We start from the raw sequence: 47,547 nt of genomic DNA on the forward strand, positions 1-47,547 counted from the left end.
GAGGCCATCGCCCTGGAGGCCTCGGGCGTGGACGCGATCGTCGCCTCCGGCAGCGACGCGGGCGGCCACCGGGGAGCGTTCCTGAGGCCCGTGCGGGAGTCCCTGGTGGGCACGTTCTCGCTGGTCCCGCAGGTGGCGGATGCGGTCACGGTGCCTGTGATCGCCGCGGGCGGGATCGCCGACGGCCGCGGTGTCACCGCAGCCCTCGCTCTCGGCGCGGACGCGGTCCAGATCGGCACCGGCTTCCTCGCCTGCCAGGAGTCGGGAGCGAGCGCGGTCCATAAGGCGGCTCTCGGCACCCCCGAGGCCCGCACGACGGTCTTGACCCGTCTGTTCTCGGGCCGCACAGCCAGGGGCATCCCGAACAGCTTCGTCCGCGACATGGCAGCCCACGAGGACCACGTACCGCCGTATCCCGTACAGAACGCCCTGATGCAGCCGATCCGCCGGGCTGCGGGGGCTCAGGGCCGGCCCGAGTACGTGAACCTGTGGGCCGGCCAGTCGGCAGCCCTGGCTCGGGAGTCGCCGACGGCGGGCTCGTACCTCGCCGACCTCGTCAACGAGGCAGACACGCTGCTGAAGAGCTGATGGCTTCGCCGTTGCCGGTTGGGCGGTGGATCTCGGGTAGGCGTTGCCATCCCTGAAAGGAGCAGTCCCTGAGGCACTGTCACCTTCTTCCATCGCCTGACGGCTCGCCAGTCGACTGCCGCAGTAAATGCCGGATTTACTGCGGCAGAACCCCTACGGTGATCACCACGACCTGTGGCGGGGTATTTCGGCCGCCGGGGCGAGGTGTACGCATTTACTGCGGCAGATCTGGAAGGGTGGGGCGAGCGTGACGATCGATCCGGTGACCGAACTCGGGAGCGGGGGCGCGCTCCGGCTGCCGCGCGCCCGGGTGGTGCCCCTGTCCGCCCCACCCTCGTCGTACACCGCGGCGGTCGAGCGGTACCTCACCGGCGCGGGCATCGCGAAGTCCTCCGCGCGGATCTACCGGATCTCGCTGACGACGTGGGGGTGGATGCTCGCCGGCGAACCGGCGCCGACCGGACCCGCCCGCCGGGGCGCGAAGCCGCCCGTCTTCCCCGTCACCGCGATCGACGACCCGGCCCTGCCGGAGGTGCTGGCCGAGCTGGCGGCGGCGCGGGCGGACGAGATGGACGCCGACACCGTCAACCGGGAACTGTCCATCGCCCGCAAGGCCATCGGCTGGTGGCAGCGCCAGGGCTGGATCGTCGGAGACCCGACGATCGGTATCGAGCGTCGGCCGGCACCACCCGACCGAACCAAGGCCCTGGCCGAGAACCAGATCGCCGCCCTGTGGCGCCTGGACGTCGGGCTCAGGGAGAAGACGTTCTGGAAGCTCCTCTATGAAAGCGCCGCACGGGCAGATGAGGTGCTGTGCCTGAACGTGGAAGACCTGTACCCGCAGGACAAACGCGGGAAGATCACCGCCAAGGGCGGCGCGACCGAGTGGATTCACTGGCAGTCCGGCACCGCCCAGCTCCTGCCCCGCCTCATCGCCCGCCGCACCCGCGGCCCCCTGTTCCTCACCGACCGCAAGGCCCCCGCCGGAACACCGACGCTCGACGTCTGCCCGGAAACGAGCCGGGCCCGGCTCTCCTACCGCCGGGGCGAAGAGATCTTCGAGGAGAACACCCGACTGCTGGCCAACCCGCTCGCCTCACCCGAGGACATCGAGGACCTGGACGGCTTCACGCTGCACCGGCTCCGCCACAGCGCCCTCACCCACGACGCCGAGGACGGCACCTCCACCCCGATGCTGCTCGCCCGCTCCCGCCACGCCTCCGTCCGCTCCTTGGAGCGATACGCGCGGCCGGGCGTCGACTCGGTCGCCCGGCACGTCGCCGAACGCGACCCCGCCGCACGTCGGCACACGTGATCCTCGCCGTTTGCGGCTGGTGACACCATTCGTACCGGCACCCCTACATCGCGCTCTTCTCCCATTTCATCCCGTGCGGGGTGTGGGAGGCCGTGTACTTGTTCGAGGGGCTGCTCAAGAATGAGTCCGAGGTGACGGTGGACATCGTCCACGGCGACACCCAAGCCCATGCGACATCGTCTTCGGCCTGCTCACCCTGGCTGGGTTCGCCTACGCCCCGCAGCTCGCGGACCTGCCCGATCAGAAGATGTGGCGCGTCGATCGTATACGGCGAGAAATTGTCAAGACTTGTGGATCAGTCTGAGTAGGGGTGCGCCTAGCTTGCTTCCTTGCGTGGGAGTTCACTGGCCGGTAGACAGACCGGCATGTTCGAGACGCTGATAAATCGTTTGAGCCTGTCGCGGAGCGCGTCCATTACCGACGTCGTCGGCGCAGTGCACCTGATGCCGTACGGGCGGCCAAGGGTCCGGAGTGCCGAGGGGGCACTTGCCGAGTGGCGGGGGACCTGTTCCACGAAGCACGCCTTGCTGGCCGCGTTGATGGCTGAGCGGTGGCCCGAGACAGAGCCGCGATTGGTCCATCGCGTCTACCGGTGCACGCCCGGGCAGGCCACGCGAAGCTATGGTCCGCAGGTCGCCGGTGCAGTTCCTCTGGAGGGCTTGTGGGACGTTCACCGTTACCTGACGGTTGGCATCGACTCGCGTCGGATCACGATTGACATCACATTTCCCACAAGTCCGAGTTGGGACGGGGTCAACTCCATGCGACTGGCTTGCGGGCCTGGAACCGACCATGTCGTTGCCGTCAACGCGGACGCGGATGCGGAGAAACGGGCACTGGAGGAGGCCTGGTGTGACCCTGCTGTCCGGGAGCCGTTCATCGCGGCTCTCGCCAGCAAGTGACCGACTGTGAAGTGTGCTTCCCGTGGACCGCACACGTCAGATCATGCCGCGACCTCGCCGCCTTCAATGAGGACACCGTTCTCGAAGCGGGCGCCGGATCGGACGAGGGCGACGAGGTGGGGTGCGGTGACCGCGCGCCAGCGTGCCTGAGCGGACTCGACGAGCTTGAAGACCATCGCGAGGGCGGCGGCCGGACTGCCGGCCCCGCGGGTGACCTTCGTCCGCAGCTTCACCGTGGAGAAGGTCGACTCGATCGGATTCGTAGTCCGTAGGTGGATCCAGTGTTCGGCGGGGAAGGCGTAGAACGCCAGCAGCTCGTCCACCTCCCCGGTGATCTTCGCGACGGCCTTGGGCCATTTCCGGTATGCCTTCTCGAACGCCGTGACCGCCTTCTCGGCATGGGCGCGGTCCTCGGCGTTGTAGATCTCCTGGAGCGCCTTCTTCGCTCCGGGCTGCGCGGATTTCGGCAGTGCGTTCATGACATTGCGGGTTTTGTGAACCCAGCACCTCTGGTGCCTGGCCTGCGGAAACACCTCCGCCAGCGCCTTCCACAGGCCCATCGCTCCGTCGCCGACCACGAGTATCGGATCCCGCATGCCGCGCCGGCGGCAGTCCCGCAGCAGATCCGCCCAGGATTCGGTGGACTCCCGCAGGCCCTCGGCGATCGCGATGAGTTCCTTGGTGCCGTCGACGCGGACGCCCATCAAGACCAGCAGGCAGGAATGGGTCTGGGACAGGCGGATCTTGGGGTGGATGCCGTCGGCCCACACGTAGACGTAATCGGATCCGGCCAGGTCACGGCGCTGGAAGGCGGCATGGTCCTCGGTCCACTGCTTCGTGAGCCGGGTCACCGTCGCAGGTGACAGGCCGGCCGCGGAGCCGAGGAACTGCTCGAGTGCGGGCACGAAGTCGCCCGAGGACAGGCCGTGGAGGTAGAGCAGGGGCAGGACCTCGCTGACCTTCGGGGACTTCCGGCACCACGGCGCCAGGATCTTCGAGGAGAACCGCTCACGCTCCCCGGTCCCGGCATCGACTCGCTTGTCGTTCACGCGCGGCGCGGCCACCTCGACAGGTCCCGCGGCCGTGGCAACCGACCGGGGCCGGTGACGGCCGTTGCGGACCACCAACCGCCGCCCGGCCTCGTCCCGCTCGCTGGTGAGTTCGGCTATGTACTGCTCGACCTCGGCCTCAAGGGCGGCGGCGAGCATCCGCCTCGCGCCTTCCCGGACGATCTCGTCGATCAGAGAGGTACCGCTCTCGGTGGTGCCGTCTTCGGTGACTACGCTGAGCACGGGCGTGCCTTCCCAGCCCGCGCGACACCGCGGGCCTACTCGGTGACCTTGAGTCGATCACCCGGGAAGGTACGCCCTCCACATCCCACGAGGCACCCCACCCCGGGCCGATCCACAGGTTCCGAGCATTGCTCATCGTACGGCCGACTACGGCGCCTTCCAGGCCGCGGCCCGCGGCCGGATCGACCTCGCCCGCATCGAGCGGCACTGGGAGGACATCCTGCGGATCATCGGCTCCATCCACACCGGAGCCGTCCGCGCCTACGACGTCATCCGGATGCTCTCCCGCGACGGACGCCCCACGCCGCTGGGCGACGCGATCGCCCACTACGGGCGGATCGCGAAGACCCTGCATATCCTGCGCCTGGCCGACGAGCCCGGCTACAGGCGGCAGATCAAGGTGCAGGCCAACCTCCAGGAAGGCCGCCACGCACTGGCCCGGAAGATCTTCCACGGCCGGGCGGGGCAGCTCTACCAGCGCTACCAGGAAGGTATGGAGGACCAGATCGGCGCCCTGGGCCTGGTCCTGAACGCGCTCGTGCTGTTCAACACCCGCTACATGGACGCCGCCCTCGCCCAGCTCCGCGCCGACGGCTTCGAGGTGCGCGACGAGGACGTCGCCCGGCTCTCCCCGTTCGTGCGCCACCACATCAACGTGCTCGGCCGGTACTCCTTCCAGCTTCCCGACCTGCCTGGCGGAATGCGCCCCCTGCGCGATCCGGACACCGCCGAGGATTGAGTCCCGCGCCGCTCTTGCCGGGCAGTCGGCGAACGTAGCCGACCCGGCGGCAGGCTGACGCCATGGGCAGTGGCGTGTCCGAAGCCTGTCGGGTCAGGTGCTGAGTTCGTGTCCGGTTGTTGAGTCGACGTGCTCTGGGATCTCGTCGTGGCGATCGCCCACGGTCGGTGTCCCGGTGGGCTCGAACATGAGGATTGCGGCGCCGGACGGGGCGTACGGCTTGTGCTCTGTGCCTCGGGGGACGGTGAAGACCGCCCCCTGCGGGAGCAGGACCGTGCGCTCCCCGTCGGGCTCGCGCAGGGAGATGTGCAGCTCGCCGTCGAGTACCAGGAAGAACTCGTCGGTGTCGTCGTGGACGTGCCAGATGTGGTCGCCCTCGACCTTGGCGATGCGGACGTCGTAGTCGTTGACGCGCGTGACGATGCGGGGGCTCCACAGGGCATCGAAGGAAGCCAGAGCCTTGCTGAGGGGGATGGGTTCGCTGCTCATGGGCTCATCCTGAGCCGTTTCGCTTGACCGCCGTGAGTGCTAGGAATTGCACATGGCGAAAGAATCCTCGCACGCAGCTCACGCGGCGGGCGTACACCGGGTCGTCGTGATCGTGGACGAGAACTCGAACCCCTTCGAGCTCGGCTGCGCGACCGAGGTCTTCGGTCTGCGCAGACCGGAGATCGGCCGTGATCTCTACGACTTCAGGCTCTGCTCCCCCGAGCCCCACACTCTGATGCGAGACGGAGGTGCTGTCACCTTGTCGGGGTGAGGGTGGGATGATCTTCGGGTTATCCGTCTGGGGAGGGACCTGTCGTGTCGTCTGGGGTGCCGTCGTACGCGAATCACCGCTATCCGGTGGAGATCATTTCGCACTGTGTGTGGCTGTACTTCCGCTTCCCTCTCTCCTTCCGCGAGGTCGAGGAGATGATGCTCGAGCGCGGGGTGATCGTGTCCTACGAGACCATCCGCCGCTGGTGTCTAAAGTTCGGGCAGGCCTACGCCAAGGCGCTGCGCCGCAGGCGCCCACAGCCCGGCGACAAGTGGCACCTCGACGAGGTCTTTATCAAGGTCAACGGGGTGCAGAAGTACTTGTGGCGGGCCGTCGATGCCGACGGGAATGTCCTCGACATCCTGGTCCAGAATCGCCGTGACAAGGCTGCGGCCAGGCGTTTCTTCCGCCGGCTCCTCACCACCACCGGGCAGGTGCCCCGGGTGGTCGTCACCGACAAGCTCCGCTCGTACGGGGCCGCGCACCGGGAGGTGATGCCCTCGGTCGAGCACCGCTCCCACAAGGGCCTGAACAACCGGGCGGAGAACTCCCACCAACCAACGAGGCAACGTGAACGCGCGATGAAAGGATTCCGCAGCCCGGGCGGGGCGCAAAGGTTCCTGGCCGCGTTCACCGGGATCTCACCCCACTTCCGGCCCCACCGGCATCTGATGACCGCCGGCCGCCACCGCTTCGAGATGATGATCCGCTTCACCGTCTGGAACCAGGTCACCGGCAGCACGAGCCTGCTGGCCGCGGCCTGAACCAGCCCCGTCCAGGCCCTGGCACACCCTGACGCACCATCAAACGATCATACCGCCGACAACGTGACAATGCCACCTGACGTACTGGCTCAGCAGTGTCGCCGTTCACCGGCTTCGCGAGAACACCCACACCAGATACGCCGCCTGCGTCCGCCTCCACCTCATCCCCGGCCTCGGCACCAAGAAGGTCGCGCGGCTCACCGCCAAGGACATACGCACCTTCCTCGACCGGCTCGGCACCACCTGCCAGTGCTGCACCCAGGGACTCGACGCCGAGCGGAAGACGTGCTGCGCGGTCGGCCAGTGCTGCCAGAAACGGCTGTCCGCCTTGACCGTGACCTACGTGCATTCGGTGCTCAAGTCCGCCCTCGAACACGCCGTCCGCGAAGACGAGCTGCCCCGCAACGTCGCCCGGAACGTCAAGACCACCGCACCCCGGCCCAGGCGCTTCCAGCCCCTCACGGCGACGGAGGCTCGCAAGTTCCTCGACGCGGCTCGCGCCGACCGGGGCTACGCGCTGTACGAACTCGCCCTGCGCACCGGACTCCGCAAAGGCGAACTCCTCGGCCTCCACTGGGAAGACCTCGACCTCGACGCGAGCACCGCCACCATCCGCCGCTCACTACAACGCACCCGAACCGGCGGCCTCATCCACCTGCCCACCAAGACCCGCGCATCCGAACGCCGCATCGCCCTCCCCACCAAATGCCTCCACTCCCTCAAGGAGCACCAGGAACGGCAGGACGAGGAACGCGAAGCGGCAGGATCAGCCTGGCAAGACAGCGGCCTCGTCTTCACCACGCCAACCGGACGGCCTCTCGACCCGGCCAACCTCACCCGCCGCTTCCGCGGCTTCCTCAACCGGGCCGGGCTCCGCCACATCCGCTTCCACGACCTCCGGCACTCCACCGCCACCCTCCTCCTGGAGCAAGGCGTCGACCTTGTCGTGATCAAGGAACTCCTCGGCCACGCCCACATCGGCGTCACCGCCGGCGTCTACGCTCACGTCCGAATCCGCCTCCAGCGCCAAGCCATCGACGCCCTCGGCAGCGCCCTCAGCCCGACCGACGACACAGCCGACGACCCACCAGCCGCAGCCGTCGTCCGCTGACGTTGCCGTCAGCGTTGCCGTCAAACAGCCCAGCAGCCCCCCGCCGTGAATTCGGCGGGGGGCTGCTGGTGCCACTGCTGAACGCGCTGGCGCCTTGGTGATCTATCTCCCTACGCGCAGTCCCTCATACGCCAGGAATTCAAGGAACCCGGTCGCCGCAAATTGCACTTGACCATCCTCATGGTCCCAGAAATCAACCTGGTTGGCACAGCGACCTTCGACGACCGAGAACCCCCACCAGTCGCCTGTGCCGACCGGGGCTACGGCGACAAAGTCGCCATCCTTGAACTCGGCTACGTTCACCCTCACCAAGTCGTCTTCCTGGTCATCAGAAGCAACGACTGGCAGAAGGTCGAGAAACAGGAACATTCCTCCGCCGTGACGCTTCATGAACTCCCTGTACTCGCCAGGGAGCTGCGCCTGGAGAGTCTCCTCCGCCTCCGACAGTTCGGCTTCGGAAGCCACTCGGGACTCAAAGACGTCGAAGCCTTCTGGACTGCTCAGGCCAGCGCGTTTTGCGCGAGCCGCAGACAAGTGGACTTCAAACTCTTCAATCTCCACGATCTCACCTAACCGATCATCCGGGCCAGTTGTCGAACCAGTGGTCTGGGCTGTACGTGCCCCAGCCCTGCTCCTGCGATCTATACCACCAGTGCAGTTGGGTGTCTTCTTTCCTCATTTCCTTCGTGACACCTTGGTTATGCGGATTTCGATGGAGATCCGTTCCAACACCTCGGTGGACATTTTGGTCTAGCTCATGAATCGGAGCGCCGGGCATTTGGTCCGCGTGGTGGATCTCTATTCGATCGCCAAGCTGATTCGGGCGAAGCCCAAGCGAGCCGCGGATGATGTCAGAGCGAGTCCAAGCACCAGAATTGCGAATCGGGGCATCGGCAGGACCAGCGCCAGTTCCCGGAGCGCAATTGCATTGCACCCCCGGCGGAGTGGTACCGCAGTTGTGGACGAGGACCGGTGTGGCCCCGGCCAGCACATAGTACGTGTGGACGTCGTTGATGGTCAGGTCGTGAGTGCGCTGGCGCTTGGTGTACTGGTTGAGCGCAGTGATCTGTACCTGGTTGCCCGTGCTGGTGTGGAGGGTGAGGCCGACCTGCAGGTCGGCGGCGTTGACCCACTTCTTGAGTTCGGGGACCCAGAAGGGGTGGGTGTCTGTGGAAACGATGCTGGCAGGGCCATCCGTGGTGGCGACAGTGAGTTCAGTAAAGTCTTTGTCGTCTTCGGTGCGGATGGTCTCGAGGACCTTTTTTTCGTAGTCCTTTCCCGATTCTGGGTCGGTGGCAAGGACGGTATCCCCGACCTCAATGTCCTCTATGTTTTTTTTGGAGCCGTCTGCCATGAGGACATCGGTTCCTGGGACGAATGAGTGGCAGATTCCGAAACGTACCTGACTCTTGGCTCTTGCTATCCCCCCGCCCTCGAAGAACCCGACCGTTTCAATGGTCGATTTAAGGTTGCCGAATATGAAGGTGGCGGGATCGCAGCCGCGGTCGGACAGTTTCTGGCACGCCCCGAGCAGGGCGCCGATCATGATGGACCACTCGTCTGTGGGGTTGTCGGAAGGTCCCCAGAATGATATCTCGTGAAGGTAGGTAGCTCGGTATAGATCGGTGAATTCTTGGGTGTTGACCTTCGGGAATTTGTAGACAGTTTTGTCGGGGGCGGTGACGGTCGGTGGACCGTTGAAGGAAGCGCCTGACGAGCTTTTTCCTCGGTTGCTGTCGTAGGACCCAGTTCGCGAAAGGTTGCCGCCGGGGTCGTTCTCGCCTCCGCGGTCGGTGATTTCACCTGCATTGCCGATGGTGATGGTTCCTTCTCGGCCGCAGTTGTAGAGTTTGCCGCATTCTTCGCTCTTGAGGCCGGTGGGGTCGCTTTCTGTGATGGGGTTGTTGTTGGCGTAGTTGTAGCCGTTGAGGGATTGGGGCTGGTCGAGGCTGAGGAGGGGGTCAACGCTGATGAACTGGCCGAGTTTGGTGTCGTACTCGCGGGCGCCGATGTGCGTCAGGTCCGTGCTGGTGTCGATGTCGCCGCCGACGAATCCCTTCTGACCGGGCCAGAAGGCCGGGGTGGCCCCGCGTTGGGCGCCGTAGGGGAGGGATTTGCGACGGTTGTAGGTGAGGGTGGCGGCGCTGATGGAGAGGTTGTTGGTGCCGTGGTGGTCGGCGACGAGGAAGCGGACGCGGCCGTCGGTGCTGGAGCGGATGGCCGAGCCGCCGGGGACGCTGTAGTAGCGGTTACCGGTGACGGCGTTGGTGGCCTTGGTCAGGATGAGTTCCTGGCCGCCGGGGAGGTAGAGGGTGGTGGTGGCCGCCTCGCGCTTGAGGATCCGGGTGCCGCTGGTGTCGTAGAGGAACGAGGTGGTGGCGCCGGAGACCGTGGAGGTGGCCAGTTTGCCTTCGTCGTTCCATGTCAGGGTCTGTGCGGCGGAGGCTGCGGTGTCCTTGGTGGTGAGGTTTCCGCTCTGGTCGTACGCGAAGGTGTCGGTGCCGGTGGCACCGCCGGTTGCGGTGACTTTCTGGAGTTCGTGGCCGGTGGCGGTGCCGGTGGGGTAGGTGTGGGTGCGCAGGGTGTCGGCGGTGATGGGGCCGGCCTTGTGCTGCTTTTCGGTGGCGCGCTGGCCGGTGTCGGTGAAGGTCCAGCTCGTCCAGTACGGGTCGACGGTGCCCAGGCTGGGGGTGCCGGCGCCGTTGACGGGCTTGGTGGTGCAGTTGTCGCCGGGGCGCTGTCACCTTATCGATGCATGACATGGACGCGTCAGTAGATCTTTCGGCGAGCGCCCCGGATCGCGTCGTCGGGCGAGAGATTTTCCGTGGCGGACACCTCGGAGGCGCCCAGATTTCCTGACGTGGTCACGCCAATTTCGATAACGTGACAGTGCCCGACGAGCTGCTGGCGTTCTACGACTTCCCCGCCGAGCACTGGATCCACCTGCGGACCACGAACCCCATCGAATCAACGTTCTCCACAGTCAAGCTCCGGACCAAGGTCACCCGCGGCGCCGGCAGCCCCACCGCCGCCCTCGCCATGGTCTTCAAGCTCGTGGAATCCGCCCAGGCCCGCTGGCGCGCGGTCACCGCACCCCACCTCGTCGCCCTCGTCCGAGCCGGCAACCGCTTCGAGAACGGTCACCTCGTCGATCAGGACGAGACCCTCGCGGCATGAACCACCTCAGCTGATCCACAACTCTTGACTATTGCTCCTCCGCGTTGGCCTGCAGGCTGAAGCCGTTCTCCCGCAGCAGCCGGCCCACGGTCGGAGCTGACACGTCACGCCCCTGCCGCGTCAGCTCCTCGGCGCTCTTGCGGCCGCCGCCGTCCCGGCGGACCCGGCCATCGGGCAACGGGTCCTCGCCGCCCTCCAGCTCGAAGACCCCCTTGCGCACCGTCGTCTCGCTCACCCCTGCCGCGCGCGCGACGGCCCGGACCCCGCCGTGCCCCAGCAGGCGAGCCTCGGTGGCCAGCGCCAGCCGCTGCTGCCTCTCATTGAGATGAGGGAACAACACCCCGAATCTCAGGACGAGTTGGTCACGGACTCCACCCGGTATGCGCATACCACACCAACGACGGAGACACCGAGAAGCAACGTGTTGATTCTTTACGAGTCCTAAAGATAGAAACAGGAATCGAGACACTACACCCAATTCACCCAACCGAACGGCCAAGCCTCCCCCACTCCACACCCGCACCCACCCAAAATGCAAAAGTCACACCCACCAGAAAAAGGAAAACCAGGTGCGCTACACACGCCACGCACTCGCCATCACTACAGCACTCCTCGCCCTCACCGGACTCGCCACCACCGCACACGCCGACAACACCGGTGACAGCAAGGACGGGAAGGGCAACATCTGCTTCATCCACGTCGAAGGCAACCACAACACCGACGCCTGCGGCAGCATCGAATACGGCAACAACGCCACCACCGGAAACGGGCATAGGGTCATCGGGCGGCCTGAATGGTCCACTCAAGGATACGATATCGTAAATAGGAGCGACCACCCCGTCTACTTTGACGGTTGGAGCGGCGGAAACCTGGATAACCCTCCCCCCGCCCAGTCTATTCGGGCTGGAGGAACTCTACATATTGAACAGGAATGGAGGGGGGGAGATACGAATACCACTCTCTACATTGCCGCGCTGATGTCGAACGGTGAACCGAACCACAACGACAGGGTCGAGTTCAATCTCAGCATTAATGCGATCTTCCAACCTGACGCCAGTGTAGACAACTCCCACGCCCAGACCATCCAGGGCTCATTGATTCAGCCCGGGCCCGGAAATCCGCAGCTGACAGTTTCCTGAGAGCTCGTAACACGATCTTGATGAGATGTCCTGGTCAGCCGTGTCCGGTGTGACGATTCAGCCGTTCGTGGTGGTGTGAGTACTCGGCCGTGGATCGTGGACGACGACTTGTGGGCACTGACACGGCAGCTGTAGTTCTGGTTCAGGGCTGATCGTGGCGGTGGTGTCGTTGCTGGTGGCGGGTGGTCGCGACGGCTTGGTGGTGGCGCCGCCAGGCGATCCAGTGCAGGACGTGGTCACGGTCGCGGGCTGGTGGGGGTAGCACAAGGGCCCGGAGGAGACGGATGAGCTCGGGGCAGGTCAGCGGGACGAGTCCGGGCGGCGGCTCGGAGTCTTCGTGGACGGCTGCGGTGGTGAGGGCGAGGACGGCGGCGGCGATCAGGGAGAACAGTGACCAGCGCATCCAGGAGTTCCAGCAGGTCACCTGGCCCTGGTCGAGTCCGGTGAAGCCCTTGCCGAGCTGGAAGGCTTCCTCGATGCGCCACCTGCGGCAGATCACTTCCACCAGCGTGGCCAGCGAAACGTCGCCGGGCGCCCAGCAGCGGAAGAAGGACACCTCACCGGTGTAGCGGTGCCGCCGCGCGACCAACACACTCGTCCCGGCCCCGGCCCCGGCCCCGTTCTCGTTCTCGTTCTCGTTCTCGTTCTCGTTCTGGTCGGGAGTGTCGTCGGGGCGGACGTCGAGCCAGGCCCAGTCGTACTCCCGGGTGCCCTTGGTGCCATGCCCGGTCTGCCGGCGCATCCACTGCCCGGGCCGCACCCTGTTGACCAGTTTGCGGGCCTCCCGCCGGTGGCCGGCCCCGTCGGTGACCTGGTACGAAGCCGGGATACCGACCACGTAGCCGAGATCCAGCGCGCGTATGCCCCGGCGCAGTTCGCGTCCGCAGTACACCTCGTCGCCCGCGAACCAGCGGGCCTCGATCCCCGTGGCGAGTGCGTCGGTGACCATGGCCAGTGCCTGCTGCGGTTTCGTCGCGAAGGTGACGTGCTCCGGCACCCCGGCCATCTGGCGGCGTTCCTCGTCCGCGGCCCAGTCCGCCGGGAGGTACAGGGCCCGGTCAAGGATCATCTTCGTGGTCGAGGTGACCGCCGCCAGGTGGACCGCCACCTGGCACAGACCCACACCGCCGATCGCCCCCGAGTACTGCCTGCCGGCCCCCACGCAGTCCGTGGACGACTTCGCATCGCCCGTCTCGTCCACCACCAGCACCACTTCCTGCCCGGCGAGTTCACCGGCAAGCAGACCGGCGATCTCCCTGCGGGCCAGATCGTGATCGAACCGGGCCCGGGACAGCAGATGCTGCAACCGGTGCGGCCCCGGATGTCCCAACGCCTGCCCGAGAGTCCAGCAGTTCCGCGTGTCCACCTCGAGCAACAGCCCCGTGACCAGCTCCGCCGCCGTCGCCCGTGCCTCACGCCGCACGAAACAGCCCGCGACCACACTCATCGCCCTTCCGAAGGCCTCGCCCCACGCCTTCTCGGCTACCGTGGCCTCCACGGCCACCGCGTCTCGATACGTCGTCACAAACGTTCATGATCACGGTGGCCATACCCATGCCTGCACCCACCCCAGCAAGTCCCTGAACAGCGACAACGACGGAACTACAGCTGCCGTGGCAGAGGCGGGCGCGTTGTTGATGTCGGCGACGCCAGGTGGACCACCACAGCAGGTGGGGGCGGTCTCGTCGGGGCGGCGGGAGGATGGAGGCCCGTAGCAGGCGGAGGAGTTCGTGGCTGCTGAGGGGGACGAGGTCGGCCTCGACGGGGTCGTTCCGGCCGGTCTGGGCGGCTCGTTCGAGGGTGGCGGCGACGGCCAGGAAAGCGTAGGCGACCAGGGCGATCGTGCTCCAGCGACGCCAGGAGTTCCAGCAGGTGACCTGGCCTTTGTCGAGATCGCAGGTCTCCTTCGCGTCCTGGAAGTCGTCCTCCACCCGCCACCTGAGGCACACCAGTGACACCAGTCTTGCCAGGGTCACCGGCCCGGGGGCGAAGCAGCGGTAGTAGGACACGGTGCGGGTGTAGCGGTGCCGGCGGACCAGCAGGAAGGACGTCCCCGCGTCGCGGTCGTGTGCGGCGGGGTGTCGTCGGCGGTGACCTCGATCATCGCCCAGTCGTAGTCACGTACGCCCTTCTGCCCCGCACCGGTCCGCATCCGCTGCCAGGCCCGCTTCGGCAGCCGGGCGGCCATCTGGGTCACGCTCAGCTTCGCGGCCGGGGTGGTGACCTGGCGATCGGAGCGCACGCCCACGACGTAGCCCAGGCCCAGCTCGCGGCAGGCCGTACGCAACTCCCGCCCTCCGTAGACCTCGTCGCCCAGGAAGAACGAGGCGGATATGCCCTGCTGATGGGCGGCGCGAGCCATGCGGGCCGCGAGTTGCGGCTTGCTCGCGAAGCCCAGCTTGTCGGGAACACCGGTCAGCTCACGACGCTCCTCGTCGCCGGCCCACTCCTTGGTGAAGTACAGGCGCCAGTCGATCAGGCAGTGCCCGGCGGCCGTGGCGAAGGTGAGGTGCACGGCCACCTGGCACAGAGCCTCGCCGCCGACCGAGCCGGAGTACTGGCGGGCCGCGGCCACCGCGTCGGTCGAGGACTTCGCGTCCCCCGTCTCGTCCGCGATCAGGATCCCGTCGCCGTCGTCGAGCAGGTCAACGGCCCAGGCCGCCGTCCGTTCCCGCACCGTTTGTTCGTCCCACACCGCACGGGACAGCAGATGATGCTGGCGGTGCGGACCTCGCTCGCCGATCGCTTCGGCCGGGCTCCAGCAGTTGACGTCCTCGAGCTCCATCAGCATGCCCCGCGTCATCCGCGCGAACGTCTCCCTGCTCTCGGAGCGGGCGAAGCAGTCGGACAACGAGGCCGACAAGGCCCCGAAGGCCCTGTCGTGGCCTGCCCGTCGACCGTGGTCGAAGCGGCCGTCTCGTTCTGATGTTGCGTCACACCACGTCATGATCAGGGCGGCCGTCCTCACGCCCGCACCCCACCCCATCACCCCGCTGACCAGCCACGATGAGCACAGGGAGAGCTATCTACAGCTGCCGTAACTGATCGAGCCGCTGCTGCCGCCCTGGCCGATGAGGTCACCAGGGCCTCGGCCAGTGGCTGACCGGCTGTGCCTGCAAGGCATCCTGTACGTGCTCTGCAACGACATCGCCTGGCAACTCCTGCCGCCTGAGCTGGGATTCGGGTCCGGACAGACCTGCTGGCGGCGCCTTGAGCGTTGGCAGCAGGCCGGAGTCTTCGACCAGCTGCACCGAGTCCTGCTCGCCGAGCTGAACGCGGCAGGCCGGCTCGACTGGTCCAGGGCCTGCGTGGACGGCTCCCACATCCGGGCGAAAAAGGGGGAGCTGACACCGGTCCGTCGCCGGTCGACCGGCGGAAGACGGGCAGCAAGCACCACCTGATCTGCGACGGACGCGGCACTCCGCTCAAAGTCATCACGACTGCGGCGAACGTCAACGACGTCACTCAGACTCTCGCCCTGGTCGATGGCATCCCACCGGTGGCAGGTCGTCCCGGCCGGCCCCGCCGACGTCCCGAGGCTCTGCTCGGGGACAAGGGTTACGACTCCAATCCCAACCGCGATGAGCTGCGCAAACGCCGGATCCTGCCCGTCATCTCCCGCAAGGGATCCCCGAACATCAAGGGCATGGGCAAGCTCCGCTTCGTCGTGGAGCAGACCTTCGCACTGCTCCACCAGTTCAAACGACTCGCCGTTCGATGGGAACGCCGCACCGAGCTCCACAACGCCTTCGTGTCCCTCGCCTGCAGCCTCATCTGCTGGCGACGCCTCAACAAGCCCAACTCATGATCGTGTTACGAGCTCTGAGGGACTGTAAATCGTTCGGCTCTGTCACGGCAGCTGTAGATAGGGTGCTGTCACATTGTCGGTGGCGGCCTGGGATGATCTTCGGGTTGTGGGTGTCCGGGGAGGGGCTCGACCGTGTCGTCTGGGGTGCCGTCGTACAAGAATCACCGCTATCCGGTGGAGATCATCGCGCACTGTGTGTGGTTGTACTTCCGCTTCCCCCTCAGCTACCGGGAGGTCGAGGAGCTCATGCTCGAGCGGGGCGTCGTCGTCTCCTATGAGCTCGTAACACGATCATGAGTTGGGCTTGTTGAGGCGTCGCCAGCAGATGAGGCTGCAGGCGAGGGACACGAAGGCGTTGTGGAGCTCGGTGCGGCGTTCCCATCGAACGGCGAGTCGTTTGAACTGGTGGAGCAGTGCGAAGGTCTGCTCCACGACGAAGCGGAGCTTGCCCATGCCCTTGATGTTCGGGGATCCCTTGCGGGAGATGACGGGCAGGATCCGGCGTTTGCGCAGCTCATCGCGGTTGGGATTGGAGTCGTAACCCTTGTCCCCGAGCAGAGCCTCGGGACGTCGGCGGGGCCGGCCGGGACGACCTGCCACCGGTGGGATGCCATCGACCAGGGCGAGAGTCTGAGTGACGTCGTTGACGTTCGCCGCAGTCGTGATGACTTTGAGCGGAGTGCCGCGTCCGTCGCAGATCAGGTGGTGCTTGCTGCCCGTCTTCCGCCGGTCGACCGGCGACGGACCGGTGTCAGCTCCCCCTTTTTCGCCCGGATGTGGGAGCCGTCCACGAGCAATGCTCGGAACCTGTGGATCGGCCTGGGGCGGGGTGCCTCGTGGGATGCGGAGGGCGTACCTTCCCGGGTGATCGACTCATGGTCACCGAATGGGCCCGCGTTCGAGCGCGGGTCGGGAAGGCACGCCCGTGCTCAGCGTAGTCAACGAAGACGGCACCACCGAGTCTGGTATCTCTCTGATCGACGAGATCGTCCGGGAGGGCGCCCGGCGGATGCTCGCGGCAGCCCTGGAGGCCGAGGTCGAGCAGTACATAGCCGAGCTCGCTGGCCAGCACGACGAGCGGGGCCGGAGGCTGGTGGTCCGCAACGGCCGTCACCGGCCCCGGTCGGTGACCACGGCCGCGGGACCGGTCGAGGTGGCCGCGCCGCGTGTGAACGACAAACGAGTCGACGCTGGGACCGGCGAGCGGGAACGGTTCTCCTCGAAGATCCTCGCGCCGTGGTGCCGGAAGTCCCCGAAGGTCAGCGAGGTCCTGCCCCTGCTCTACCTCCACGGCCTGTCCTCGGGTGACTTCGTGCCCGCACTCGAGCAGTTCCTCGGCGGCACGGCCGGCCTGTCACCGGCGACGGTGACCCGGCTGACGAAGCAGTGGACAGCAGATCATGCCGTCTTCCAGCGCCGTGACCTGGCGGAAACCGATTACGTCTATGTGTGGGCCGACGGCATCCACCCCAAGATCCGTCTGTCCCAGACCCATTCGTGCCTGCTGGTCTTGATGGGCGTCCGCGTCGACGGCACCAAGGAGCTGATCGCGATCGCCGAGGGGCTGAGGGAGTCCACCGAGTCCTGGGCGGATCTGCTGCGGGACTGCCGCCGGCGCGGCATGCGCGACCCGGTCCTGGTCACCGGCGACGGGGCAATGGGGCTGTGGCGGGCCCTGGCGGAGGTGTTCCCCGCCGCCCGCCATCAGAGGTGCTGGGTTCACAAAACCCGCAATGTCATGAACGCGCTGCCGAAATCCGCGCAGCCCGGCGCGAGGAAAGCCCTCCAGGAAATCTACAACGCCGAGGACCGCACCCACGCCCAGAAGGCGGTCACCGCGTTCGAGAAGACGTACGGGGCGAAGTGGCCGAAGGCGGTGAAGAAGATCACCGGCGAGGTCGACGAGCTGCTGGCGTTCTACGACTTCCCCGCCGAGCACTGGATCCACCTGCGGACCACGAACCCCATCGAATCAACGTTCTCCACAGTCAAGCTCCGGACCAAGGTCACCCGCGGCGCCGGCAGCCCCACCGCCGCCCTCGCCATGGTCTTCAAGCTCGTGGAATCCGCCCAGGCCCGCTGGCGCGCGGTCACCGCACCCCACCTCGTCGCCCTCGTCCGAGCCGGCAACCGCTTCGAGAACGGTCACCTCGTCGATCAGGACGAGACCCTCGCGGCATGAACCACCTCAGCTGATCCACAACTCTTGACTATTGCTCCAAGAACGGCCCGAAGGGGGACAGCGCCAACTCGAAGGACTCGCCGGCCGCCAGCCCTCGGACCGAGCGGGCCCGCGGCCGCCGCGAGCGTGCCGCCGCCCGCCAGGAGGCACGCCATCAGCGGCGCAGCGCCGACCAGGCCGCCAACCTGGCAGACCGCAGCAAGGACCGCGACCAGGACCGCGCCGCCGTCCAGGCGGCGCGCGAGGAACGCCGCAGGGTGAAGGCCGAGCGGAAGGCCGCGGCACGGGCGAAGCGGGAGGCAGCCAAGGCCGCCGGCGGCCGCACCACCCTGGGCGCGGCCGTCGGGCAAGAGGCGCAACGCCGCTGGGACAAGCGCCGCGCGGCGGAGAGGGACAAGGCCGCGAAGGACGACAAGGCCAAGGACGACGCCGGTGACGCCACCGGCGGCAAGGACTCCGCGGCCACGACCAAGAAGATGCCCAAGGACGACCCTGAGAAGCCCTCAGGCGGCCCGAAGGACGACTCCGCAACCAAGGAGCCGGACGACGGCAAGACGAGCGGCGAGAAGCCGTCTGGCACCTCCGCAGACACGGACGCGAAGGACGGCACCGGGACGGACACGGACGCCAAGACCGACGACGTCAAGGACCCGCCGGACACCGAGGACAGCGGCGACGGACGCTCCTTCAAGGAGAAGGTCAAGGACTTCTTCACCAAGGGTGGCGAGGACAACACCCCGCCCGAGCCGGAGGAGCCCTCACCGCTTCGGCCCGAGGACCTGGGCGACATCACGGTGGAGCGCCCCGGCGGCCCGACCCGCACCCCGCAGCCCGAACCGGCCGAGGACGACATCGAGGACGCGGTCATCGTCGACGACCCGTCCGATCCCTTCGGGGCGCACGTCAGCAGCCCGGCGAGTCTCCCGCGCGCTCCCGAGCCGCACACCCAGCGTCCCGGCACCAGCCGACCCACCGCACAGGAGGATCCCGTGGCCTCGGAGGTCAACAAGCCCGCATCGGGCCAGACCGGCATGGCGGCCCAGCACCGCACCGACATCACCTTCGGCGAGTACCTGATGGAGATCGTGAACATCGCGATCGCCGCAGCCCTCGACAAGGACCGCGCCCAGGACCTTGCTGTCGCGCTCGGCAAGGTCGCCGACGCACTGCGGGACATGGCGGCCGACCTGGTCGGCGACCACAACATCGCCACCGAGGTCGTCAACCAGATCACCGACCTGGCCGACGCCGCGGACCGCATGAAGCAGCTGGCCGAACGGTGCGCCACCGAATGCGAGATCGCCTCGGAGGCCGCCCGGATCGCCGCCATGTCGGTCGGCCGCGTCTACGGCCAGGACATCGACGCCATGGACGACGCGGGCCTGGCCACCGCCTCCGCCGCCGCCCACCACGACTAGAAGGAAGAGCCCGCTGATGAGCGACCTCGCACCCACCACCGGCGGCGGTGCCGCCGCCAAGACCGACGGCGACAACCGCTACAAGGCCGTCCAGAAAAAGCTCAAGACGCTGGCCACGGCCATGGACCTGGCCGCAGGCGAGCTCGAAGCACTGCTGCTCGGCATGCGCACCAACGCCCAGCGCTCCGAGCGCCTGGCCGTCGACATCGCCAACGCGGAGCTGGACCGCAAATTCATCGAGATGACCAACCAGGTGTCCGTCGCCCTGGGCGGCGCCGCCATCGAAGTGAAAAAGCTCCACGAGACGGCCCAGGAAGTCTCCAGCCTCACCCACGACACGCGGCGCACCCACGCCCGGCTGTACGAGGGCCTGGACGACCTCCGCTCCAGCCGCCCGGAGCGCACCCCCAAGCCGGGCTTCTTCGTCCGCTGACCCGACCCACCGCAACCCCTTGATGGGGCGGCCCGCCACGTAGGCGGGCCGCCCATCGCCACACCCCGGAGGAGAAAGCCCGTGTCCGTGCCGCGCAGCGTCGCCCTGGAGCGCACCTTCTACACCCTGGCCGCCCCGGTCCTCGCCGCGGCCCCGAACCTCTTCGCCGACAGCCCCGTCAACACGGTCGTGCAGCTAGCGGGCGCGGCCGGTATCGGCGGCTGGGTCCTGGCCGCCAAGAGCGACGGTTCCGGCGCGGGCCGCAAGATCCTGCGCTGGTCGCCGCTCGTGCTCGCCGCCGCCGTCGACATCGCCGCCCGGAACACGATCGGCTGGGGCCCCTACTGCCTGGACGGCATCCTCGCCGCCAGCTGGGCGACGGCCGGCCTGCTGGTGATGCCCTTCTCCCGGCACACCCGCCGCCATCACCGTCCCGCGCTCGCCGCCCCGGCCCCCGCGCCGCAGCTGCAGGCCGCCCCCGAGCCGTCCCCCGCGCAGCCGGACGACGGCGCCGACGCCTTCACCCGCCAGGTCCGCTGGCTGTGGGAAGCCCGCGGCCTGCCCGGCCGCACCATCGTCGTCACCGCCACCCCGCACCCGGGCATGCCCAACGACCTGTCCCTGCTGCTGCGCGCCTCCGAGGCCGGACGGCCGATCTCCAGCCTCACCCAGGAAGCGGTCGCCGCCGCGTTCGGTGTCGAGATCTCCGACGTACGGATCGAGGACGTTGTCCGGCAGTACGGGCGTGAGGGCGGCCCCGGCTGGAAGGAAGTCCACGTCACCCCCGACCTGAACGAGCGCCGCCGCAAGGCCCCCACCACGCACGAGTGGTGGGCCGACCGGATCGCCGGCGGGCCCGTGCCCGGCTCGGAGTTCATCAAGAAGATCCGCGACCACGAGCGGAAGGTCACCCACTACATCGCCCAGGTCCCCGACGAGATGGGCGAGCCGCGAGTCAACCAGCACGGCCTGGCGGCCGCGCTGAAGACCAAGTACGACGAAGGCCGGCTGTTCGTCACCGTCGACGGCAACCAGGTCCTGGTCAGCCTGTGGGACTCCAGCCCGCTCGCGCAGATCTTCCCCGCCACGAAGGAGCTGCTGACCCCGGACAAGGACGGCCGGTGGGTGACCGGCTACCTCGGCAACGGCCAGCCCGCCCGCAACCGCGTCTACACCGACCGGGGCGCCGCCCACGGCCTGTTCGTCGCCCCCTCCGGCGGCGGCAAGACCCAGCTGATGGGCCTGCACGTCGCCGCCGACGCCCTGTTCGGTGCCGTGGTCTGGCTGGCGGCCGAAGCCCCGGACGAGAAGGCCGCCAAGCTGGGCGAGTACACCGACCGCTACGGCGTCGGCGCGCTCTACATGATCCGGCTCCTGCGCACCCTGGACGCGCTGATGGAGATCCGCGGCCAGATGCCGTGGGAAGACGGCAGGGTCTACGACTGGGACCCCAAACTGCCGGGCTGCCCCTACCGGATGCTGTCCGCCTACCTCGACGAGTTCCTCTCCGCCGCCCGCCACGGCGACTACGGCGCGGAGATCATGGACCTCGCCGAGAAGGTGTCGGTCAAGGGCCGCAAGTACGGCATCGGCCTCAAGGTGGCCGGCCAGTCCATCTACGTGCAGGACGGGTTCACGCAGCTGCTGTGCGAGAACCTGCGCGAGAACTGCATCCCCGTCGTCCTCAAGGTGGCGCCGAAGAAGGTCGCCGAGATGTTCAAGACCCTCGGCATCTCCTCCGAGAACACCCCCGAGGCGCTCCCCCGCTCCTTCTCCCCCGCCGAGGCGGGCCGGATCGAGCGGGTGATGCGCGGCGAGCCCGAGCCGCCCGCCGACTCCAACACCGGCGGCGCCGGGTGGATCGTCGAAGCCAAGCAGCCCGAGGTCCTGCGCACGCTGTTCATGGACTTCAAGGCGGGCCTGGACGACTACTTCCCCGACGTCGTCGCCAGCCTCACCGACTACGAGATCCGCGAGCTCGAGGCGAGGGACCTGTGGTTCGACTGGACCGAGCCGCCCCGGCCCGGCGAGTTCGGGCCCGAGCCCGATGACGAGGACGGGGAGGACAAGCCGAAGAGGGGCGGGGGCAAGCCGCGCGGTGGCGGGAAGCCCGCCGCGCGCCGCGACGCGGTCACCTCCCCCCGCCAGGCGCTGGAGGCCATCAAGAACCTCTCCGGCGTCTGACCCCACCCCGCACACCACGCAGGGCCCGGCCGCATCCCGGCCGGGCCCTGCTCACACCTGACAAGGACACATCGCTCGTGGCCGTATCGATCTCCGTCGTCGTCCTGCTCGCCATCGTCGTGGTCGTCCTCATCCGAGGCGGCTCCGTACGCCTATGGCATGCCGTGGCCTGCGCCGCCTTCGGCTTCTTCCTCGCCTCCACCGGTGCCGCGCCCTTCATCACCGGCGCGATCAGCGGCGTCACCGGCTGGATCTCCACCTTCTGACACCGCCCGGCCGTCGGCGTCGACGGCCGCCGCTCCCTGCACCTCCGACGCCTTCCGAGGAGCCCCGATGCCCCACCCCACCCACGCCCCGCCCATACCGGCCCGCACCATCGCGCCGCCCGCCGAACTGTCGCTGGAGGCCCGCATGGCCGCCACAGAAGCGGCGATGACCATCCGGCTGGAAGAGGCGGCCGTCGCCTACGAGGTCAACACCGCGCACATCCCCACCGAGCCGGTCGACCTGGGCGACATCGTCACCCTCCCGCTCACCCCGACGCTCCAGCCCCCGACTCCGTACCCGACCCCGGTCGCGGCGCTCCTTCAGCGCGCGCACCATCGGCTGCTCACCGGCGGATGGTGCTCCGGCGCCCTGGTCGACGCGGAAGGTGCCCGCTGCCTGTACGGCGCGATCCACGCCGAAGCCCGCGGCGACCGCAGCCTCGAAGCCCGTGGACTGGAGGTCCTGATGGATGCGATCCGCCGCCAGTTCAACGATGTCGACTCCGTGCCGTCCTTCAACGACGGCTTCACCAGCGGCCGCATCCCGATGCGGATGCTCGACCAGGCCGCCGGCCTCGCCGACGCCCGCGGCCTCTGACTTCCCTGCTCCGGACCACCTGCCTCGCACCCGAACCCCGCGCGGTCGGGTACGGGCCAGGCCGTCCGGCCTGCACACCACTGGCTCACCACACGAACCCGATCAAGGGAGCGCCCGACCATGCAGTCCGACGACAAGAACTTCGACGGCCAGCCCCACCCGAACACCACCGGCTTCTGGGACGTGTTCAACCAGGCGGCCCCGCCGCCTGCTTCCGCTCCGGACAAGGACCCCGGCACCAACCTCGCCCAGCTGCACGCCGCGTGGACCGCCTCCTGGGAGCCAGGCGGCTTCCTGTACAGGCGGTGGGAGGAACTGCGCCAGGTTCCGAAGGCCGGCTGGCACACCACCGCCAACTGGATCAAGGCACTCCTGGTCCTCGCCGGAGTCTGCGCGCTGATCATCCTGCTCGAGGCTGCCGGCGACATCTTCGACGGCGTCCTGCGGGGGTTGGCCGCCTCGGCGCCCAACACCACGATCGGCACCAGTACCTCCAGCGAGTTCTGGGATGTCGTTGACCGCCCGGTCCGCGTCTACATCGACCAGCACACCGCCGGCCTCGCCGTCAGCGGCGCCGCCGCCTACACCTTCTGGCAGCTCGCGGGCCTCTTCGGCCTCATCGGCGGCTTCATGGGCATCACCGGTGCCCGCATCACCTGGACCGTCTGGGGCGCCGTAACCGCCACGGCGACGTGGACCACTACCCCCGCCGACGGCCGCACCGTCGCCACGGTCATCGCCGTCCTCGCCTGGACCATCGCCTCGACGTTCGCCCTGCGCGGCCTGAGCCTGCGCCCGGTCATCAACAACTACGCCCCGGTCCAGCCCCAGATCGAGATCCGGCCCGAGATCCACGTCCCCGCCCAGCCCGCCCCGCCCGCCGACGAGACACCCGACAACGTGCACCCGATTCACCACTGAACCCCGGCACCCCGCCCTACACCCCAACATCTGTGCCCCGTCGACAAGCCGAGCTCGACGGGGCACAGCACTGCCCGCTCACACCTCCAGGACAAGGACTTCTTCGTGCGCCGCTATCGATACCGCTGTGCCCTGTGCAGCACCACCAGCCCAGTCGCCTTCCACCCCGAGGACCTGGCGGCCGAGGGCGCGGCCCACCGGCAGGCCATCCACGGAGGCCACTTCCCCGACGGCGAGAGCACCGGCCGCATAGACAGACTAGGCCGCCCCTACGCCTCCCTGACCCCGCTCACCGCCCTGCACGCCCAGATCGCCGACACCCTCGCCGACATCAAGGACCCCAAGGGCATGGGCCACCCGTGGTCGGCCACTGCGGGAGCAGCACTCATCCTCGTCGCCGCGGCCGCCCTCGTCATCGGCGTCATCTCCGCCGCACTCTGACCCACCTGCTCCGGCCGCTCCGCCTGGCCACCAGCACCCCGTCTCCCCACACACAGGGGCTGGCCGGGTGCCGGTGCCCGGGCAGGCCGACCGGCCTCAGTAAGACCCCCGCGGCAGCCACCCCGAACCGGGGCCGGCGGACGCCCCCGCACGTGCCAGCCACTGTCCCGACTTGGAGGGTTCATCGTGATCACCCCCCGGCCGCGCCGCAGGATCGGCCGCCCGCGCCCCACCACCCCCGGCCCCCGCTACCCGCTCCCCCAGCGCCGCCTCCCCGGTACCTGGAGCCGGTGATGCCGCGCCGCCGCATCAGGCGCCGCCGCGAGTTGGCGGTCCGGGTGCCGCGCAGCGAGGCGGTACTGCCCGAGTTCGACCGCAACACGGTGCCCGAAGGGCTCGTGACCCGACGGCAGTTACGGGAGATGCAACTGAGTCCCGGCGGCAACGCGGGCCCGGTCGCCATCCTGCGCTGCAAGCTGTGCGCGACCCGCCCGCAGTGGTCCTGCCGACATCCCAACCGCGGCTTCCTGCTCCGCGTCGACCTGGCCGCGCCCAAGCGGGCCCCGTCGCTCGCCCAGGAATGGGCCCTGGACCGGGCGATGGCCGCAAGATCCACCTGCCCCGAATGCAAGCGCAGGTACTGGTACTGCCTGCCCCTGCGTACCCAGGGTCGCTGCGACCCCTGCGCCCAGGGATATGAGCCCAGCCCCGACACCTACCTCACCACCGAGGCCACCGCCGGACACCGGCTGGCCGCGTAGAGCACCAAAACCCCGTCCCGGCCAGCAAGGCCGGGACGGGGCTTCTGGGCGGCCGCAGCATCGGCAAAGGGTCGGCCGCCTGCTCCCTCACCCTTCCGAGATCAGGAGAAACACAGCATGACGCATCGCCCTGCCACCTTCGCCGCCCTCCTCGGACTGACCCGAGCCGCCAGCGCGATCGGAGATTTTTGGATCCAGGACGATTTCTGTGCCCGTGTGAAGGGCGCCTCGGACGACCACCCGGTCACCTACCAGGACCCGGACACCAAGGCGGAGACCGTCCACGGCACGGCCGATGGCCGTAAGGCGTGCCTGACCCACTGCCTGACCTATGTGGCCACGCAGGCACTCGTCGCCGGGGCCGGCGCCCGCGCGCTCGGGATCCAGGTCCACCCGGTGGCCGCCGCGGCCGCGCTCGCCATCTCGTTCGGAAGCCACTACGCCGCGGACCGCAGGATCCCGGGCAAGGGCCTGCTGGAGCAGCTCGCCAACAAGACCGGCACGGGCGGCTTCTACAAGCTGACCGCGCACGGAATGAACGGGGCGTTCCAGCTGGACTCCGCCTGGCATCACGGCTGGGAGACCGTCGCGGCCCTGGTTGCCACCACGAAGGCGACCACGCGGTGACCGGCCGCTCCCGGACCCGTCTGGACCGAGTGCGCGGCTCGCTCGGCATTGCCCAGCTCGCCCTCTACGCAGTCGTGGTCCGTGCGTGAGCCGCACCGCCGGCACTTCGCCGAACACCCCGAACCCACCTCGACCCGGCCACGCCGGGCGCCTGCTGTTACCCCGGGAAGGACACCCAGTCATGAGCATCACGATCACGAACACGTACGGCACCGCGCACCACGTCAGCGAAGCCAACCCGGCCCACGTCACCAGCTGCGACCGCTACCGCCTGCCGCTGGTCGCCACCCTCGTCCCCGGGAATCCCGGCTACGAGGACATGGTCGAGATGCTGAAGGACAACGGCCATGACACCCGCCCCGAGGGGTACGGGCTGATCTTCCTGGAGTCCGAGGAGTTCTCCGCCACCTACTTCGGGCCGGTCGCCCAGATCGAGCAGTACAAGCACGACAACGCCGACGGCACGGCGACCTTCGACGCCTCGCAGGGCGTGATGTTCGCCCAGTGGCCCCACGGCAAGGGCTGGGACGACTTCCTCCCCCGCGTCTTCTGGAACTGGGCTGGGCGAGGCGGTATCGCGGACGGCGTCGGCCTGGTCACCGCCTTCGCGCACACCGAGATCCCCGGCGCGGAGGTCATCGTCTACGAGTTCGAAGGCACGTGGCTTCCCGGCGGCGAGCCGGAACGGCTGGTCACCTACCACTGCACCGCCTGCCACCTGGACACCTTCCACGACAGTGGGCACGTCCACGAGAACACCGGCCCCAGCAGCCGGCGCTGGGCCGCCCGCCAGGCACGCCAGCACCTCATCAGCGCCCACCGGCACGGCGTCGGCGACACCAACAGCGCCTGCCGCCCCCACAACGGGGAGATGCTGCGCGTCGTGAACGCGGTCGCCCGCGACATGTGGGGCACCACGGCCAACGCCCTCCCGGACACCGACGACGCGTACTGCGCCACCAAGGGCCCCTGCTCGACCATCCGCGAGCTGCGTGCCGGAGTCCGCCCGCCCGTCTACCGCGCCTGACCGCCCCGCCCCCTGCTCCGGCTGCTGCCTGACGGACACCCCGTGCCGCCCCGGCCTCCCCGATTCGGTGGAGGCCGGGGCGGTCGCGGTGGTCCCTCAACACAGAGAGGAGTTGGACGTCATGCGCCGATACGAGGTGGACGTCCCGATACACCACGCAACGGACCAGGACCGGCGAGGACTGCACGTCTTCACCGGCTGCGCCGCCGGACCGGCCGAGGCCCTGGCCGCCGCGCACAACGCCTACGACCGGGCCATGCAGCACGTGTCCGGAGGCCGCCCCGTTCCCGATGACTCCAGCAACGGGTGGGCCGCGCGCGGCCTGCGCACCGACTGGGTCCTGGACTGGCATGAGGCCACCACCACGGCGTGGGTCAACCCCAATCGCCTGATGTGAATCCGCCCCGAGGCAGGCGCACTAGGCGTCGAAACCGTCGCCTGCCCCGGGGTTCCCCATCCCGTACGAGACGAGAAGGAGACACCAGTATGGACTCCGCCCTGCGCTTACAGGCCCGAGCCGGGCAACGCGCGCTCCTCATCACCACCCTCGCGGTCCCGCTCACCGGCTGGACCGTCCACGCACTGACGCTCCACCGGCTCCTGGCCCACGCCCGCAAGGACCGCCTTACCGGCCTGTGGTGCCGCCCCGAGTTCGTCGCCTACGGCGAACGGCTCGTGCGCACCCGCCGCCGGAACACCGTGCATGTCCTGATGCTGGACGGCGTCGACTTCAAAGGCGTCAACGACACCTACGGCCACGCCGCGGGCGACACCGTCATCCAGACCATGGGCCGCCGCCTCGCCCGCTGGAGCTCCAACCGTACGGCGCTCGCGGCCCGGCTGGGTGGCGACGAGTTCGCCGTCTGCGTGGCACTTCCGCAGGAGACTGCCCTCGCGGAGATCACCGAACTGCGCGAGCAATTGCGTCAGCCCCTCCAGCACGAGGGGCACACGCTGCGCCTGGACGTCTCGATCGGCATCTCCCGCGCGGCCGACCTGCCCAGCGAGACCATGAGCCGGATCCTGCGCGGCGCGGACACCGCCATGTACAAGGTCAAGAACGGGGAGACGGCGTTCCCGTACTTCGCGACGCGGGCCGACGCGTACGTGGAGAGCGTCAACGGCCGCCGCGCCGGCCGCCGTGGCACGCACACCCCGGCGCGTGCCGCATGAGCGCCGCCGAACTCGAAGGCGGCGACTGGATCCGCGGCATCACCATCCGCCAGCCCTGGGCGACCTGCATCCTCGCCGGGAAGCGCACGGAGAACCGGCCCAAGCCTTGGAGCTGGAGGGGCTGGGTCCTTCTCCACGCCGGGAAGGCGCGGCCGGAGCCCACCGTGCTGCGCGACCCGCTGGTGGCCACCGCGATCCGCAGCCGTGAGCTCCACCTCGGCGCGGTCATCGGCGTCGCCCGGCTCATCGACTGTCACCTGGACCTTGGCCCCGAGCGTTGCACCAGTCCGTGGGCGCAGCGTGAGGCCCACCACTTGGTCCTGGCCGACGTTCACGTACTGCCGCTGCCCGTGCCCGCCAGCGGGGCGCTCCCAGCCTGGAAGCCGACCCGCGACCTTGTGGACCAGGTCCTCCAGCAGCTGCCTCACCTGCGGCCGTGACCAGTACGCCGCCGCTCAGCGTGCCCAGGGCGACGATGCCCACGTCGTGATGGACCTGACCACCGACCAGTCCGTTGTGGTCACAGCACCACCACGCCGACATCATCAACGCGGCCGTGATCCCGACCCCCTGACGCAGCACACACGGAGCGCCGCGCACGACCTTCCCGGCCGCGCGCGGCGCTTCGCCGTTCCCGCCCGCTCCCCCTGCCGTGACCGTCGACCGGACCAAGGAGTCCGCCATGAATACCTGTGTTTTCTGTGCCATCGCCGCCCGTCCCGTCCTGGAGGCCCGACGCCATGCGGGCACTCGCCGAGCAGTGGACCGACCCCCGGACGTTGACCGTCCTGAGCCCCGAATCCCGCAACGGCGACCGCGCAGACCGCTACGAGACCCAGGTCGACTGGGAGACCTACGCCCGCGCCGCAGCGAGCGCGATCCTCTTCTGGATCCCCCGCGACCTGAAGACGCTGCCGGCCATGACCACCAACGTCGAGTTCGGCCTCGACGTCGGAACCGGCCGGGCAGTGCTGGGCTGCCCGCCCGACTGCCCCAACCCCGAACGCAACCGCTACCTGATCTACGTCGCCCACCGCCACGGCGTACCGGTCCGCACCACCCTGACCGACACCGTCACAGCCGCCCTCACCCTCATCTCCATCACCCACCCCGAACAGGAGGACCCCCGATGACCCGACGCCTGTTCCGACGCTGCGCCACCGCATCCGGCACCGCCCTCGCCCCCGAGGACCAGGCCGCTGTCGACGCGTTCCGCGCGATGCTCGCCGCCCTACGGACCCCCGAACCCTGGACCCCCGGCTGCGCCCAGGACGTTGCCGTCCGGGTCGGCGCCCACATCGAACGGGCACACCCCCGGCCGGGCGATGACCATGGACCCGACGTGATCGCCGTCGCCCTGGTCCACCCCGATACCCCGCACGCCGCGGCCTACGCCCAGCGCTACACCCGCAAGGGCTGGCTCCGCTGCGAGACCGTCACGATCCTCGGCCTCTGGCAGCCCGCCTACTCCGCGCTCTCCCACGCGGCCTCGGGCCTCAACCTTCCCGACGACGTCGGCATGTCCCCGGCCCACTACGGTGTGGACGTCGAAGCACGACAGTCCGACGGATCCGGCTTCACCGCGCTCTGCCTCGGCCCGTACACCCAGATCCGGCATGCCTCCCGCGACGCCGACCGCCTCACCACCGCACTGCAAGGTCAGGCCGACACCGTCATCCCCGGGTTCACCGTCACCGCGACCACCGCAGCGTTCGACTTCGACGACCGCGAGAACTACACCGACCCCTACGACGTCGACATCACAGCACTCCTCGCCGACGCCCTCGCGTGAGTGAGCACGTCGTGAGCATCACGACCCGAACGACCACTACGGAATCCCCACCTTCAGCGAGGGAGCTCGTGTGAGCTGGGTTGCCAGACACACGTGAGTGACACCGTCAAGGCCCGTACCCCCTTCCCGGGGTACGGGCCTTTCGTGTTTTCAAGGGCGGAATCCCGCAGGGCCCCTCGGCCCACCGCGCTTCCCACGCTGCCTCGGACCTCGACCTCTCCGCTGACGTCGGCATGGCGCCGGCCTCACTGCGACGGGGTCTGCGACGTACGCAGGCTCCCTCAGCCGATGGCCGAGGGCTCTACCTCCATGCCGTCCAGCAGCATGGTGCACACCTTGTTGCGCTCCTCCTGCGGCATGTGTGCCAGAAGGAGCGCCGCGGCGGCTTCCCCGTCATGAAAGGGGAACGGGCCATCCTGGGGGCGGCGATCAGACATGGTGGCCGAGGGGTTGGCGCGCGGCTCCGGAATGGACTCGCGGGAGTCCGTGACCTGTTCGTTACTTTTCACGCCGTGAATTTCTTCGGGCGCGGAGACGGGCTTGTGTCGTGCGCGAGAACGCTCCTGGGCCGCTGCCGCACGTTCGGTGGCCTTGGCCTTTTGGGCGTCGGGCGACAACTTGCTGAGGTTGCGGACGTGCTCAGTCCGTCGCTCCCCCGTCATCAGGTCCTTCTGGAGCTCCGGCGACAGCTTCAGCAGCGAGAGCTTGCTGGAGAGGGTTGACGGGGACATCGACAGCCGCTTACACGCCCTGGTCTGCGAGCCGCCGTAGTGTTCCACAAGCTGCTTGAGGGCGTGTGCTTCTTCCAGGTCTGTCATGTCCTCACGGTGGTAGTTCGTGATGAATGCAGCTTCCAGAAGCTTCTCGTCCGTGCTCAGTCGAGCATCATCGACCCGCACCGGGATAGTGGCCAGCCCTACTCGCCGGGCTGCCTCCAGGCGTCGATGTCCGTCGATGACCACGTACTGGGCACCTTCGTCCAAGTCCTCGGCGCGCTCGGGCCGGCTACGGAGGTACGCGTCGACTGTGCCGACCACGATCGGCAGGATGACCCCGACCTCGCGCACCGATTCGACGGTGTCGTCCAGGTTGCGCAGATGGTTGCGAGGGTTGTCGGGGTTCTCGCTGATCGTGGGCACCGGCAGGTCCGTCAGGCTGTTCGTCCCAGCCGTGTCACCACTGCCAATCGTCTGATCGATCGCGCCCCGCCTAGCGCTGCGACCTGAGGCAGAACCGAACGAGGAACCGCGGCCGAGCATGTCCTTCTTGCTCACTTGCCAGCTCCTGCCGCGATGAGACGCATGACGTTGGCCTGCTTGCTCTCCGGGACGTACGCAAGTAGGGGCTTCTTGAGCCGCACGGTTTCGCGCTGCTCCTTGAGGTCGTCCACGACGGCGATGACGCGCTGACCCTCGAGGTTGTGCCACTCGGTGAGGGACGACGTGGCGATGTATCCGCGACGGCTGTCGAAGAGGTTCACCACGATGCCGAGGGAATCGATCTCCAGGTGCAGGTCCTCCTCCAGGTCTTCGATCTGCTCGACGAGCATCTCGTAGGCGTCGGCGGAACTGTCTTCGGACTGAACGGGGATGAGAACGCCTGAGTGCCCGAAACGCTCTTCCGGGCGCCTGCGGGCGAAGTAGAGAGCGGCATCCATCGCCAGACCAAGGCTGGGGGGCGAGTCAATGATGATGACGTCGAAGTCGCTCTCCAGCGGGTGGAGGGCGCGCTCAAGGGCCGCTTCCTTCTGGAAGCCCCGCACGTTGATGGCCGTGACCGCGAGCTTGGAATCGAGTAGGAAGCCGTCTCGTGTGCCCGGCAGAACCTGGAGTCGACCTGCGAAGCGGGGATCGTCGATGGTTGCCAGGAGGTCCCGGATTTCGCCCTTTGCGTCCCCGATCATGTGGCTGACCAGGCTCTCCTGCCCAATGGCAATTGGCGGGATGCCAAGTTGGTTGCTCAAGTGCAGCTGGGGGTCAAAATCGACGAGGAGAACCCTCTGCCCGCCCGCAGTCGATTCGGCGATGACCGACAGCAGTTGTTCCCGTGTGAGGTTCATCCGCTCGAGTTCCGTGGCAGAGAGCGTCTCCACGAAGCTCTGGAGGCATCTGGCGCCGACACCCTCCTCCTCGGCGTGTGCCTCAGCGACGCCGGCCGCAACGGTCGTTTTACCGACCCCACCCTTCTGATTGCACACGACGATCCGCCGCGGACAAGATGACGCGGCCTGCTTCGGCGAAGGGTTGTCGTCGAGCCAGACCTGGACGCTCTGTGCGAGGCCCTGGATGTAGGAGACATCACGCTCGGCGCAGGTGCCTTTGAAGTCGTCGTACATGCCTGGCGGGAGCCAGGTCGAGAACGATCGGGCGCCTGCGGTATCCACGGTCGGTGCTTGCCGTGCACTGCCGCGCCACGCGGTGACAGCTGCTGTGACCGCGTCTTGGATGTCCAGATCGAGTTCAGCGCAGCGGATCTTGAGCTGCTTCTGGAGCGTGGGGGGCAGCTTGGACGCCACCTTTTCCCGGTCTCCATCAGGGTAGGGAGAGGCCATGGCGTCACCTTACTGACTCTCGAAGTGGGAACGACATCCGACGTGCGGCCTTTTGGTGTATTTGGTATGCGGCGTCGTCGCCTGTTGTCGGGCTGAGAGCCCAACAGTTTCCCCTGACGGGCGCCGAGTTGCGTGCGTGGAGCCGAGCCTCGAAATTCACGGCGTGAATAGTCACAGGAATATAACGAGCAGGAAGCGGGCGGTGGAGGCTGCTCTCTCCCGCCTGGCCGCACGCGCTCAGTCCTTCATGGGTAGACCAGGACGACCGTGGGGGCGTGCCGGACGATCGGTCAACCCCGTATGTCAGGGGCTGGTGAGGATGTCGTGGGTGCCGATGCGGCGCCAGATTACGTGCGGTGTGCTGGGACGGAGTGCTGCCCCGTACTCCCAGGTGGCGCGTCCAGCAGGCCCAGTGCCCGTTGACCACGTGAGCTCGTAGATGCCGGACGAGCGCTGGACTTGCTTGATGCGAAGGCCGGCGCGGAAAGGGCCTCCGGTGCGCAGGTCGTCGACAAACGCGGAGACGGCTCGGCGGAACCGGCGGCGCTGTTCTGGGGTGAGGCGGTCCAGGTCGGTGGTGAAGCGGGGCAGGGCCTCGTACGTGGGCACGGCGAACTCCTCCGGGAAACACGAAGCCCCCGGCCGGTGTCCGGGGGCGGTGGTGGCTGCTCGTGGTGAAGGGCGTTGGTGACGCGATGCGATGGCTTGTCGGGCATACAGCGCGCTGGTGTGTGCTCAATGACGGTGGAGGCGGTTTCCGTGCGTTTTCGTGGCTGGTGGTGCTCGTGTGGTTGGCGCGCAGCATTCGCACGGCATCGTCAGGCGTCGCCGTAGCGGTCCCGCATCGCCTTCGCCCACGGCTCGGGCCGGGCCGTCTGGCAGTCAGGGCACCGGCGCCTGGTGATGCGCTCGGCGGTGGGGAAGTCGGACTGTGCGGAGCGCACCTGGAGCACGTCCAGGAGTAGCAGTTCGTCGCAGAGGGGGCAGGGCTGTCCGTACCTGGTGATCGTCATGGCGGGAGAGTGCACACACCGCCGGCCTACCGTCTCGGGCTGACGTGGCGGCCCGCCTGGCGGGCGCCACGGTAAAGACTTCCTGATGGCTTCCCGCCCGGCGGGAAGGACCCCGGATCACGCTTTTGTGCAGGTCAAGCCCGGTGTTCCATGGGCCGATGATCAGCCAAACACCGATCCGTCCTGGAGACGGGCGCTACCTCTTCCGCGGCGTGATGGTCGGCGACGGCCACCGCGGGGCGGGCACGTCGCTGCGCGACGCTCAGGACGAGGCCGGTGTCCCGCCCGGGATCTGGAAGGGCCAGTGCCTGGCCGCGGTCGGCCTGGTAGCCGGGGACGTAGTGACCGAGCGGCAGGCCGAACTCCTCCTGGGAGAGGGCCGGCACCCGGCCGCCGACCGGATCGAGCGCGAGCGCCTGGAGGCGGGCGACGATCCGGCGAAGGCCCGGCGGGCGACCGTGCTGGGCAGGCCCATCGAGCACAACCGCTCACCCAAGACCGACAAGGCCAAGGAGCGGATCCCCTTGCTCGGCATGCACCTGGTTTTCCGGCCCCCGCCGACCGCTCACCTCGCGTGGGCGCTGGTGGATGACGAGGATCGTCGGGTGCTGGAGCTGTGCCAGGACATCGCCTGGGACAAGACGCTGGAGTGGCTGGGGGATTCGGTCGCGCAGATCCGGTGGAAGGGCGGCGGCAAGCATCGAGCCGGCGTCCGGGACGGGCTGCTCGTCGCGGTGTTCCGGCACTACGAGTCCAGAGCCGCGGAGTCCAAGCCGCTCCTGCATGATCATGCGCTTGTGTCGATCCGTGCCCGGCGGCCGGACGAGAAGGGCACGTGGGGGAACCTGTCGGCGGATTCGATGCTGGCCCACATTGTTGCGGCCGACACCCTGTACGTACTGACCTTCATGGAGGAGGTGACCGCCCGGCTCGGTTGGGCGTGGGAGCCGCGCGAAGTAACGCCCGGCCGCCGCCCGGTCATGGAGATCGCGGGCATCGACCAGCGGCTCATCGGCTGGCAGTCGACCCGCCGCCAGCAGATCGAGGACGCGCTGCCCATCATCACGGCGGAGTACGAAGCCGAGCACGGGCATGCGCCGGGGGAGCGGGCCGGCTACGCGCTGGCCTGCCAGGCCGCCGACCGGACCCGCCCGCCCAAGCGCAAGGAGCTCCGGTCGCTGTCGGAGCTGCGGGCGGTCTGGCGGGAGTCGGCAATCGACGCGTTCGGCGCCGACATCATCGACCGGCTCGCGGAGCGGGCGCGGGCGGCAGCCGCGGCGGTGTGGGCGCGGGTGCGTCCGGTGGTCGACGTCGCCTTGGCGGCCGTCGACGTCGTGGCCGTGGTGTACGTGATGCGCGGCGCGTTCAAGCGCCACCACCTGCTCGCCGAAGCCCGCCGCCACCTCTCCTACGTCCTGCGCGGCCGACCCCACCAGCCCGGCCTGGACGAACAGATCGTGCAGACCGTCGTCGACGACTACACCCGGCCCGTCGGACGGGGCCGGATGATGACCGCCGACCTGCGCGCCCTGTACCCGCGCGACACAGACGACCAGGCCGTGCTGCGCCCGCTGACCCGCAAGCGGACCGCTCCTCTCTACGAGCGGGCCCGCCTTGCCGCCGGAGCGCTGACCGCCCGGGTCCACGCCACGCGCCGCTCGGACCGCCTGGGCTCCCGCACCCGCCCGCACATCGTCGTCGTGCCCGACGCCACGAGGTCTCGCCCGTATCAGTCGCGCACGGACCGCAAGGCCGGCCGGGGCCAGGAGCACGGGACCGATGTCGCCACGTTGGAGCTGACCCACGCCACGATCGAGGCGGTCGCCAAGATGGCGGCCAAGCTCCAGGACGGCGTCCGTGAGCGCGCCGCCACCCGCGGCCCCGCGCCGCGGCCCGTCCCGGCGGCGTCCCCGCCGTCACACACCCAGCAGCCCGGCGTGCAGCAGACGCCGGGCCGAACACCCACTGGAGGAGTCGCATGAGCGCACCGGAGGAGAACCCGGAGATCCCGGGACTCGAGGACGCCCTCGCCCGAGCCCGCGCAGCCCACAAGGAGATGGCCGCCGCGCTCGACGAGGACCAGGAGCCCGACCTTGATGGGGACCTGGAGTGGCAGCCGGTGTGGAAGCGGCCCCGGAAACTGAAGTCGAAGGAGGAGGAGAAGCAGGAACTGCGCAAGCAACGGCGGCGGCTCCAGGACGCCGGAAAGCGCCGCCTCGCCGCCGGGCAGTCACGCCGGCCCCGCTCCCGGCAGAGCCGGATCGGCAACGCCGCCACGCGCCGCGATGCCCGCGCCCTGTCCCGGGTGCGGCACTCCACCGCCTGGCTGTGGTGACGACGCCGCGCATCGTCCACCGAGTGGAGCCGACGATGACCTGCATCCGGTGGCGATGCACGACATCGAACGGGCTCCACTCAGTGAGCTCCATCCGATGGACGCCACCGAGTGGACTCCACCGTGGTGCGCACCGGATGACGATGTACGCCACTGCGGTGTGCACCACGATGTCCGCCATCGCACCCGGTGCGCCTTGCGACGATGCCCGGCACTCTCGCGGGCACCACGATGTCCGGCATCGGATGCTCCGCACCGCACCTGGTGCGCATCGCCCAGATCGCGCGCACCGGTCGACGCTGCCGGGCACTCGATGTTCCGCACCGCACCGCACCGTGCGCACCGCACCGCACCGCACCGTGCGCACCGCACCGCACCGCACCGTGCGCACCGCACCGCACGGCACCGCACCGCACCGTGCGCACCACGATGTTCGGCAGTCGCCCGCACGACGATGTCTGGCATCCGGTGGTCCGCACCGCAGGCGAAGCGCACCTCCCGGATCGTGCGCACCGGCCGACTGCCTACCCCTTGTCCGGCTTCGGGTGGCCGACCACCTACCCCTTGTCCAGGTCCGGGCGGCCGCACGTTTCTCCTTGACCGGGTTCGCTACCGGGGTGTTTCCCCTTGACAGAGCCGGTCACGGCCGCCGATCAGGTCGCGGACAAGGGGGTGTGTGATAGGAGGCCCGTCGCCCCGTGCTGCCGCGCTCGGTGCGGAGCTCCAGCGCGATGTCGCGCACCACGATGTGCGGTGCGCGCGGTGCGGTGCGGCGGTGCGCACGGTGCACCGCACCGGCCGCCGGTGGTGCGCACCGTGGGCGCACCACCGACGGCGACGGTGCGCACTACATCGCGGTGGTGCGCACCGGCTGCGCACCGGCCGGTGCGGGGTGCGCCGCCAGGGCCTGGCCGAAGGCGATGGCGTTCAGGTGCTGCAGGACGTCGGCGACTTCCTCGTGGTCCTGGGTGAGGATCTGTGTGATGAACCGGATGACGGTGAGGGCGAGGCCCTCGGCTGCGTCGGCGCCGGCCTGCTCGTGCCAGGACCGCAGGGTGCCCAGGAAGCAGATCCCCAGCTCGAACAGGGCGAACGAGCTGTCACACGGCACCGCTTCCTCGGTCTGGTCGGGAAGGTCGGTCGTCGGGATGACGATGTGGTGCGCGACCTCTATGAGCAGCGCGGGTATCCCCGGCTCGGCGGCGATGAATTCGGCGGCGGCTTCGGTGTCGCCGGCCTCGATTGCCCGGAGGTAGTTGAAGGCGCTCATCACCGCGTGGGGGGTCATCGGGGTGAGCGGCATGGTGATGGTCTCGGACACGGGGTCTCCTCAGGTACGGGCCGTCGAGCTGATCGACGGCGGCCTCGGGACGTGATGGCTGGCGGGGGTTGGGGTGCTGTGGGCGGCGATGAGAGCGGTCCTCACCCGGCGTGCGCTACACGGCGGTGTTGCCCACCGGGTGGGCCGCAGCCGATGCGGCCTTCGCGTCCAGGAGCAGTTGGCCTCTCGCGGCCGACTCGTAGGTGTTCAGGGCGTCGGCGATGCTGTCGCGCTCGTCGAGTTTGTTGGGTTCGAAGAGGATCGTCGTGAAGAAGGCGTTGACCGTCTGGGCGATGCCGTGCGCGGCGTCGGGTCCGGACTGCTGCCAGAGGTGCAGGGCGTGCAGGAAGACTTTTCCGAGGGTCTCCAGGGCGAAGGAGTCCCATGTCGGTGCGTCGTCGTCCGGGCCCGGCAAAGAGGTTCCCGCGAAGACGATCCCTTCGGCGACGCCCGCGAGGAGCGCGGACATCCGCGGTTCGGCGGCGACGAGCTTGGTGGCCGTCTGGAGGTCGCCGGCCTCGACGGCACGGAGGTAGTTGAAGGCACTTGCCACTGTCTCCTTGGTCAGCGGGGTGACCGGTGCATCGGGGTTGCTTTGGTGCATGGGGAGCTCCTCAGGTACGGGCCGCCCCGCTGATCGTGGCGGCCTAAGAAGGAGCCTGTGGCCGCGGGCCTGTGGACAGAGGAACTGCTCCGGAAGGGCGAACTCTCCCTCCCCGCCGGACCCGACAAGCCGGGGCCGTAGATGTGACCCCCGCCACGGACATATCCGCCCGGTCAAGGGGTTTATGGGGGCACAGGGGACACGGTCCGGGCAGGGCGGTCAGACCGCGGACAAGGGGGTCTTCTCCACGGTGGCCACCAGTTCGTGCGCTGCGGCGTGTGAGCTGGTCCAGCTCACCGACCCGGCCGCCGGCCGGAGAACCGAGGATCCGATGTCCCCTCCCACTTCGCCCGCACAGCCTGACCCCCAGCCGCGCCCGACCTGGTCAAGGGGTGCTGAGCGCCCTGCGGGCGGCCCGGAATCCAGTGCCGTATCCAGTGCCGTGAACGATTCCAACGTCGTGCCCATCACCGCAGCTCACACCGCCGGCAAGGGGGCCTCCCGGCATGCTGACACCTCTCTAACTTCACCTGAGACACCAGCCAAGGAGAAGAGGTCCACTCCTACAGCCGGGAAGGTGAGGGCTGACGCTTTGAGGTTGCTGGGGTGTGTGCGGATAGCGACGGTGCAGCAGATGGCTTCGGTGATCACGGGGGAGGAGTCGGACGGCCGGTCGTACGTGCGCAGGGCGATGAAGGAGTTGGCGGAGCTCGGGCTGGCGGAGACGAACGGTAAGGACGGCAAGCACCAGATCTGGAACCTGACGGTGGCGGGACAGAAGGCTCTGGCCGAAGGCAATGAGCTACCGCCCCGCCCGAAGGCCGGCACCGGAGCGAAGGCCGTTCGAGCCGGACTCGGACCGCACGGTCTCGCGGTGACGGACATGATCCTCGCCTACACCGACACGGTCCTGTCCGGAGACCGCGCCTGCCTGACCGACTGGCAGGTGGAGGTGAACCACGCCATCAAGCAGACCGGCCTGTCCTTCAACACCGACGCCGTCCTCGCCGTGCCGACCAAGACCAGCGAGGTGCGCCTCTTCGAGCTCGACAACGGGACCATGTCCCAGGCCCGCCTCGCGAAGGAGGTCTGGGACTACGAGCGCTACGCCGGGCACCGTGTCTGGGAGGGAGGCCGCGGCACCATCGGCGGGACGTACCCGTTCTGGCAGCGCCACCGCTACACCCGCTCGGAGCGCTTCCCGCTGCTCTACGTCGTCCTGGCGGGCAAGGAGGAGCACCTGCTCGACAACCGCCGCCGGGCGCTGGCCGCCGACGTGAAGGGCATCACCGTTGCGGTGTGGGTGAACACCATGCCGCGGCTGAAGCGAGGCGAGCCCTGGTACGAGATCGGCGTCGACGATCCGGACCGGCGCCGCCGGCGCTACCCCGAGCCCGTCGGCCGCTGACCGGTGCTGGGCAAGCCCGGGGAGGGCCTGGGCAAGCCACCTCGAACCGGGCTTGCCCATCCCGCCCAGGGCTCGCTGGCAGGACGCCATCGGTCACGGCCAGCCCAAGGCTTCTCGGGGAGGCCGTGGCGGACCGGTGACGGGTGGCCGATGACCGGTCACCGTTCGGGTCGGGAGTTGCACGGGTCGGTCACGGCGCTGACGTGCTGGTTGACCGATCGCCGGAGACGGGTCGGTCACGTGCGGCCTGCTGCCCGGTCACGCTCCCTGCTGGGCAAGCCCTTGTTACGGAGGGCTTGCCCAGCGTCCGGGCCGCAGGACGGGACGCCTCTCAAGGTCGTGGCAGCACCGTCTGGGACGCGGCGCCCCGGAGCCGGCAGAGGCCGCCCCGCTGGCCGTACACCGGAGCCATGAGACGAAACAAGCAGTCCTACGCCGGGCTCGTGCCGAGCCTCCCGGGAGACATGTGGCATGCCCTTGCCTCCTTCCACGGGGCCCACGGCGAGCCCGTCGGCCGACTCGTACCCTTCGACCACCCCGACGCGTTCCTCTCCCTCACCCAGCCCGACGACATCGCCTTCACCGCGCGAGTGGAGCTGTCAGGCGGGGAGACGATGAGCCAGCTCCACCAACTGATCACGACGGTCACCCGCGACATCACCTACGGGCTGGGTACTGCCACGCCCGGGACTGCGCTGGAGATCATGGTCGGCAAGCGCCACCAGCTCGCCCTCCACGCCGGTCACGTCGACGGCCTCGCCCGGCTCCTGCGCGATGCCGTCGACAACATCAACGCCCACGGCTCCTGCGGAGGCGACGGATCGTGCCGCCACTGCCATGGCACCGGGCGGGCGTATCCCGTGTGGGGGGTGAAGGACGAAGAAGCCGGAGCGTCCGGGCAAGCCTTAGGCGACCCTGGGCAAGCCCGGCCGCACGACGGGCTTGCCCAGAGCCACGGGCCCGCGGGGGGTCAGCGTCGGTGGCGCCAGTGCTGGTGGACTTTGAGGACCTCGTAGCTCCACGAGCTGTTCGGGCGCGTACCGGACGGGAGCTTCCAGCCGAGTTGTTCGGCCACGGCGGGGAACCGGGGGTGCATCTGCCGGTCTCCGACCGTGACGAGCGCGGACAGGAGCGGTTCTCCCCTTTTGCCGTCTTCGTCGACCAGCCACAACAGGACGCACTGGTCGTCGGCGTGGAGACGGGGCAGGGACGGCATGCGCTTGTGGATCTGGGGCCAGGTCGTGGTGGAGCCGGCCTGGGCGGTCTGCTCCAGCAGGGGCCGCAGCTCGGTCGCGAACTCCCACAGCTGCCCCCTTTCCAGGAGCGCCGGCTGTTCCCTGCGGGGAGTGCGAACCGTCACGACCGGCGCCACGACCGGCGTCAGGTCCGGGGCCGGAACCGGTATGGGCACCGATACCGGGACAGGAGGCCGAGGCGGTGCGGAGGAGCGCCGGGGTGTCGCCGACGGTGTGATCCTCCGGCCCGACGACCGGACGACGGGTTCGCTGGCCCGGGCGGCGCTCGGCCTTGCCCAGGGCGCGGCGACGGCTGGCTTGGTCTGGGGCGGCGGCACGGACGTCGGCGGAGCCGAGGCGGCCTGGCGGCGCTCTTCCTCCTGCCACCGGCGGGAGCCCAGGATCTCTTTCAGGTCTTTCAGCTGGGCCCGCTGCTCGCGGGTCTCGCTCGGTGGAGCTCCGGCCGCCTGCTGCCACGCCAGCGCGTACAGGTCGGCGGCGACCGCGACCGCGTGCTGGTCGATGGCCCGCTTCAGTTCGGTCAGGGTGTGGTTCAGCGTGCGGCGGACCGTGGCGATCTCCATCGCGGTCCTGGGGGCCCGGCCTGTGGTCCGGCGACGGAAGTCCGTCTGCCACGCCGTACCGCCGCTGAGCCGCACCCGGTTGTTCCCCAAGCCCATACTCCCCCCGCGCTGCACAACAGATCCCCAAACGGTCGGGCAGCCCTCGACCGGACGCAAGAGTCCGGCCAGCCAACAACGCCGTACGACCGGCCTACTGCCGCACGCATGTCGGGAGGCTTGCCCAGCGTGGTCCGGCCTGACGCCGCACGGGCCGGTGTGGGCCGCATGGGGGTTGCACCGGAGGTTGCATGCATAGGGGGCTGGAGGGTTGCTTTCAACGGGGGACCGGGAGTGTGACCGGCGGTGGGACCCCCCGAAAACGCCTGACCTCCGTTTTCCCAGGTCAGCCCCTGTGGGCAAGCCTGGTTCGGAAAACGACACCTCTTTGACCACGCGATAGCCGGGGTGAAGAGGAGCCTGTTCGAGGCCGGGGCAGGGGACCGGGCCGGCGGCGGACGGCCGGATCGTTCCAGGACCGGGGTACGGCCCCCGTCGCGGCCCCTGCTGGCCAGGACCGCACCCCGTGCTCCCGACCGTACTCGCCACCCCGACCACCCCGGGCAGGATTCGCTCCGCCTTGAACGCCGGTATGACGAGGCTCTCGGCGCGCAGTACCGAGGACGGCCGAAGCCCCCCTTTCCGCTCTTCGGGCATCGGGGGAAAGCTGGTCGGGCTAGGGTCGTGATCAGTCCGCGCCGACATGGGTGCGCGGGTCAGGACCGGTGCCCAGAGCGCTCTGGGGCAGTACGACCGGGCCGCCCCTCGGGCCCGGCATTCCGAAGGCGGAGTGCCGGGCCCGCGCTTGCGTAGGGGCGGGAACGCCGTTGCGCTCGTACGCGGCCCGCAGCGCCCTGGCAATCTGTGGAGGGGGCGAACTGATGGATCAGGCGTTCTGCGCCGCCGTCGCTCAGAGGAGCTCCTGACCTCTGCCAAGAGGGTCCGGCGTCCGAAACGGGCACATGTAGCGGTACGACGAGGGAGCGGATCCGGTGGCCCCCGGTCGTGGACCGGGCCTGCTTGGAAAATCTGTGGTTACGGTCATGACGGGCAGGATCTCTATAGGTTTCAGAATGCCGTGGTGCCGCGAGGGTCCAGCGCGTCGGCTGCACGGAGATCCCTATGACTGCCTTGTGCCATCTCCTGATCGTGGGCCGCTTGTGCCATGGGACTGAGCGGCGAAATGTCCATGCGTTGGTGAAACGCTTTTTGGGCAGAAACTGCCTCGTCGCTCGCCTCCTTCGCTACTTCGGCACGCAGGCGCCGTGCTGCCTCGACTTCACCCACCTTGCGCATGTAGGCGAATGCTTGTTCCGTGTGTGCACGGACCCCCTCCCAGCCGTGCGGCTTCGACCGCTTGTAGGTTGCGATCACGGCGAACATAAGGAGTTCGTCGTCAGTCCCTTGATCGCCCCATACTCGGGGAGCGATTTTCGACATGACGTAAGCGGATCCATAGAAGCCCTGCTGCCTGGGGTCTCTTTCCTGTACCGCGTGCTGGAGGAGGGAATCTGACGTGTTGTCGAGGGGGTCCACCTCCGCGAGCCATCGCAGCACAAACGGCCCGATGTCCTTGCCTGCCACGACGAACTGTGTCTCGTCACCGGTCATGGTCTCCCCTCCCGCTTCGGCGGTTACCGTGGGACCACTGTGTCACCTGGTGGCGCCGACGAGGTGCACAAGCTGTGAAACGGACTCCAGCCAACACGCGGGGCGGAGACCTCCTTCTAGAACCGGGCTCAGCTGACGCCGGCGACTCGAAGCCTCGGAATCAGGGGCTCGGCTCCGTGTAGGGAGGACAGAAGCCATGGACGGAAGGGGAGCAGGTGGGTAAGGCATCGTCGGGGAAGCGCGCGGCCAAGGCCGGGGGAACTCGCGATCACACAGTGCCTCAGATGTACCTGAAGCACTTTGCTCAACACATAGCACGCCGCAAGTACGAGTTGAAAGTGCGTCGACTCGACAAGATCGACGAGTCGTTCACCGTGACGCCTACTGGTATCGCCGCCGAGACCGGCTACTACTGGGGGATCAATGCCGAGGGTGTTCCCCACCACGCTGTCGAGGAGCTGTTTACCTACCTTGAGGGACGCGCCGACACCGTACTGAAGATCCTTCTGGACGACCCAGAATGGGCGCTCACGCCGAACTGGCCGCTGGGTCCGGACCAACGCCGTGTACTTGCCTGGTGGATGGCCGCCCAAATTCTGCGCACTACCCGCCAACGGAAGCGCCTTACCCACCAGCAGACCGAAGCACCCGACATCTCCGGCCTACCGCAGGACGTAAAGACGCTCGCGCAGAACAACCCCCACCTGCTCTACATCGTCGAGAACATCGCCGCGTTGGCCCTCACCCTGGCAGCCCGTCCGTGGGCGCTCGGCTTCAGCGACATGTGCCTGCTGACCAGCGACACCCCAATCGCCGTATGGAACCGCCCTGACGACGAAGACCAGCTGCGCGCCGCCACAATGAGCGACATCATGCTCCCGCTGGATCCTCACCGGTTTCTGTTCCTGCCCAGCCCCGCTACCCGGGCCACCGACCCGCTCAAGCGGGTGGACCACTTGATGCACGCAGAAGGTGCCATCGGCTTCGCGCTCGTGGAAGTGGTCTACGACGTAGCCGACCAGTTCGTGATTCACCATCCGAAGCACGACCCCTGGAAGCATTGGAAGCCGAACAGCCCGCGTCAGCCCAAGCCGTGGGATGGACAGACGCACTCTGCTCCCCAGTACACCCTGAAGTACCCGGTATTTCCGCCTAGCCAGAACATCGACCGTCGCTGGACCGTGGAACACCCTCCACCTCGCTCGCGACCCACGTTGCACCCCTGAACTGGGTGACCGGTGGCACCACCATCCGGTGCGGGGGGAGAAGGTGAGGGCCCGGGGGTCACGACGTCCCGGGGCCTTCACTTCGCTGACCTCCTGGCTCAACGACGGGCGAGGTGCGTGTCAGGCCCAGTCCAGGCCCAGCTGCGTGAGGGCGGCGTGCTGGTCGGCGGTGAGCTTGTCGCGCCTCGACTTGGTGTTCGAGACCCAGACGCCGAGCTTCACGGCCACCGGCTCTACCTCGCCGTCGACCGCGATTTCCTCGATGTGGGCGCGCGGGATCGGCCGGTGGGCGCCTTCGCGTTCGACCCACTGCGTCAGGGCCGCAAGCCCCCGCTGGAACGCCTGCTTTGCCTTGCTCGGCCCCTTCGCCCCGCTACTGGCCGTGGAGGCGGGGGAGGGCGCCTGGTCGGGTTGTACGCCGAGCTTGGTCAGCCGTTCCTGCTGCTCGGGCAGGAGCCGCGTCCAGGTGGCCGGCTGTCTCTGCTGCTGGAGCCATTTGCCGACGTCGTCGCCGTCGAAGACGACGCCCGGCGCGATGTGGGGCAGGACGCCGTCGGCGTCGACCAGGTCGGCGAGCACGCGGTAGTGCCGCTGCCAGTCCAGGGGCCAGGGGCAGTCCCAGTCCTTGTCGATCGCGGTCAGCTGCGCCGCGCGGGTCGTCGCGGTGTCCTCGTTCTTGCCGAGGCCGTTTTTCGCGCCCTTGCGGCGGAGGTTGGCCATGTGCTGCCCGATGGGCACCATCGCCTCGCCCTCGCCCCACACTGCGTCCTGACGCGGCGCGAGGTGCCCCGTGGCCCGCCGGAACGCGTGGAGCGCGGCGAGCTTGGCCTCCCACGCCTCCTCGCCCGGCTCCCACACCATGCCGGCTTCCGGGGCGTCCAGCAGGGTCTTGCGCCGTTCTTCGAGCTCTCCGGCCCGCAGGGCCTTCCGCTGCTGGTGGACCCACCTGCCCAGCGGGAAGTCCTTCGTGACGCCGACTTCGACCTCGACGTCGTAGGGGACGGCGTGGACGCCGGTGATCTCGTTCTCGGCCCGCCAGCGGAGCAGGGCCTGGTAGCCCTCCAGCCAGACCAGCGACTCCGGCCGGTAGACCCGGGTGCGCAGGAACGCGGCGATGGTGGCGGCGTCGCGGGGGCTGGAGAAGTGGAGCAGGGCTGCTTCGGCGGCGGCCTGCGTGTCGTCGTCCTCCTGGCCCTCGCCGTCGCCGCCGGCCCCGACGATCTGGCCGTCCTGGTCTCGCCGGACGTGAATCTTGCGCTTGCCGCTGGTGAGCGCGCGGGAAGCGAGCTGCTCGACCAGACGTTCGTCATGCGAACGCAAGCCCTGCAATACGGCTACAAGGGGGCGGAAGCTGGCGCTGGCGACCATGTCGTTCGGGTCTTCGTTCGGGTCCAGGAAGACCGGCACGATGATACGGGCGATCTTGGTGGAGCCGTCCTTGTTGAGGCGGAGGGCGCGTCCGATGTTCTGGACGATCTCGACTTGGGAGCCGCGGGTGTCGGCGAAGCAGACGGCTTCGACTCCCCGCTCACCGGTGATGTCGACGCCTTCCCCGAGCACGCGGACGCTGGCGAGGAAGGCGCGGTGTACGCGGTGGCCGGTGGCGTTGATGCCGTTGGCGAACTGGCGCAGTACTTCGCGCCGCTCGGTGACGAGGTGGTCGCCGCACAGCCACGCCGACCAGACCCGGTCCGGCGGTACGTGGCGGCCGGCCTCCAGCTCGTAGAATTCCGCGTCGATCGAGGACTTGGGCAGCTTGCCGGCGGCGGCCAGGTCGGCGTCGGAGGTGTCGTTCATGTACAGCGCGGCGGCGGTCTCGGGGATCTTGTCCGCGAACGCGCGGGCTTCCTCGACCTTCTGGTGGAACGTCATGACCGTGCGCAGGTTGTGCGCCGCGGCGTGCTCCAGGAGCGCGGTCTGCAGCAGCGCCAGGCGCCGGCCCCGCTGTGCCTCCTCGGACTCTTCGAGGACGGGCGAGGGGTCGCGGATCTCCAGGACGTCGATCTCGAACCCGGCGAGGATGCCCCGCTCGATAGCCTCGGAGAGCCCGAGCTCGGCGAGCCACGCGCCGTAGGTGCCGTCCGGGTCGTCGGCCATGCTCGCGAGTTCCGGCTCCTGGCCGGCGGCGCCCCTCTGCGGCTGGGGGGAAGCCAGGATGCGTGGGGTGGCGGTGAGGTAGAGCCGGAAGTCTGCGGGAATGCGGGCGTTGTCATGGATCGCCGCCCATGGCCTGCCAAGATCGCCTGCGGTTGAGTGAGCCTCATCGATGACGGCGAGCGAGAACCCGTCCATCCGCTGTCCGTACAGGCGGTCCCCGCCCGCCAGGGCGGCCTCCAGCGGCCCGCGGACTTGCCGCTTTCCTTCGGGCGCGTCAAGGTCTTCGCGGTCGACGAGGGAGGCGTATGTGGCGAACACGACGACCGGGCCTGAGCCGGCCCAAAGGGAGAGCTGGATCGGGTTGGTCGTGGTGCGCACGCCGAGCTCGTTGAGCACCGGGTCGTTCTCCAGCGAGCAGACGGCGATCATCGGGGCCCGGTGGCCCACCAGGCGCCATGCCTGGGCGGTCTGCGCGAGGAGGTCCAGGGTGGGGACGGTGACGAGGATCCGGCCGCCGGGGAAGCATTCCAGCGCACACGCGGCGGCCGTGATCGTTTTGCCGGACCCGGTCGCGGACACGATCGTGCCTCGCGCTCCATGCGGGGGCACGGAGGACCTTGCAGGAAATCCCACCCATTTCCGGAACGCCGACTTCTGGTCCGCCTGGTGTTCTCGGAGCTGAATCAAAAGAATTCCCCTGATTCTGGAAGTACCTGTTTGACGGAAGTGATCCGGTAGTCGCCGTCTTGGTAGATGCTGCCGGGCCGGCCGAACATGCGCCGTGCGTGCTCGACGGCTGCCCCGCTCGAGGCCGCGAAGACGTGGCGGACCAGGTCCTCTTCGTCAGAGGAGCCGGCCGCCCGGCTTGTGATCCGGTAGACGCGGTGCCGCAGCACTTCGACCGGCAGTCCACCACCCGACTGTTCACTCCGGGCAGTTTCGGCGGCCATGCGCTGCACCCGCTGCTCTTCCCGCCGGGCTACCCGGCGGTCCTCGTCCGGGTTGTACACGGACATCTGCTGCTCCGTCATGACCTGCACGATCCGCGCCCATTCGAGCCTCTGGCACGAGGCGATGTCCAGCGCGGTCGGCTTGCGCGGCTCCTGGGGGCCGGCGAGTGCGCGTTCCTCGCGGTCACAGGCGGCCTGCCACTGGTCCTTCACCTCGCCCAGGACGAGTCCATGGGCCTGTCTGACCACAGAAATCCGCGCCAATTCATCCGGATGGTATTCGTAGACAGGCATCCGCGAAACCTCACTCGATGTACCTGGAAGGTGTGGTGCTATTTCTCCAATGGTACATGCTGCATCATGCTATAGTCGGCGTCCGAGCACATGACTGACGAGCAGCGGGAAGCGAAGGAGGACGCTAGTGGTCGAGAATCCTTGGACGCCCGCCCACCAGGCGGTCGAGTCCAGTGACTATGCCGAGCTGACCCGCCTCCTCGACGAAGGCGCGGACGTCAACGAGGTGTGCTGGGGGATGACCCTGCTGGAGCACGCCATTGACCTGGAGGGGGACTCGGCACTCCAGTCAGGGACTCCCATCGACAGCCGCCTCACGGCGATACTGCTGGCCTACGGCGCCGACCCGATACCGCAACCCCCAGGGCGGATGAGCGCGGTGGACCTGGCCGACTCTTACGGTCACGACATCGCCTACCGCCTGATAGACCGAATCACTTCAGCTACTGCCAGCCGCCCGCGAAGCGGGCTGTGGTCCTGGAGGCGAAGCCGGAAGGACTGAACAGGCGGGAGCGAAGCGGACGCCCAACGGGCCGAAGGCCGGACCCCGTGAAACGGGGTCACCCAGGCCCGCACAGCGGGCCGTTCGGGACGGAGCGAAGCGGAGACGCGAACCGTCCGAAGCGAAGCGCAGGACCCCAGCCCGAAGGGCCGCCGGCACCGGCCCGGCGAAGCCGGGCCCCGCTGAGCGCAGCGAAGCGGTTCTTTTCCCAAGCGCGCAGCGCTTGGGGTCCCGTTGGAGCCCAAAGGGCTCCGCCCCGGAGCGAAGCGGAGGGGCTCCTCTCGCGAAGCGAGAGGTCATGGGCCGCAAAGCGGCCCCCGCCGAGCGCAGCGAGGCGGTTCAGTCCCAAGCGCGCAGCGCTT

Annotated in this window: 45 protein-coding genes and 8 pseudogenes (1 of these 53 cut by a window edge); 34 read left to right on the top strand and 19 right to left on the bottom strand. The window is 68.6% G+C overall.

Annotated features, from left to right (window positions below):
• From OG435_RS47595 to OG435_RS47605, 4 genes and pseudogenes are all read left to right on the top strand, one after another.
• Positions 1-588, top strand: the 3' portion of a protein-coding gene (locus OG435_RS47595; RefSeq protein ID WP_266887913.1) for an NAD(P)H-dependent flavin oxidoreductase. 492 nt of this gene lie to the left of the window's left edge; only the last 588 of its 1,080 coding nucleotides appear in the window; its start codon lies beyond the left edge, outside the window; it ends in the stop codon at positions 586-588.
• A gap of 247 nt (positions 589-835) precedes the next feature.
• Positions 836-1,903 (top strand): tyrosine-type recombinase/integrase, encoded by a 1,068-nt coding sequence (locus OG435_RS47600; protein ID WP_266887915.1) that lies wholly within the window; start codon positions 836-838, stop codon positions 1,901-1,903.
• Between the two features lie 133 nt (positions 1,904-2,036).
• Positions 2,037-2,168: pseudogene (locus OG435_RS50500) on the top strand (Tn3 family transposase); the annotation flags it as partial.
• A gap of 100 nt (positions 2,169-2,268) precedes the next feature.
• The gene (locus tag OG435_RS47605; RefSeq protein WP_266887917.1) at positions 2,269-2,805 is read left to right on the top strand and encodes a hypothetical protein; all 537 of its coding nucleotides are present in this window, start codon (positions 2,269-2,271) and stop codon (positions 2,803-2,805) included.
• Between the two features lie 41 nt (positions 2,806-2,846).
• On the opposite strand, the gene OG435_RS47610 is transcribed toward OG435_RS47605, so the two are convergent.
• Positions 2,847-4,097 (bottom strand): IS256 family transposase, encoded by a 1,251-nt coding sequence (locus OG435_RS47610; RefSeq protein WP_266887919.1) that lies wholly within the window; start codon positions 4,095-4,097, stop codon positions 2,847-2,849.
• A gap of 142 nt (positions 4,098-4,239) precedes the next feature.
• Here OG435_RS47610 and OG435_RS47615 point away from each other — a divergent pair.
• Positions 4,240-4,836, top strand: a pseudogene (locus OG435_RS47615) (Tn3 family transposase); the annotation flags it as partial.
• Positions 4,837-4,929: 93 nt separating this feature from the next.
• On the opposite strand, the gene OG435_RS47620 reads toward OG435_RS47615, so the two are convergent.
• Positions 4,930-5,325 carry a cupin domain-containing protein gene (locus OG435_RS47620; RefSeq protein WP_266887921.1) on the bottom strand — a complete coding sequence of 132 codons (396 nt, stop codon included), beginning with the start codon at positions 5,323-5,325 and terminating at the stop codon, positions 4,930-4,932.
• 52 nt (positions 5,326-5,377) lie between these two features.
• Between OG435_RS47620 and OG435_RS47625 the strand changes: the two are divergent.
• From OG435_RS47625 to OG435_RS47635, 3 genes and pseudogenes are all read left to right on the top strand, one after another.
• A pseudogene (locus OG435_RS47625) lies at positions 5,378-5,593 on the top strand (AraC family transcriptional regulator); the annotation flags it as partial.
• Positions 5,594-5,640: 47 nt separating this feature from the next.
• Positions 5,641-6,360 (top strand): IS6 family transposase, encoded by a 720-nt coding sequence (locus OG435_RS47630; protein WP_266887923.1) that lies wholly within the window; start codon positions 5,641-5,643, stop codon positions 6,358-6,360.
• Positions 6,361-6,433: 73 nt separating this feature from the next.
• Positions 6,434-7,471 (top strand): annotated as a pseudogene (locus OG435_RS47635) (tyrosine-type recombinase/integrase); the annotation flags it as partial.
• A 102-nt stretch (positions 7,472-7,573) separates the two neighbouring features.
• Here OG435_RS47635 and OG435_RS47640 read toward each other — a convergent pair.
• The 3 genes and pseudogenes from OG435_RS47640 to OG435_RS50505 form a co-directional block, all read right to left on the bottom strand.
• Entirely contained in the window at positions 7,574-8,032 is a 459-nt protein-coding gene (locus OG435_RS47640) for an SMI1/KNR4 family protein (protein WP_266887924.1), read from the bottom strand.
• Between the two features lie 16 nt (positions 8,033-8,048).
• Positions 8,049-9,017, bottom strand: coding sequence for a polymorphic toxin-type HINT domain-containing protein (locus OG435_RS47645; protein ID WP_266887926.1), 969 nt, complete (start codon positions 9,015-9,017; stop codon positions 8,049-8,051).
• A 336-nt stretch (positions 9,018-9,353) separates the two neighbouring features.
• Positions 9,354-10,154: pseudogene (locus OG435_RS50505) on the bottom strand (RHS repeat-associated core domain-containing protein); the annotation flags it as partial.
• A gap of 212 nt (positions 10,155-10,366) precedes the next feature.
• Here OG435_RS50505 and OG435_RS47650 point away from each other — a divergent pair.
• A pseudogene (locus OG435_RS47650) lies at positions 10,367-10,648 on the top strand (transposase); the annotation flags it as partial.
• Positions 10,649-10,685: 37 nt separating this feature from the next.
• Here OG435_RS47650 and OG435_RS47655 read toward each other — a convergent pair.
• A pseudogene (locus OG435_RS47655) lies at positions 10,686-11,036 on the bottom strand (ISAzo13 family transposase); the annotation flags it as partial.
• Between the two features lie 181 nt (positions 11,037-11,217).
• Here OG435_RS47655 and OG435_RS47660 point away from each other — a divergent pair.
• Positions 11,218-11,787 carry a hypothetical protein gene (locus OG435_RS47660; RefSeq protein ID WP_266887928.1) on the top strand — a complete coding sequence of 190 codons (570 nt, stop codon included), beginning with the start codon at positions 11,218-11,220 and terminating at the stop codon, positions 11,785-11,787.
• Between the two features lie 142 nt (positions 11,788-11,929).
• Here OG435_RS47660 and OG435_RS47665 read toward each other — a convergent pair whose 3' ends face one another.
• On the bottom strand, positions 11,930-13,312 hold the full coding sequence (locus OG435_RS47665; RefSeq protein ID WP_266887930.1) for an IS701 family transposase: 1,383 nt from the start codon (positions 13,310-13,312) through the stop codon (positions 11,930-11,932).
• A 447-nt stretch (positions 13,313-13,759) separates the two neighbouring features.
• Complete coding sequence (locus tag OG435_RS47670; protein WP_430625867.1) at positions 13,760-14,773, bottom strand: IS701 family transposase; 1,014 nt, start codon at positions 14,771-14,773, stop codon at positions 13,760-13,762.
• 55 nt (positions 14,774-14,828) lie between these two features.
• Between OG435_RS47670 and OG435_RS47675 the strand changes: the two genes are divergently transcribed.
• Together OG435_RS47675 and OG435_RS47680 are read left to right on the top strand one after the other, a co-directional pair.
• A protein-coding gene (locus OG435_RS47675) for an IS5 family transposase (protein WP_266888009.1) occupies positions 14,829-15,595 on the top strand; the annotation gives its coding sequence in 2 pieces (ribosomal slippage) (positions 14,829-15,120 and positions 15,120-15,595; 768 coding nt in all).
• 132 nt (positions 15,596-15,727) lie between these two features.
• Positions 15,728-15,880 (top strand): annotated as a pseudogene (locus OG435_RS47680) (IS6 family transposase); the annotation flags it as partial.
• A 6-nt stretch (positions 15,881-15,886) separates the two neighbouring features.
• On the opposite strand, the gene OG435_RS47685 reads toward OG435_RS47680, so the two are convergent.
• Positions 15,887-16,438 carry an IS5 family transposase gene (locus OG435_RS47685; RefSeq protein WP_323188053.1) on the bottom strand — a complete coding sequence of 184 codons (552 nt, stop codon included), beginning with the start codon at positions 16,436-16,438 and terminating at the stop codon, positions 15,887-15,889.
• 82 nt (positions 16,439-16,520) lie between these two features.
• Between OG435_RS47685 and OG435_RS47690 the strand changes: the two genes are divergently transcribed.
• The 16 genes from OG435_RS47690 (at position 16,521) to OG435_RS47765 (ending at position 29,418) form a co-directional block, all read left to right on the top strand.
• Entirely contained in the window at positions 16,521-17,777 is a 1,257-nt protein-coding gene (locus tag OG435_RS47690) for an IS256 family transposase (protein ID WP_266874713.1), read from the top strand.
• Positions 17,778-18,034: 257 nt separating this feature from the next.
• Positions 18,035-19,195, top strand: a complete 1,161-nt coding sequence (locus OG435_RS47695; protein WP_266887934.1) for an ATP/GTP-binding protein — start codon at positions 18,035-18,037, stop codon at positions 19,193-19,195.
• Positions 19,196-19,211: 16 nt separating this feature from the next.
• Positions 19,212-19,628, top strand: coding sequence for a conjugal transfer protein TraB (locus tag OG435_RS47700; RefSeq protein WP_266887936.1), 417 nt, complete (start codon positions 19,212-19,214; stop codon positions 19,626-19,628).
• Between the two features lie 81 nt (positions 19,629-19,709).
• Positions 19,710-21,812: a chromosome segregation protein ParM gene (locus OG435_RS47705; protein WP_266887938.1), complete on the top strand. Its 2,103-nt coding sequence runs from the start codon at positions 19,710-19,712 to the stop codon at positions 21,810-21,812.
• A gap of 77 nt (positions 21,813-21,889) precedes the next feature.
• Entirely contained in the window at positions 21,890-22,078 is a 189-nt protein-coding gene (locus OG435_RS47710; RefSeq protein WP_266887940.1) for a hypothetical protein, read from the top strand.
• 67 nt (positions 22,079-22,145) lie between these two features.
• Complete coding sequence (locus OG435_RS47715; RefSeq protein WP_266887942.1) at positions 22,146-22,676, top strand: DUF6197 family protein; 531 nt, start codon at positions 22,146-22,148, stop codon at positions 22,674-22,676.
• Between the two features lie 120 nt (positions 22,677-22,796).
• The gene (locus OG435_RS47720; RefSeq protein WP_266887943.1) at positions 22,797-23,597 is read left to right on the top strand and encodes a hypothetical protein; all 801 of its coding nucleotides are present in this window, start codon (positions 22,797-22,799) and stop codon (positions 23,595-23,597) included.
• Positions 23,598-23,702: 105 nt separating this feature from the next.
• On the top strand, positions 23,703-24,038 hold the full coding sequence (locus tag OG435_RS47725; protein ID WP_266887945.1) for a hypothetical protein: 336 nt from the start codon (positions 23,703-23,705) through the stop codon (positions 24,036-24,038).
• Between the two features lie 293 nt (positions 24,039-24,331).
• Positions 24,332-24,799, top strand: a complete 468-nt coding sequence (locus tag OG435_RS47730; RefSeq protein WP_266887947.1) for an RRQRL motif-containing zinc-binding protein — start codon at positions 24,332-24,334, stop codon at positions 24,797-24,799.
• 117 nt (positions 24,800-24,916) lie between these two features.
• On the top strand, positions 24,917-25,426 hold the full coding sequence (locus OG435_RS47735; protein ID WP_266887949.1) for a hypothetical protein: 510 nt from the start codon (positions 24,917-24,919) through the stop codon (positions 25,424-25,426).
• Positions 25,427-25,607: 181 nt separating this feature from the next.
• On the top strand, positions 25,608-26,453 hold the full coding sequence (locus OG435_RS47740) for a hypothetical protein (protein ID WP_266887951.1): 846 nt from the start codon (positions 25,608-25,610) through the stop codon (positions 26,451-26,453).
• Between the two features lie 121 nt (positions 26,454-26,574).
• Positions 26,575-26,850, top strand: a complete 276-nt coding sequence (locus OG435_RS47745) for a hypothetical protein (protein WP_266887953.1) — start codon at positions 26,575-26,577, stop codon at positions 26,848-26,850.
• 89 nt (positions 26,851-26,939) lie between these two features.
• Complete coding sequence (locus OG435_RS47750; RefSeq protein WP_266887955.1) at positions 26,940-27,626, top strand: GGDEF domain-containing protein; 687 nt, start codon at positions 26,940-26,942, stop codon at positions 27,624-27,626.
• Positions 27,623-28,066: a hypothetical protein gene (locus OG435_RS47755; protein ID WP_266887957.1), complete on the top strand. Its 444-nt coding sequence runs from the start codon at positions 27,623-27,625 to the stop codon at positions 28,064-28,066. Before OG435_RS47750 ends, OG435_RS47755 begins: the two co-directional genes overlap by 4 nt.
• A 261-nt stretch (positions 28,067-28,327) precedes the next feature.
• Positions 28,328-28,759: a nucleoside 2-deoxyribosyltransferase domain-containing protein gene (locus OG435_RS47760; protein ID WP_430625868.1), complete on the top strand. Its 432-nt coding sequence runs from the start codon at positions 28,328-28,330 to the stop codon at positions 28,757-28,759.
• On the top strand, positions 28,756-29,418 hold the full coding sequence (locus tag OG435_RS47765; RefSeq protein WP_266887961.1) for a hypothetical protein: 663 nt from the start codon (positions 28,756-28,758) through the stop codon (positions 29,416-29,418). Before OG435_RS47760 ends, OG435_RS47765 begins: the two co-directional genes overlap by 4 nt.
• 281 nt (positions 29,419-29,699) lie before the next feature.
• Here OG435_RS47765 and OG435_RS47770 read toward each other — a convergent pair whose 3' ends face one another.
• From OG435_RS47770 to OG435_RS47785, 4 genes are all read right to left on the bottom strand, one after another.
• Positions 29,700-30,692, bottom strand: a complete 993-nt coding sequence (locus tag OG435_RS47770; protein WP_266887963.1) for a ParB/RepB/Spo0J family partition protein — start codon at positions 30,690-30,692, stop codon at positions 29,700-29,702.
• Positions 30,689-31,969, bottom strand: a complete 1,281-nt coding sequence (locus tag OG435_RS47775; protein WP_266887965.1) for a ParA family protein — start codon at positions 31,967-31,969, stop codon at positions 30,689-30,691. Before OG435_RS47775 ends, OG435_RS47770 begins: the two co-directional genes overlap by 4 nt.
• A gap of 303 nt (positions 31,970-32,272) precedes the next feature.
• On the bottom strand, positions 32,273-32,578 hold the full coding sequence (locus tag OG435_RS47780) for a hypothetical protein (RefSeq protein WP_266887967.1): 306 nt from the start codon (positions 32,576-32,578) through the stop codon (positions 32,273-32,275).
• Positions 32,579-32,787: 209 nt separating this feature from the next.
• Positions 32,788-32,982 carry a hypothetical protein gene (locus tag OG435_RS47785; RefSeq protein ID WP_266887969.1) on the bottom strand — a complete coding sequence of 65 codons (195 nt, stop codon included), beginning with the start codon at positions 32,980-32,982 and terminating at the stop codon, positions 32,788-32,790.
• Positions 32,983-33,140: 158 nt separating this feature from the next.
• On the opposite strand from OG435_RS47785, the gene mobF reads away from it, so the two are divergent.
• On the top strand, positions 33,141-34,964 hold the full coding sequence (mobF, locus tag OG435_RS47790; protein WP_266887971.1) for a MobF family relaxase: 1,824 nt from the start codon (positions 33,141-33,143) through the stop codon (positions 34,962-34,964).
• Positions 34,961-35,317: a hypothetical protein gene (locus OG435_RS47795; RefSeq protein ID WP_266887973.1), complete on the top strand. Its 357-nt coding sequence runs from the start codon at positions 34,961-34,963 to the stop codon at positions 35,315-35,317. The genes mobF and OG435_RS47795 overlap by 4 nt, the downstream gene beginning before the upstream one ends.
• Before the next feature lie 847 nt (positions 35,318-36,164).
• Here the strand turns inward: OG435_RS47795 and OG435_RS47800 are convergent.
• Entirely contained in the window at positions 36,165-36,638 is a 474-nt protein-coding gene (locus OG435_RS47800) for a hypothetical protein (protein ID WP_266887975.1), read from the bottom strand.
• A 115-nt stretch (positions 36,639-36,753) separates the two neighbouring features.
• Entirely contained in the window at positions 36,754-37,242 is a 489-nt protein-coding gene (locus OG435_RS47805; protein WP_266887977.1) for a hypothetical protein, read from the bottom strand.
• A 331-nt stretch (positions 37,243-37,573) separates the two neighbouring features.
• Here OG435_RS47805 and OG435_RS47810 point away from each other — a divergent pair, with 331 nt between their 5' ends.
• Together OG435_RS47810 and OG435_RS47815 are read left to right on the top strand one after the other, a co-directional pair.
• Complete coding sequence (locus tag OG435_RS47810) at positions 37,574-38,650, top strand: replication-relaxation family protein (RefSeq protein ID WP_266887978.1); 1,077 nt, start codon at positions 37,574-37,576, stop codon at positions 38,648-38,650.
• Positions 38,651-39,060: 410 nt separating this feature from the next.
• A complete protein-coding gene (locus OG435_RS47815; RefSeq protein WP_266887980.1) occupies positions 39,061-39,666 on the top strand; it encodes a hypothetical protein in 606 nt (201 codons plus the stop codon).
• Here the strand turns inward: OG435_RS47815 and OG435_RS47820 are convergent.
• Positions 39,621-40,559, bottom strand: a complete 939-nt coding sequence (locus OG435_RS47820; protein WP_266887982.1) for a hypothetical protein — start codon at positions 40,557-40,559, stop codon at positions 39,621-39,623. The genes OG435_RS47815 and OG435_RS47820 overlap by 46 nt on opposite strands.
• Positions 40,560-41,573: 1,014 nt before the next feature.
• Positions 41,574-42,116, bottom strand: coding sequence for a hypothetical protein (locus OG435_RS47825; protein ID WP_266887984.1), 543 nt, complete (start codon positions 42,114-42,116; stop codon positions 41,574-41,576).
• A gap of 275 nt (positions 42,117-42,391) precedes the next feature.
• On the opposite strand from OG435_RS47825, the gene OG435_RS47830 reads away from it, so the two are divergent.
• Positions 42,392-43,342: a DUF4238 domain-containing protein gene (locus OG435_RS47830; RefSeq protein WP_266888012.1), complete on the top strand. Its 951-nt coding sequence runs from the start codon at positions 42,392-42,394 to the stop codon at positions 43,340-43,342.
• Between the two features lie 120 nt (positions 43,343-43,462).
• Here OG435_RS47830 and OG435_RS47835 read toward each other — a convergent pair whose 3' ends face one another.
• On the bottom strand, positions 43,463-46,126 hold the full coding sequence (locus OG435_RS47835) for a DEAD/DEAH box helicase (protein ID WP_266887986.1): 2,664 nt from the start codon (positions 46,124-46,126) through the stop codon (positions 43,463-43,465).
• The gene (locus tag OG435_RS47840; RefSeq protein ID WP_266887988.1) at positions 46,123-46,683 is read right to left on the bottom strand and encodes a hypothetical protein; all 561 of its coding nucleotides are present in this window, start codon (positions 46,681-46,683) and stop codon (positions 46,123-46,125) included. The genes OG435_RS47835 and OG435_RS47840 overlap by 4 nt, the downstream gene beginning before the upstream one ends.
• 127 nt (positions 46,684-46,810) lie before the next feature.
• Here OG435_RS47840 and OG435_RS47845 point away from each other — a divergent pair, with 127 nt between their 5' ends.
• Entirely contained in the window at positions 46,811-47,185 is a 375-nt protein-coding gene (locus tag OG435_RS47845) for an ankyrin repeat domain-containing protein (RefSeq protein WP_266887990.1), read from the top strand.
• Positions 47,186-47,547 lie beyond the last annotated feature (362 nt).

It is taken from the genome of Streptomyces sp. NBC_01264 (assembly GCF_026340675.1).
In the GTDB taxonomy this organism is placed as follows: Bacteria; Actinomycetota; Actinomycetes; order Streptomycetales; family Streptomycetaceae; genus Streptomyces.

What these genes read in the sequence shown, in the direction of transcription:
- OG435_RS47795 (WP_266887973.1), top strand. Translation starts at nt 34,961, where the DNA reads ATGAGCGCACCGGAGGAGAACCCGGAGATCCCGGGACTCGAGGACGCC.
- OG435_RS47825 (WP_266887984.1), bottom strand. Translation starts at nt 42,116, where the DNA reads ATGACCGGTGACGAGACACAGTTCGTCGTGGCAGGCAAGGACATCGGG.
- OG435_RS47720 (WP_266887943.1), top strand. Translation starts at nt 22,797, where the DNA reads ATGCAGTCCGACGACAAGAACTTCGACGGCCAGCCCCACCCGAACACC.
- OG435_RS47730 (WP_266887947.1), top strand. Translation starts at nt 24,332, where the DNA reads ATGCCGCGCCGCCGCATCAGGCGCCGCCGCGAGTTGGCGGTCCGGGTG.
- OG435_RS47740 (WP_266887951.1), top strand. Translation starts at nt 25,608, where the DNA reads ATGAGCATCACGATCACGAACACGTACGGCACCGCGCACCACGTCAGC.
- OG435_RS47670 (WP_430625867.1), bottom strand. Translation starts at nt 14,773, where the DNA reads ATGGGGTGGGGTGCGGGCGTGAGGACGGCCGCCCTGATCATGACGTGG.
- mobF (WP_266887971.1), top strand. Translation starts at nt 33,141, where the DNA reads ATGATCAGCCAAACACCGATCCGTCCTGGAGACGGGCGCTACCTCTTC.
- OG435_RS47620 (WP_266887921.1), bottom strand. Translation starts at nt 5,325, where the DNA reads ATGAGCAGCGAACCCATCCCCCTCAGCAAGGCTCTGGCTTCCTTCGAT.
- OG435_RS47750 (WP_266887955.1), top strand. Translation starts at nt 26,940, where the DNA reads ATGGACTCCGCCCTGCGCTTACAGGCCCGAGCCGGGCAACGCGCGCTC.
- OG435_RS47840 (WP_266887988.1), bottom strand. Translation starts at nt 46,683, where the DNA reads ATGCCTGTCTACGAATACCATCCGGATGAATTGGCGCGGATTTCTGTG.
- OG435_RS47645 (WP_266887926.1), bottom strand. Translation starts at nt 9,017, where the DNA reads ATGATCGGCGCCCTGCTCGGGGCGTGCCAGAAACTGTCCGACCGCGGC.
- OG435_RS47700 (WP_266887936.1), top strand. Translation starts at nt 19,212, where the DNA reads ATGAGCGACCTCGCACCCACCACCGGCGGCGGTGCCGCCGCCAAGACC.
- OG435_RS47605 (WP_266887917.1), top strand. Translation starts at nt 2,269, where the DNA reads ATGTTCGAGACGCTGATAAATCGTTTGAGCCTGTCGCGGAGCGCGTCC.
- OG435_RS47810 (WP_266887978.1), top strand. Translation starts at nt 37,574, where the DNA reads ATGTCCCCTCCCACTTCGCCCGCACAGCCTGACCCCCAGCCGCGCCCG.
- OG435_RS47785 (WP_266887969.1), bottom strand. Translation starts at nt 32,982, where the DNA reads ATGACGATCACCAGGTACGGACAGCCCTGCCCCCTCTGCGACGAACTG.
- OG435_RS47815 (WP_266887980.1), top strand. Translation starts at nt 39,061, where the DNA reads ATGAGACGAAACAAGCAGTCCTACGCCGGGCTCGTGCCGAGCCTCCCG.
- OG435_RS47775 (WP_266887965.1), bottom strand. Translation starts at nt 31,969, where the DNA reads ATGGCCTCTCCCTACCCTGATGGAGACCGGGAAAAGGTGGCGTCCAAG.
- OG435_RS47715 (WP_266887942.1), top strand. Translation starts at nt 22,146, where the DNA reads ATGCCCCACCCCACCCACGCCCCGCCCATACCGGCCCGCACCATCGCG.
- OG435_RS47765 (WP_266887961.1), top strand. Translation starts at nt 28,756, where the DNA reads ATGACCCGACGCCTGTTCCGACGCTGCGCCACCGCATCCGGCACCGCC.
- OG435_RS47755 (WP_266887957.1), top strand. Translation starts at nt 27,623, where the DNA reads ATGAGCGCCGCCGAACTCGAAGGCGGCGACTGGATCCGCGGCATCACC.
- OG435_RS47745 (WP_266887953.1), top strand. Translation starts at nt 26,575, where the DNA reads ATGCGCCGATACGAGGTGGACGTCCCGATACACCACGCAACGGACCAG.
- OG435_RS47735 (WP_266887949.1), top strand. Translation starts at nt 24,917, where the DNA reads ATGACGCATCGCCCTGCCACCTTCGCCGCCCTCCTCGGACTGACCCGA.
- OG435_RS47805 (WP_266887977.1), bottom strand. Translation starts at nt 37,242, where the DNA reads ATGCACCAAAGCAACCCCGATGCACCGGTCACCCCGCTGACCAAGGAG.